65 protein-coding genes and 1 riboswitch are annotated in these 53353 nt (G+C 63.2%); of the genes, 31 read left to right on the forward strand and 34 right to left on the reverse strand.

The window, feature by feature from the left end:
* The 6 genes from groL to D3227_RS19420 all read left to right on the forward strand — a co-directional run.
* On the forward strand, positions 1-1502 hold a 1502-nt coding region (gene groL / locus D3227_RS19405), incomplete at its 5' end, for a chaperonin GroEL (RefSeq protein ID WP_120015938.1).
* 277 nt (positions 1503-1779) lie between these two features.
* Positions 1780-3213: a pilus assembly protein TadG-related protein gene (locus D3227_RS19410; RefSeq protein WP_245451800.1), complete on the forward strand. Its 1434-nt coding sequence runs from the start codon at positions 1780-1782 to the stop codon at positions 3211-3213.
* Positions 3206-3451: a hypothetical protein gene (locus tag D3227_RS42740; protein WP_245451801.1), complete on the forward strand. Its 246-nt coding sequence runs from the start codon at positions 3206-3208 to the stop codon at positions 3449-3451. The genes D3227_RS19410 and D3227_RS42740 overlap by 8 nt, the downstream gene beginning before the upstream one ends.
* Positions 3364-3849, forward strand: a complete 486-nt coding sequence (locus D3227_RS42745) for a hypothetical protein (protein WP_245451802.1) — start codon at positions 3364-3366, stop codon at positions 3847-3849. Before D3227_RS42740 ends, D3227_RS42745 begins: the two co-directional genes overlap by 88 nt.
* Entirely contained in the window at positions 3849-4457 is a 609-nt protein-coding gene (locus D3227_RS19415; protein ID WP_120015939.1) for a TadE/TadG family type IV pilus assembly protein, read from the forward strand. Before D3227_RS42745 ends, D3227_RS19415 begins: the two co-directional genes overlap by 1 nt.
* Complete coding sequence (locus tag D3227_RS19420) at positions 4454-4894, forward strand: TadE/TadG family type IV pilus assembly protein (protein ID WP_120015940.1); 441 nt, start codon at positions 4454-4456, stop codon at positions 4892-4894. Before D3227_RS19415 ends, D3227_RS19420 begins: the two co-directional genes overlap by 4 nt.
* A 130-nt stretch (positions 4895-5024) precedes the next feature.
* Here the strand turns inward: D3227_RS19420 and D3227_RS19425 are convergent, their stop codons facing one another.
* Positions 5025-5633, reverse strand: a complete 609-nt coding sequence (locus D3227_RS19425) for a TetR/AcrR family transcriptional regulator (RefSeq protein ID WP_006203042.1) — start codon at positions 5631-5633, stop codon at positions 5025-5027.
* A 116-nt stretch (positions 5634-5749) separates the two neighbouring features.
* Here D3227_RS19425 and D3227_RS19430 point away from each other — a divergent pair, with 116 nt between their 5' ends.
* The 3 genes from D3227_RS19430 to D3227_RS19440 all read left to right on the forward strand — a co-directional run bounded on the left by D3227_RS19430 (position 5750) and on the right by D3227_RS19440 (position 6892).
* Positions 5750-6196 (forward strand): OsmC family protein, encoded by a 447-nt coding sequence (locus tag D3227_RS19430; protein ID WP_120016075.1) that lies wholly within the window; start codon positions 5750-5752, stop codon positions 6194-6196.
* A 16-nt stretch (positions 6197-6212) separates the two neighbouring features.
* A complete protein-coding gene (locus tag D3227_RS19435; RefSeq protein WP_120016076.1) occupies positions 6213-6599 on the forward strand; it encodes a nuclear transport factor 2 family protein in 387 nt (128 codons plus the stop codon).
* Between the two features lie 107 nt (positions 6600-6706).
* Complete coding sequence (locus D3227_RS19440) at positions 6707-6892, forward strand: hypothetical protein (protein ID WP_208646397.1); 186 nt, start codon at positions 6707-6709, stop codon at positions 6890-6892.
* A 94-nt stretch (positions 6893-6986) separates the two neighbouring features.
* On the opposite strand, the gene D3227_RS19445 is transcribed toward D3227_RS19440, so the two are convergent.
* The 11 genes from D3227_RS19445 to D3227_RS19490 all read right to left on the reverse strand — a co-directional run bounded on the left by D3227_RS19445 (position 6987) and on the right by D3227_RS19490 (position 13383).
* Entirely contained in the window at positions 6987-7598 is a 612-nt protein-coding gene (locus D3227_RS19445) for a LysE family translocator (protein ID WP_120016077.1), read from the reverse strand.
* Positions 7599-7718: 120 nt separating this feature from the next.
* Positions 7719-8087, reverse strand: a complete 369-nt coding sequence (crcB, locus tag D3227_RS19450; RefSeq protein WP_245451803.1) for a fluoride efflux transporter CrcB — start codon at positions 8085-8087, stop codon at positions 7719-7721.
* Between the two features lie 28 nt (positions 8088-8115).
* A riboswitch (Fluoride riboswitch) is annotated at positions 8116-8177 on the reverse strand.
* Positions 8178-8265: 88 nt separating this feature from the next.
* The gene (locus tag D3227_RS19455) at positions 8266-8649 is read right to left on the reverse strand and encodes a YkgJ family cysteine cluster protein (RefSeq protein ID WP_120015941.1); all 384 of its coding nucleotides are present in this window, start codon (positions 8647-8649) and stop codon (positions 8266-8268) included.
* Positions 8650-8653: 4 nt separating this feature from the next.
* Positions 8654-8812, reverse strand: coding sequence for a hypothetical protein (locus tag D3227_RS41665; RefSeq protein ID WP_167480762.1), 159 nt, complete (start codon positions 8810-8812; stop codon positions 8654-8656).
* A gap of 1 nt (position 8813) precedes the next feature.
* Positions 8814-9221, reverse strand: coding sequence for a hypothetical protein (locus D3227_RS19460; RefSeq protein WP_006203034.1), 408 nt, complete (start codon positions 9219-9221; stop codon positions 8814-8816).
* The gene (locus D3227_RS19465; RefSeq protein ID WP_120016079.1) at positions 9221-9448 is read right to left on the reverse strand and encodes a hypothetical protein; all 228 of its coding nucleotides are present in this window, start codon (positions 9446-9448) and stop codon (positions 9221-9223) included. Before D3227_RS19465 ends, D3227_RS19460 begins: the two co-directional genes overlap by 1 nt.
* A gap of 174 nt (positions 9449-9622) precedes the next feature.
* On the reverse strand, positions 9623-9832 hold the full coding sequence (locus D3227_RS19470) for a cold-shock protein (protein ID WP_006203031.1): 210 nt from the start codon (positions 9830-9832) through the stop codon (positions 9623-9625).
* Positions 9833-10266: 434 nt separating this feature from the next.
* Positions 10267-11046 carry an SRPBCC domain-containing protein gene (locus D3227_RS19475; protein ID WP_120016080.1) on the reverse strand — a complete coding sequence of 260 codons (780 nt, stop codon included), beginning with the start codon at positions 11044-11046 and terminating at the stop codon, positions 10267-10269.
* A complete protein-coding gene (locus D3227_RS19480; protein ID WP_006203028.1) occupies positions 11046-11366 on the reverse strand; it encodes an ArsR/SmtB family transcription factor in 321 nt (106 codons plus the stop codon). The genes D3227_RS19475 and D3227_RS19480 overlap by 1 nt, the downstream gene beginning before the upstream one ends.
* A 104-nt stretch (positions 11367-11470) precedes the next feature.
* Entirely contained in the window at positions 11471-12145 is a 675-nt protein-coding gene (locus D3227_RS19485; protein WP_120015942.1) for a glutathione S-transferase family protein, read from the reverse strand.
* 104 nt (positions 12146-12249) lie between these two features.
* Complete coding sequence (locus D3227_RS19490) at positions 12250-13383, reverse strand: metallophosphoesterase (RefSeq protein WP_120015943.1); 1134 nt, start codon at positions 13381-13383, stop codon at positions 12250-12252.
* A gap of 135 nt (positions 13384-13518) precedes the next feature.
* Here D3227_RS19490 and D3227_RS19495 point away from each other — a divergent pair, with 135 nt between their 5' ends.
* A complete protein-coding gene (locus D3227_RS19495) occupies positions 13519-14112 on the forward strand; it encodes a hypothetical protein (protein WP_120015944.1) in 594 nt (197 codons plus the stop codon).
* 26 nt (positions 14113-14138) lie between these two features.
* Here D3227_RS19495 and D3227_RS19500 read toward each other — a convergent pair whose 3' ends face one another.
* Entirely contained in the window at positions 14139-14768 is a 630-nt protein-coding gene (locus D3227_RS19500) for a TetR/AcrR family transcriptional regulator (protein ID WP_167480763.1), read from the reverse strand.
* A gap of 150 nt (positions 14769-14918) precedes the next feature.
* On the opposite strand from D3227_RS19500, the gene D3227_RS19505 reads away from it, so the two are divergent.
* On the forward strand, positions 14919-15698 hold the full coding sequence (locus D3227_RS19505) for an NIPSNAP family protein (protein ID WP_120015945.1): 780 nt from the start codon (positions 14919-14921) through the stop codon (positions 15696-15698).
* Here the strand turns inward: D3227_RS19505 and D3227_RS19510 are convergent.
* Entirely contained in the window at positions 15669-16535 is an 867-nt protein-coding gene (locus D3227_RS19510; RefSeq protein ID WP_167480764.1) for an alpha/beta fold hydrolase, read from the reverse strand. The two genes, D3227_RS19505 and D3227_RS19510, sit on opposite strands and share 30 nt — an antisense overlap.
* Positions 16532-17470 (reverse strand): choline ABC transporter substrate-binding protein, encoded by a 939-nt coding sequence (gene choX, locus D3227_RS19515; protein ID WP_120015946.1) that lies wholly within the window; start codon positions 17468-17470, stop codon positions 16532-16534. The genes D3227_RS19510 and choX overlap by 4 nt, the downstream gene beginning before the upstream one ends.
* Before the next feature lie 71 nt (positions 17471-17541).
* On the opposite strand from choX, the gene betI reads away from it, so the two are divergent.
* Both betI and D3227_RS19525 read left to right on the forward strand, forming a co-directional pair.
* Complete coding sequence (gene betI / locus D3227_RS19520) at positions 17542-18192, forward strand: choline-binding transcriptional repressor BetI (RefSeq protein ID WP_120015947.1); 651 nt, start codon at positions 17542-17544, stop codon at positions 18190-18192.
* 85 nt (positions 18193-18277) lie between these two features.
* A complete protein-coding gene (locus D3227_RS19525) occupies positions 18278-19051 on the forward strand; it encodes an SDR family NAD(P)-dependent oxidoreductase (protein ID WP_120015948.1) in 774 nt (257 codons plus the stop codon).
* Positions 19052-19107: 56 nt separating this feature from the next.
* Here D3227_RS19525 and D3227_RS19530 read toward each other — a convergent pair whose 3' ends face one another.
* Positions 19108-20079, reverse strand: a complete 972-nt coding sequence (locus tag D3227_RS19530) for a LysR family transcriptional regulator (RefSeq protein ID WP_120015949.1) — start codon at positions 20077-20079, stop codon at positions 19108-19110.
* Positions 20080-20188: 109 nt separating this feature from the next.
* Here D3227_RS19530 and D3227_RS19535 point away from each other — a divergent pair, with 109 nt between their 5' ends.
* The 4 genes from D3227_RS19535 to D3227_RS19550 all read left to right on the forward strand — a co-directional run bounded on the left by D3227_RS19535 (position 20189) and on the right by D3227_RS19550 (position 23437).
* Entirely contained in the window at positions 20189-20668 is a 480-nt protein-coding gene (locus D3227_RS19535; RefSeq protein ID WP_120015950.1) for a cupin domain-containing protein, read from the forward strand.
* Between the two features lie 272 nt (positions 20669-20940).
* Positions 20941-22338, forward strand: coding sequence for a class II fumarate hydratase (gene fumC / locus D3227_RS19540; protein ID WP_120015951.1), 1398 nt, complete (start codon positions 20941-20943; stop codon positions 22336-22338).
* A 114-nt stretch (positions 22339-22452) separates the two neighbouring features.
* On the forward strand, positions 22453-22875 hold the full coding sequence (locus D3227_RS19545) for a DoxX family protein (protein ID WP_120015952.1): 423 nt from the start codon (positions 22453-22455) through the stop codon (positions 22873-22875).
* A 139-nt stretch (positions 22876-23014) separates the two neighbouring features.
* A complete protein-coding gene (locus D3227_RS19550) occupies positions 23015-23437 on the forward strand; it encodes a DoxX family protein (RefSeq protein WP_120015953.1) in 423 nt (140 codons plus the stop codon).
* Positions 23438-23457: 20 nt separating this feature from the next.
* Here D3227_RS19550 and ppx read toward each other — a convergent pair whose 3' ends face one another.
* Positions 23458-24990, reverse strand: coding sequence for an exopolyphosphatase (gene ppx, locus D3227_RS19555; RefSeq protein WP_120015954.1), 1533 nt, complete (start codon positions 24988-24990; stop codon positions 23458-23460).
* Entirely contained in the window at positions 24987-27188 is a 2202-nt protein-coding gene (locus D3227_RS19560; protein WP_120015955.1) for an RNA degradosome polyphosphate kinase, read from the reverse strand. The genes ppx and D3227_RS19560 overlap by 4 nt, the downstream gene beginning before the upstream one ends.
* Before the next feature lie 247 nt (positions 27189-27435).
* Between D3227_RS19560 and D3227_RS19565 the strand changes: the two genes are divergently transcribed.
* Both D3227_RS19565 and D3227_RS19570 read left to right on the forward strand, forming a co-directional pair.
* Positions 27436-27681, forward strand: a complete 246-nt coding sequence (locus D3227_RS19565; RefSeq protein WP_120015956.1) for a zinc-finger domain-containing protein — start codon at positions 27436-27438, stop codon at positions 27679-27681.
* Positions 27682-27694: 13 nt separating this feature from the next.
* Positions 27695-28933 (forward strand): FAD-dependent monooxygenase, encoded by a 1239-nt coding sequence (locus D3227_RS19570; protein WP_120015957.1) that lies wholly within the window; start codon positions 27695-27697, stop codon positions 28931-28933.
* A 159-nt stretch (positions 28934-29092) separates the two neighbouring features.
* On the opposite strand, the gene D3227_RS19575 is transcribed toward D3227_RS19570, so the two are convergent.
* The 7 genes from D3227_RS19575 to D3227_RS19605 form a co-directional block, all read right to left on the reverse strand.
* A complete protein-coding gene (locus tag D3227_RS19575) occupies positions 29093-29761 on the reverse strand; it encodes a TIGR02117 family protein (RefSeq protein WP_120015958.1) in 669 nt (222 codons plus the stop codon).
* A gap of 111 nt (positions 29762-29872) precedes the next feature.
* A complete protein-coding gene (locus D3227_RS19580) occupies positions 29873-30622 on the reverse strand; it encodes an amino acid ABC transporter ATP-binding protein (RefSeq protein WP_192180127.1) in 750 nt (249 codons plus the stop codon).
* Between the two features lie 73 nt (positions 30623-30695).
* A complete protein-coding gene (locus tag D3227_RS19585; protein ID WP_120015960.1) occupies positions 30696-31853 on the reverse strand; it encodes an amino acid ABC transporter permease in 1158 nt (385 codons plus the stop codon).
* Between the two features lie 4 nt (positions 31854-31857).
* A complete protein-coding gene (locus D3227_RS19590; RefSeq protein ID WP_120015961.1) occupies positions 31858-33045 on the reverse strand; it encodes an amino acid ABC transporter permease in 1188 nt (395 codons plus the stop codon).
* A 63-nt stretch (positions 33046-33108) separates the two neighbouring features.
* A complete protein-coding gene (locus D3227_RS19595) occupies positions 33109-34137 on the reverse strand; it encodes an amino acid ABC transporter substrate-binding protein (protein ID WP_120015962.1) in 1029 nt (342 codons plus the stop codon).
* A gap of 386 nt (positions 34138-34523) precedes the next feature.
* Positions 34524-35366: a DUF2182 domain-containing protein gene (locus tag D3227_RS19600; protein ID WP_120015963.1), complete on the reverse strand. Its 843-nt coding sequence runs from the start codon at positions 35364-35366 to the stop codon at positions 34524-34526.
* A 9-nt stretch (positions 35367-35375) separates the two neighbouring features.
* Complete coding sequence (locus D3227_RS19605; RefSeq protein ID WP_120015964.1) at positions 35376-36011, reverse strand: DUF1326 domain-containing protein; 636 nt, start codon at positions 36009-36011, stop codon at positions 35376-35378.
* 364 nt (positions 36012-36375) lie between these two features.
* On the opposite strand from D3227_RS19605, the gene D3227_RS19610 reads away from it, so the two are divergent.
* The 5 genes from D3227_RS19610 (at position 36376) to D3227_RS19630 (ending at position 40604) form a co-directional block, all read left to right on the forward strand.
* On the forward strand, positions 36376-37545 hold the full coding sequence (locus D3227_RS19610) for a cystathionine beta-lyase (protein WP_120015965.1): 1170 nt from the start codon (positions 36376-36378) through the stop codon (positions 37543-37545).
* 225 nt (positions 37546-37770) lie between these two features.
* Positions 37771-38853: an HPP family protein gene (locus tag D3227_RS19615; RefSeq protein WP_120016083.1), complete on the forward strand. Its 1083-nt coding sequence runs from the start codon at positions 37771-37773 to the stop codon at positions 38851-38853.
* Positions 38854-38952: 99 nt separating this feature from the next.
* Positions 38953-39627, forward strand: a complete 675-nt coding sequence (locus D3227_RS19620) for an RNA polymerase sigma factor (protein WP_120015966.1) — start codon at positions 38953-38955, stop codon at positions 39625-39627.
* Positions 39628-39762: 135 nt separating this feature from the next.
* On the forward strand, positions 39763-40287 hold the full coding sequence (locus tag D3227_RS19625; protein WP_120015967.1) for a DUF4142 domain-containing protein: 525 nt from the start codon (positions 39763-39765) through the stop codon (positions 40285-40287).
* Positions 40284-40604, forward strand: coding sequence for a cupredoxin domain-containing protein (locus D3227_RS19630; protein WP_120015968.1), 321 nt, complete (start codon positions 40284-40286; stop codon positions 40602-40604). The genes D3227_RS19625 and D3227_RS19630 overlap by 4 nt, the downstream gene beginning before the upstream one ends.
* Positions 40605-40658: 54 nt before the next feature.
* Here the strand turns inward: D3227_RS19630 and D3227_RS19635 are convergent, their stop codons facing one another.
* From D3227_RS19635 to D3227_RS19650, 4 genes are all read right to left on the reverse strand, one after another.
* A complete protein-coding gene (locus D3227_RS19635; RefSeq protein ID WP_120015969.1) occupies positions 40659-41558 on the reverse strand; it encodes a LysR substrate-binding domain-containing protein in 900 nt (299 codons plus the stop codon).
* A gap of 55 nt (positions 41559-41613) precedes the next feature.
* Entirely contained in the window at positions 41614-42735 is a 1122-nt protein-coding gene (locus tag D3227_RS19640; RefSeq protein WP_120015970.1) for a branched-chain amino acid ABC transporter substrate-binding protein, read from the reverse strand.
* A 48-nt stretch (positions 42736-42783) separates the two neighbouring features.
* On the reverse strand, positions 42784-44103 hold the full coding sequence (locus D3227_RS19645) for a serine hydroxymethyltransferase (RefSeq protein ID WP_120015971.1): 1320 nt from the start codon (positions 44101-44103) through the stop codon (positions 42784-42786).
* Between the two features lie 211 nt (positions 44104-44314).
* Positions 44315-45154 carry a crotonase/enoyl-CoA hydratase family protein gene (locus tag D3227_RS19650; protein WP_120015972.1) on the reverse strand — a complete coding sequence of 280 codons (840 nt, stop codon included), beginning with the start codon at positions 45152-45154 and terminating at the stop codon, positions 44315-44317.
* Positions 45155-45324: 170 nt separating this feature from the next.
* Between D3227_RS19650 and D3227_RS19655 the strand changes: the two genes are divergently transcribed.
* Positions 45325-45909, forward strand: coding sequence for a TetR/AcrR family transcriptional regulator (locus D3227_RS19655; RefSeq protein WP_120015973.1), 585 nt, complete (start codon positions 45325-45327; stop codon positions 45907-45909).
* Between the two features lie 29 nt (positions 45910-45938).
* Here D3227_RS19655 and D3227_RS19660 read toward each other — a convergent pair whose 3' ends face one another.
* Positions 45939-47159, reverse strand: a complete 1221-nt coding sequence (locus D3227_RS19660) for an anion transporter (protein ID WP_120015974.1) — start codon at positions 47157-47159, stop codon at positions 45939-45941.
* Between the two features lie 329 nt (positions 47160-47488).
* Here D3227_RS19660 and D3227_RS19665 point away from each other — a divergent pair, with 329 nt between their 5' ends.
* From D3227_RS19665 to D3227_RS19685, 5 genes are all read left to right on the forward strand, one after another.
* Entirely contained in the window at positions 47489-47809 is a 321-nt protein-coding gene (locus D3227_RS19665; RefSeq protein WP_120015975.1) for a hypothetical protein, read from the forward strand.
* Positions 47810-48001: 192 nt separating this feature from the next.
* Positions 48002-48169, forward strand: coding sequence for a Thivi_2564 family membrane protein (locus D3227_RS19670; RefSeq protein ID WP_120015976.1), 168 nt, complete (start codon positions 48002-48004; stop codon positions 48167-48169).
* Between the two features lie 112 nt (positions 48170-48281).
* Entirely contained in the window at positions 48282-48488 is a 207-nt protein-coding gene (locus tag D3227_RS19675; RefSeq protein WP_342634003.1) for a hypothetical protein, read from the forward strand.
* 119 nt (positions 48489-48607) lie between these two features.
* On the forward strand, positions 48608-49081 hold the full coding sequence (locus D3227_RS19680; RefSeq protein WP_120016084.1) for a GFA family protein: 474 nt from the start codon (positions 48608-48610) through the stop codon (positions 49079-49081).
* Between the two features lie 287 nt (positions 49082-49368).
* Complete coding sequence (locus D3227_RS19685; RefSeq protein ID WP_147377636.1) at positions 49369-50118, forward strand: hypothetical protein; 750 nt, start codon at positions 49369-49371, stop codon at positions 50116-50118.
* Positions 50119-50129: 11 nt separating this feature from the next.
* Here D3227_RS19685 and D3227_RS19690 read toward each other — a convergent pair whose 3' ends face one another.
* Positions 50130-50399 (reverse strand): hypothetical protein, encoded by a 270-nt coding sequence (locus D3227_RS19690; protein WP_147377637.1) that lies wholly within the window; start codon positions 50397-50399, stop codon positions 50130-50132.
* Between the two features lie 167 nt (positions 50400-50566).
* On the opposite strand from D3227_RS19690, the gene D3227_RS19695 reads away from it, so the two are divergent.
* A complete protein-coding gene (locus tag D3227_RS19695) occupies positions 50567-50761 on the forward strand; it encodes a hypothetical protein (protein ID WP_100084745.1) in 195 nt (64 codons plus the stop codon).
* A 291-nt stretch (positions 50762-51052) separates the two neighbouring features.
* Here D3227_RS19695 and msrA read toward each other — a convergent pair whose 3' ends face one another.
* From msrA to D3227_RS42750, 3 genes are all read right to left on the reverse strand, one after another.
* A complete protein-coding gene (gene msrA / locus D3227_RS19700; RefSeq protein WP_120015980.1) occupies positions 51053-51571 on the reverse strand; it encodes a peptide-methionine (S)-S-oxide reductase MsrA in 519 nt (172 codons plus the stop codon).
* A gap of 86 nt (positions 51572-51657) precedes the next feature.
* Positions 51658-51984 (reverse strand): hypothetical protein, encoded by a 327-nt coding sequence (locus D3227_RS19705; RefSeq protein WP_120015981.1) that lies wholly within the window; start codon positions 51982-51984, stop codon positions 51658-51660.
* Positions 51984-52802 (reverse strand): glycoside hydrolase family 108 protein, encoded by an 819-nt coding sequence (locus D3227_RS42750; protein WP_245451804.1) that lies wholly within the window; start codon positions 52800-52802, stop codon positions 51984-51986. The genes D3227_RS19705 and D3227_RS42750 overlap by 1 nt, the downstream gene beginning before the upstream one ends.
* Between the last annotated feature and the right edge of the window lie 551 nt (positions 52803-53353).

Consider the following 53353-nt stretch of genomic DNA (forward strand, 5'->3'; position numbering starts at 1 on the left):
ACGGCGTCACCGTCGCCAAGGAAATCGAGCTTGAAGACAAGTTCGAGAACATGGGCGCGCAGATGGTCCGCGAAGTTGCTTCGAAGACCAACGACATCGCCGGCGACGGCACCACGACCGCGACCGTTCTGGCGCAGTCGATCGTCCAGGAAGGCCACAAGGCGGTTGCCGCCGGCATGAACCCGATGGACCTGAAGCGCGGCATCGATCTGGCCGTGACCGAAGTCGTCGTGGCGCTCGGCAAGGCCGCCAAGAAGATCAAGACCTCCGAGGAAGTCGCCCAGGTTGGCACGATCTCGGCCAATGGCGACGAGTCGGTCGGCAAGATGATCGCGGAAGCGATGCAGAAGGTCGGCAACGAGGGCGTCATCACGGTCGAGGAAGCCAAGACCGCCGAGACCGAACTCGAAGTCGTCGAAGGCATGCAGTTCGACCGCGGCTACCTGTCGCCCTACTTCGTCACCAACGCCGACAAGATGGTTGCCGATCTCGAGGACGCCTACATCCTGCTCCACGAGAAGAAGCTCTCCAACCTGCAGGCCATGCTGCCGGTCCTCGAGGCCGTCGTGCAGACCTCGAAGCCGCTGCTCATCATCTCGGAAGACGTCGAAGGCGAGGCCCTGGCCACGCTGGTCGTCAACAAGCTGCGTGGCGGCCTGAAGATCGCCGCCGTCAAGGCGCCGGGCTTCGGTGATCGCCGCAAGGCCATGCTGGAAGACATCGCCATCCTCACCGGTGGCCAGGTCATCTCGGAAGACCTCGGCATCAAGCTTGAGAACGTCGGCCTCAACATGCTCGGCCGCGCCAAGAAGGTGTCGATCTCCAAGGAGAACACCACCATCGTCGACGGCGCTGGCAAGAAGGCCGAGATCCAGGGCCGCGTTGCCCAGATCAAGCAGCAGATCGAGGAGACCACCTCGGACTACGACAAGGAGAAGCTGCAGGAACGTCTCGCCAAGCTGGCGGGCGGCGTTGCGGTGATCCGCGTCGGCGGTGCGACGGAAGTCGAAGTCAAGGAAAAGAAGGACCGCGTCGATGACGCCCTCAACGCGACCCGCGCGGCCGTGGAAGAAGGCATTGTCGCTGGCGGTGGCGTGGCTCTGCTGCGCGCTTCGGCCAACCTCAAGGCCACCGGCGTCAACTCCGACCAGGCCGCCGGCATCAACATCGTGCGTCGTGCGCTGCAGGCTCCGGCCCGCCAGATCGCGGCCAACGCCGGTGCGGAAGCTTCGATCGTTGCCGGCAAGATCCTCGACAACAAGGGCGCGACCTTCGGCTACAACGCCCAGACCGGCGAGTATGGCGACATGATCGCCATGGGTATCGTCGATCCGGTCAAGGTCGTTCGCACGGCTCTGCAGGACGCGGCCTCGGTTGCCGGCCTGCTCGTCACCACCGAAGCCATGATCGCCGAGGCTCCGAAGAAAGAGTCGGCTGGCGGCGGCATGCCTGGCGGCATGGGCGGCGGCGGCATGGGCGGCATGGGCGGAATGGATTTCTAATCCACCAATCTCGCTAAGCATACGAAAAGGGCGGCAGCGATGCCGCCCTTTTTTCATGGGTGCGCCAATGCGCCTGGCCAAAAAACCAGTCATTGCCGGCCTTTAGCCGGGGTGGCCGCTCCCAATTGACTTTTCCCAAGGTAATTTGCCAACAAAATCATCAGTTTCGATCAATTGTTGGTGAATTTATCAGACAATAATTTTTAACACATTCAAGGTTACTAAAAGATGCGGCGCGACAGGGTTGCTCGAAAGTGTAGCGTTGTTCAGGTTGGCCATGATGAAGATTTTCCGGCGATTTTCGCGTAGCCGCGACGGCAATGTCCTCATCACCTCGGCGCTGGTGTTGCCGTTGCTCATCGGCATGGCGGCGTTGGTCACGGAATATGGCGGCGCCCTGGTCGAGCGGGCCAACAACCAGCGCATCGCCGATCTTTCGGCCTATGCCGGCGCGCTTGCCTACAACGCGACTACGTCGACCGACCAGATGACGGCGACGGCCGTCAAGGTGGCTGTCCTCAATGGCGTTCCCGCGGCCGACGTCCAAGCTGCCCTGGTGACTTCGCCCAAGACCTCCGGCATGAAAGCCGTCTCGGTAACGATCCGCACCGAGAAGGAGCTGCCGCTGGCGCGCGTGCTGAACGATCGCCAGCAATTGCAGATCTATGCCGGATCCGTCGCCGAAGTCGGCGCGCAGGCACCGACGCCCGGCTGCATGCTCGCGCTGGACGGCAGCCAGACCGGCATCACGCTTTCCGGTGGCACCAAGATCACTGCGCCCATATGCACGGTGTCGTCGAACAACACGGTGACGGTGCCCTGCGGCACCACGATCTCGGCCATCGGCGTGAACTACAACTCCGCGGCGGTTCCGAGCCAGCCCTGCAGCGGCATCAGCGGCCCGAACGGTACGGCGGCGGTGATTGCCAAGAAATTCACCGCCGATCCGCTGGCCGGTAACACAGCCGTCACGGCCGCCGTCGCCCGCATCGCCACGGTGGCCGCGCTTTCGAAGACGACGGCACCGACGGCACCAACCAGCGTAACGGGCACGAGTATCAGCTTCGCCTACAATCCGAGTTCCACGCAAAACCAGGCGATTGCGCTTGGATGCACGGCCTCCTACAGCGACAGCACATGGACGCTGAATTGCGGCAACAAGACAACGGTCAACATCGGCAACATCACCATCGGCGGCGGCATCAATCTCAACTTCGCGACGAGCGGAGCGGCAACGACCGTCTACAACATCTCAGGCGACGTCACGACCAGCGCCACCACCAAATTCGGCCCCGGCATCTACAGTTTCGCCAAGACGCTGACCACGGCTGGAACCACGACCTTCGGCGCCGGCACCTACAATTTCGGCAAGCAGGTGACCACAGGCGGAACGACGACCTTCGGCGCCGGCACCTTCAACGTCACCAAGGGGCTGACGACCGGCGGTGGCGCGACCACGACCTTCGGCGCCGGAACCTTCAAGGTCGGCATCAGCGACAGTACCTGCAACAGCACGGCGAAGGTCTCGATCTGCAACACCAGCACGCTGACCTTCGGCGGGCCGAGCACCCTTCGAACTGCCGGGCGGCTTCATCAACACCAGCGGGACGTTGACCTTCGGCTCCGGAACCTCCAACAGCTACAAGATCGGCCCCGGCAGCAATGGCGACGCCATCACGCTCGGCGGCGGCTCGAAGACGGTCATGGCTGACGCCACCAGCTCGGGCGTGTTCCAGGTCGTCGACAATGTCAATGGCGGTGGCGGCGGCAGCTGCTTCGTCATACCGGCCACCGCTCAGCACGATATCCAGGGAAACTTCATCGCCTCGGGCGCCATCCTGCTCGCGCCGGCGTCTATACGGTGGACGGCTATTTTGCGCTGGGCGGCAGCGGCGGCGGCAGTGCCAGCTGCGGCGGCAGCACGATCAGCGTCAGCGGCACCGATGTGACGCTGGTGCTGTCGGGCAAGGCCAAGTCGAGCTCGGGAAGCTGCAACGGCTATGTCTTCTGCGTGGCGGCCGGCTACAGCAACATCGTACTCACCGCGCCGCAGACCGGCACCACCGCAAAGCTTGCCGTGATCGGACCGACGTCGACCTCGATCACTGCCGGCGCCACCTTCGCCGAAGGCGGCTCCAACGCGCAGATCTCCGGCGCCTTCTATTTTCCCTACGGTCCGATCATCATGAACGGCGGCTCCAGCGTGCTGGGCTCGACGACGGACACGACCAAGTGCCTGCAGATGATCGGCTCGCGCATCACGCTGTCGGGCGGCACCACCGCAGCGTCCGAATGCATCGCGGCCACCGGCGCCACCACCAGCAGCAAGGTGAGCCTGGTACAGTGATGATGATTTCCCGATTCCATCACCGCCTGGCGCACGCCCTGACGAACTCCGCGCCGGCACGCTTCCTCTTTCGCGAGACGTCGGGCGTCTCGGCGGTCGAGTTCGCGCTGGTCAGCCCTGTGCTCATCCTCATACTGGCTGCAACGGTCGATATCGGCGCTTCGCTGAAGGCGAAGTTCGACCTGAGTTCGGCGATCTCGGCCGCTTCCAACTATGCCCTGCTCGGCTCAGACAAGGTCAATTCAACCGGCGGCAGCGGGCTCGCCGCCAACATCACGGCCGTGGTGGCCAGCGGCCTTGGCACTTCCGGCGGCACTGTCCAGGTCGTCGTCAACAATGGCGCGGTGATCAGCTACGACGCCACCACCTCCAAGGCGACCCAGAGCGGCACCGCATCCAATGCGGACCTGTGCTATTGCCCGACCGGCTCGGGCGGCAGCGTGACATGGGGTTCGTCGGTGACCTGCAGCGCTGTCTGCGCCAATGGCGGCATCTCGGGAAAGTTCGTGGCGATCAGCGCGAGCAGGCCGTTTGCGCCGCTGTTCGGCGGCCTTGGCATCGTGACCGGCGGCAATATCACCGTACAGGCCATGGTGCAGCCGCAATGAGGCGGCTGGCTTCATTCGTCAGGGACAAGTCCGGCGCCAACGCGGTCGAGTTCGCGCTGCTTTCGGTGCCGCTGCTGATGGTGCTGCTGGGAACATTTGAATTCGGCCGCATGTACTGGGCGCAACATGTGCTACAGGACATGGCAAACGCGGGCGCACGTTGCGTCGGCGTGCTGCAAAGCGGATGCGCGAAAGACGGCGTCTACAACGCCGCAAATGCGATCAGCTACATCAGCGGCATGGCCGCGACCGACGGCATCGTGCTGACAAGCTCCAACATCACCATCAACAACGACACCAACTGTTCGGGCCTCTCCGGCTTCTCGATGGTGCAGATCTCCTACACGTTCCCCACCGTGCTGCCGAATTTCCTGACCGCGCTGGCCAATGGTCCGGCTCTCAGCGCCCAGGCCTGCTTTCCCGACCAGGGGACATAGAGCCTATCCCATCCCGATGGAATCGGGATGTATCTTTCTGTTTTAGCTCAGTGCCGGAATCACAAACCCGTTCTAACCATTTGTTTTTTGCGCAATTCCGGTCGGGAAGCCGACGCCCTGGGCTCACGCCTCAGACGGCGGCCTCGGCGCGTTGCCGCGCTTCGCCGGCCAGCACGGCCGACTCGACCAACGCCGCGACTTCGTCGGCCACGGCCAGCAGCGGGGCGCGATCACGGGTGGCGCGCGCAATCACCATCAGCCCTTCCAGCGAGGATTCGACCAGCAACGCCAAGGCATGCGCACGGCGTTCGGGCACCCCTGCCCTGACGAAGGCCTGCCGCAGCAGGCCGATCCACTGCTCGAAGGCCGAGCGGCACAGTTCGGCCAGTTCCGGCACGTTCGCCGGTGAATCCAGCACCACGGGCGCGATCGGGCAGCCGAGCGTGAATTCATTGTCCTCCAGCATGCGGGCAACCGACTGGTAGATGTGGTGGACGGCCACCGCCGGGCTCGTTTCGGCGGCAAGGTCCTCGCCCAGTCTTTCGGTCACTTTGGCGATGCTGTCGCGCGTCACCTCGATGACCAATTGGTCCTTGCCGCCCGGAAAATGGAAATAGAGCGAACCGCGCGGTGCGCCGCTGGCGCTCAATATGTCGTTGAGCGAGGTGCCGTGATAGCCGCGCTGCCCAATCAGCAGCGCCGTCGCCTCGATCATGCGGGTGCGGGTGTCGTTCGCCATGTCAGCCTCTGTCAGGAGAGAGCCATTATAGGCCTTGTTACTAATATGACAATCGGTCTACATAATATGTAGATCGGTCTACATATGTGTTTTCAATCGAACTCATGGAGGAACCAATGACAATTCGTGAGGCTTCAGCCGAGTGGCAAGGTGCGCTGAAGGAAGGTTCGGGCAGGCTTCGGCTGGGCAGCGGCGTCTTCGAGGGTGCCTATTCCTTCCCGTCGCGTTTCGAAAATGGTCCAGGCACCAATCCGGAAGAACTGATCGCGGCGGCCCATGCCGGCTGCTTCTCGATGGCGCTGAGCGCCATCCTCGGCCGGGAGGGTCAAATCCCCCGGCGCATCCGCACCACGGCGAAAGTGCATCTCGGCGCGACCGCGGCCGGGCCGACGATCACCCGCATCGAGCTCGAGACGCAGGCGGAGGTCGCGGAACTCGGCGGAGAGGAGTTCGAGCGGTTTGCGCAGTCCGCCAAGACGACATGCCTGGTCTCGCGCGCGCTTGCCGGCGTGGCCGACATCACCCTCAAGGCCGTGCTCGTCGACGCTGTCGAAGACCAATGAAAACAGGAGAATGACGATGACACAGGAGCTTGTCATGGACATCGCCGCGAATGATTTGTCCCACCAGACCGCCGAGATCATGCGGCGCTTCAACGACGTGTTCCAACGTCATGATCCGACGGCGCTTGCGGAACTGGTGGCCGAGGATTGCGTGATCGAGAACACGGTGCCGGCGCCGGACGGCGCGCGCCATGCCGGCAAGGCGGCGTGCGTCGGGCTGTGGTCGGCGATCGCCACCCAGCCAGGCACCAGCTTCGACATCGAGGAGACCTTCGTCGCCGGCGAGCGGGCAACGATCCGCTGGCGCTATTTCATGGCCGACGGCAATTCGCTACGCGGCGTCAATTTGATGCGCGTAGCCGGAGGGCGGATCGTAGAGGCGATGGGCTACGTCAAGGGATAGGTCGACCGCCACTATTTGATGCCCAACCGCCATCCGACGATCGAGAAAGACCATAGGGAGGACTAATGTCATGAACATCAGAACTGCCTGCTTTGGCGCCCAAGATGATGGAACCCTTCTTCACCGATTCGGGCATGAAGACAATGAAGTCCGATGACGAGATGAAGGCTGCTTGGGCAGCGATGTCCAAAGACGACCAGGCCATGATGATGAAGGAATGCCAGGATGCGGCAATGAGCAAGGCATATGCCCCGTTCTGCGAGAAATTGCAGGCGCTCGGCGGCGCAAACTAGCAACCTTACCGGCTGAAGAGCAGATGAAGGCGGGCCTTGGCTCGCCTTCTCATTGCTATCTTGTATGCAGGCGACAAAGCCCGTGAACAGACGCCTACCGGTCCGCCAGCGCCAGCTTGGCGCCGAGCATGACGAAGGCGCCGGCGAAGGTGCGACGCATCCAGGTCAGCACCCTCGGCCGCGACACGACGTGGCTACGGATCGAGGCGGCGAAGATGCCGTAGCCGACGAACACGACGAAGGTGAGCAGCATGAAGACGCTCGACAGTTCCAGCATCTTCGACAGCGCGTGCGGTTCGGTGGTGCTGACGATTTGCGGCAGGAAGGCGAAGAAGAAGATCGACAGTTTCGGGTTGAGGATGTTGATCAGGATGCCGGAGGTGATGACCTTGCCGGCCGAGCGCGGTGCGACGTCCTGGTCGACGCTCAGGCCGCCCCTCTCCTTCAGCGTGTTCCAGGCCATATAGAGCAGATAGGCGACGCCGAGATACTTCAGCGTCTCGAAGGCGATGGCGCTGGTGTGCAGCAACGCGGCAAGACCGGTGATGGCGGCCGCCATATGCGGGATGATGCCCAGTGTGCAGCCGAAGGCGGCGATGATCGAGGCACGCGCCCCGCGCGACAGGCCGGCGCTTAGCGTGTAGAGAACGCCGGTGCCGGGCGAGGCCACGACGATCAGCGCCGTCAACAGGAATTCGATGCTCACGACTTGCTCCTCCGGCACCCGGCCCGGCGGCAAGGTACCGGGCAAGGGCGCACTACACAAGCTGTGGGCTCACGCCGATGCGCTCACGCTGTCGCGGTTCGCAAGCGCGTCGAAAATCGATCAGCGGCGCATAAGCAGGAGAACTGCCGCCAAAGCCGTCAACGACAGTGTCACACTGGCGACTATGTAGCCGATGGCTGCCAGATGCTGGCCGCGTTCCCACAGTGTCACGGCGTCGAGCGAGAAGGTCGAGAAGGTCGTAAAGCCGCCGATGATACCTGTCGTCAGGAACAACCTGACGTCGTCCCCGCCGATCTCGAACAATGCGAACAAGCTAACGACAAGGCCCATCAAGGCCGATCCGACGATGTTGATGGAAAGCGTTCCGAAGGGAAAGTTGGCACCGAGGAGTCGCAGCGACAGAAGCCCGACGCCGTAGCGGAGAGCGCCACCGATACCTGATCCGATGAACACGACGAAAAATCCCATGACAGCCTCCTGCGCGCCCGAAGGGCGTTCGTCAGTAGGCGTCATCAGCATCAGCGCGGTTATCAGGGAGACACCATTCCCGAGCGCTATATGGCAAGGACTTGCATTGCAGGCAAGGCCTGCCATGTAGAACCGCAACCCTTGCTTCGCCACATCCCACGGTGAGCGACCGACAGCCCTACAGTGGCAGCCCGTGCGCCTTGCGCGCCATCAGGCAGTCGTCGCCGCCGGGCATGCAGGCGCGGCAGACGTCGGGGCGGACGTCATAAATGCCGCAAGCGGTATGCTTGCCGACCTCGCCGGACAGAGCCGAACAGCGCACGCCGTCGCAGCGCATACCGGATTCGTCGGCAGCGACGAACTTCTGCGGAATGCGGTCGAGCTGCGCATCGTCCTCGGTGGAAAAGCGCGGCCATTCGGCCGAATAGGAGCAGCAGGCGCCGCAGGCCTGGCAGTCGAACAGGGCCGCACCGGCCCCTCGCTCTAGCGGCGAAAAGTCTGCGGCTGCCGCCAGGGCAAGCAGGCCCGGCGCGACAGGATCGCGGTCGGCATTTCGAGGCAAGGCGCTATTTCTTCTTGGTCGTCTTCCGGGCCGCATCCGCTGGCGACTTGAACAGATCGGTTGGGACCGGTTCGTCAGCCTTCGGCGCGGCAGCCGGCTTGGCCGGTTTGGCGGTGGCGGCCGGCGCTGCCGGCTGGTCCTTGGCGGAAAATTTTATGGCCATGTCAGTCCTCGTCAGAGAAACGCGATGACGGCGCGCGCGGGTTGCGCAGGCGGCCGATCAGCGCCGACACCGCCGTGATGTTCATTTCCTCGGGCGACCAGTTCCTGGCGTCCTCGATGTGATGCGGCGCCAGTTCGCGATGCGTACTGCCGCTATAGGCGGCATCCTGATGGGTCACCCGCTCGCGCGTCTTGGTGTCCTCGCGCACATATTCGATCAGATAGTTCGGGGCTTCGGCGCGGCCGCGCACACCGACGCGCACCTGGGCATCGCCGTGGGCGCGCTTGCAACGCTCCAGCTTTTCCAGCACGCGGCGGACAAATTCGACCGGCTTGTCGAGAAGTTCGACCATGTCGGCAATGGTCGCGTCGCCGGCGATCGGCGTTGGCGGCACGCGCTTGGTGGCCATCAGCGTTTGCCCGCGCGCTTCGGCATGGCGGCCAGAACGAGGGCTGCCGCCCGGTCGTCGGCCTCCTTCTCCAGGCGCAGTTCGCGCAGCCGCGCGGTCTTGGCCTCCCGGGCCTCGCTGACGGCATCGCGTTCGGAGATGATGCGATTGAGCGACATCGACTGCGTCCGGGTCTTGCTGAAAAGCTGCTCGGCCTCGTCGCCGGATGCCTTCGGAGTAAGGGACATCTTCTTCATCCTGGTTCGGGGGATCCACCTTGGCGGTGCTTAGCACATACGAGGGGACCTGCGGCGCACAATTCACTGCCAGAAACGAAAAAGGTCAGGCATGCGCCTGACCCTCCTCTCGCCATCTACCGATGCCAGTACATCCGTGGTCACCGGGAAGGCTGAATTCCGTTTTTACGCAGCCTTGAGCTGGTCGGCGGACATCTTGCCCGACTTGTTGTCACGAACCATCTCGTAGCCAAGCTTCTGGCCTTCGACGATGGTGCGCATTCCGGCACGCTCGACGGCCGAAACATGGACGAAAACGTCGGCCGAACCGTCGTCAGGCTGAATAAAGCCAAAGCCCTTGGTGGCGTTGAACCATTTTACTGTGCCAGTGCTCATAACGAACCCTTTCCATGGCAAATATTCGTTTACCGTCGTGCGAATGCACAACAGCGTTTGTCTCGATTTTTGATGGGAGGAAGTTCGTCAAAGGCGCGCTCGGCGCGCGGATAACAAAAGTCGGGCAAACAAATATCGACAAACTTCTAGTAGACTTCTTTTGCCGCCATGTCAAATTTCTTGTTTTGCAACGGTAGCCGAAGCAGCGCATGGCTTGCCGGGCAAGGCACGACGAAGCCCCTTTCCCGGTTGCATCCGGGATGCAAAAACCGCCTGGCGCCAGATCGAAAAAAATCGCAACAAGGTGGAACCATCCTGGCCCTCACGCATTTTGGTACGGTCAGCAGTTCATAAGAGCAATCTTGGAAAGGCTGGCAAAAAGGACGCCTCCCGCGCGATAAAAGGCGCGAGGGGCGTTCTTGTATTTGGGGACGTCACATGATCGCTGACATCAGCGGCAGGATTTCGTAGCGAAAGCCCTGCCCCGAACGCACCACCGGGTCGTCGTCGGTCAACGCCCTTGCCTCGGCCTCGGTGCCGACGCGCAGGATGGCGAGGCCCCAGGGCCCGGCCGGGTCGGCGACCGGACCAGCCAGCATCATGGTGCCCTCGGCCAGCTTGCCGCGCAGATAGTCGGCATGCCGGTCCATCAGCACCCTCTCCTCCTCGGTCAAGGTAAAGGCGAAATCCGGGCGCGGCGGGATCATCCGACAGTGGAATATGCTTGGCGACTTGATGCCAGCTTCGGCGGCAAGGAAGGCATTCAGCCAGCCGAGCACCCGCTCCCAGCCGGAGCCATGATCGCGGCAGGCGTCCTGACGTGCGCCAAAGCCTTCGTGGCGCAGCGTCAGCCGCGTTCCAGACTCGACCGCTTCGAGCATGTAGGTGACGGTCGTGACATTGTCGCCGTCCCACGGCGCCTTCCAGGTCATCACCAGACGATGCGGCGGCTCGACTTCGAGATACTCGCCCTGGACGTGGAATTCATGTCCGTCGGCGCCCTTGCCTTGCGAATACCAGGCGCCGCCCGGCCTGACATCGGAGGTGTGCCTGGTCGTCCGGTAGAGCGCGTCCGAGCCCCACCAGAGCGGGATCTGCTCCTCGGCGGTCAGCGCCCGAAACACCCGTTCCGGCGGCACGGCGATCGTCACCGTGGCAAGGATGGTGCCCGCCGAAACGTCGGCGATCGCACGCGGTCCGTCGTTGCTGGCCATCATTCGTTCTCCAGATAGGATTTCAGATTGCCGAGGCTTGCCTGCCAGAAATCGCGATAGGGCAGGATCCAGTCGGCGACATCCTTCAGTTCCGCCGGCTCCAGCCGATAAAGCCGCTCGCGGCCATGCTTCTGCTCGGAGACGACGCGCAATTCGCGCAGGATCCTGAGATGCTTGGAGATTGCCGGCCGGCTCTGCGAAAAGGCCGAGGCGAGTTCATTCACCGGCGCCGGGCCTTGCCGCAAGCGGTCAAGGATGGCGCGCCGCGTCGGATCGGCGATGGCGCGGAAAACGGAACGATCAGGATCAGCCTGCGGCATAATGCGTATCCATTTGGTTACGTATTTATGCCGATCGCGACTGCTCGTCAACAACGCCGCAGCGGGATGAACTCAGCGATCCTCGTCCGGCGATGCTCTCTTGGTCAGTCCTGTTCGTGCGGGCCGGGTTCCGGCCACGTCTCCTTGGCGGCTTCTGCATACCAGTGCCGCATCGCCGGCGTTGAAAGCACGGCATCGACATAGGCGCGTGTATCCGGCGCCAGTTCGCCGCCATAGGTGTCGAAGCGGGTGACGATCGGCGCATACATGGCATCGGCCGCGGTGAAATGGCCGAACAGGAACGGGCCGCCCTTGCCGTACTCGGCACGGCATTGCCGCCAGATCGCTTCGATGCGCGCCCGCTGTGCCTCGCCTTCGGCGTCGAGCGGTTTATACGCCTTGGGCCGGCGCAAATTCATCGGCCAGCCATAGCGGACCTCACGAAAGCCGGAATGCATCTCGGTCGCCACCGAGCGGGCCAGCGCGCGGGTGCCGATGTCATCGGGCCAGAGTTTTTTCTCCGGAAACAGGTCGGCGAGATATTCAAGGATGGCAAGGGTTTCCCAGACGATCCTGCTCCCGCCCTTCAACGGCTTGTGATTCAGGACCGGTACCATGCCGGTCGGCGACACCTTGGCCAGGTTGGCGGCGGTTTCCGGCGTGCGCAGGCGCACGAAGCCCTCCTCGAACGGTATCTCCAGATGCCGCATCGCCACCCAGGGCCGGAGCGACCAGGACGAAAAGCATTTGTTGCCTATGAAGAGGGTGAATTCAGCCATGGTTTCCCCCGACTTGCCTGCGCAGCCAACCCTGCCTGCTTAGCCCGGGAGAAGCCGGGCCGATCCCGAAAATACGACCACTGCCGCCGTCCCGCCAGCGCGCCTCAGAAGCTCAGGCTCTTCGAAAAGGCATTGGTGAACATCACCTCGCCATGGTCGCCGGTCGCCTCGCCCAGCACGACATCCATGCCGTCACCGGTCACTCGCACCAGCGCGAAGCCGCCCATATAGGCGGCCTTCGGCTTGATGAGGTCGAGACCGTTGCGCTGGTAGATCATCGGCACCTCGTGCTGATGGCCGTGAAAAATGGCGATGACATTGTAGCCCCTCAGCGCCGAAAGCAGTGCCTGGCGGTCACTCTCGCTCCACCAATGCGGCGCGCCGGCGCCCTCATTGTCGTAAGCCCGCTTGGTCGGATCCCATTTCTCGGTCGAAAAAGTATCCCAGCCATAATGCTGGAACAGGATGACCGGGCGGCCGTCGCCGGCATAGGTGGCCAGATCCTGCTTCAGCCATGGCAGGCTGGAGATGGCGCCGTGGCCTGTATCGCCGGCGAAACGATGCGTCTGGATAAGATGCAGGCCGCCCCAGTCCCAGGAATAGCAGTCGGTGTCGACATCGTATTCGGTGGCCGGCACCGGCGGCTTGAAGAAGACGCCGGGGCGGTGATTGACCTCGACATAGTCGCGCATCTCGCGGCGGTACCAGTCGACATGATGCGGCGGCCCGTTCTGGTCGAGGTCGTGATTGCCGAGCCCGATATAGACGGGCATGTGGACGCGGTCGGGGCCGATCCCTTGCTGGTAGCGCTGGCTGAACTGCAGAAGCTGCGTGCCTTCGCTGGGCTGGGTGATCTGCCCGCCGCCATCGTCGGTGATGTCGCCGCCGACGACGAGGCCGAGCGGCGTGCCGATGCGGCTGCCGGCCGAGTGCAGGCCGGTGGCGACTCCGTCGATCTCGGTCGGCCAGTCCTTGTCACTGAGGCCATTCAGCGCGGCGACGTTGCGCAGCAAGGCGGCGTCGGTCTTGCCTTCCTGCTGGCAATTGGGGCTGAGGCCGCTCGCCATGCGGCAGGCATGGACGTCGGCGATGAACAGGAAGGTGGCGTCGATGGGCTGGATGCGCTGCCCGGTCTGGCCGAGCGCCGGACGCACAAAGGCGCTGGCGGCAGCAACCCCCAGCGCCTGGGCCAAAAAATCGCGCCGGGACAGTAGGCGGGGCGGGAGGCGATTCATCATGCGCCGAAATTCAGCACAGCCGGCGCCCGGCCGTCCAGTTCTCCAGCAGCACTTCTCGTCCAAACCATCCATCGACATGTTGCCGCATGTCTGGCATGTCTTGCCCCCTCAACTTGCGCGAGCGAGGAGGACGCCATGAAAGCTGCACCGATCATGATGATGCTGGCGGCGTTGCTGCCGGCGGGCGTTGCCCATGCTGCCGACTGCGTCGACGCGAAATCCGCCAGGGATGGCTTCGTGCTGGAAAAGCCCGGCATCCGCAGCGAGTTTCGCCCGACGGCCGGCGGCATGGTTGCCGTCGCCAACAAATACGAATCCGAATCGCCGCAGACGCAGTTCCTGTTCAACGGCCTGATCGAGGTGTTTCGCGACAGTGATACCGGTCGGGTGGCGATGATCCCGTTTTCCGATCTGCGAAAACTGTTTCCGCTGAAGACCGGGGCAAAGAGCACGATCGAATTCGTCGAGCTAGCGCCGAACAAGCAGCCAAAGAGCACCAAGACGCTGACTTTGGTCGTCAAGGGCCAGGAGACGTTCAGCCTGGGCGACTGCAAATACAAGGTACTGGCGGTCAAAGAGACCTTCAAGAATGGGGCCGGCGAGACGCTGGATGCGTTCACTGCGCTCTATGCGCCAGATCTGCAGGCAGCTCTCGCCCGGCGCTACGACGAGGGCACCAGCGCGGAATCGGTGAACGGTTACGAGACGATCAAACCGCTGGCGAAATAGAGCGGCGCCCTACTGCTCCTGCGGCTTCAGGGCTTTCCCGGCCGCAGCAGCACCCTGCGGCGTCGCTTCGCTCCCGCTCGGCCCAGGGACGCAGCTGAATCGGTCCTGCGTTCCAATTCCGCCAGGCAATCGCGCAGTGGACCGGCGTCCTGTGCCGTCTTGGCCATCGACATGGCGCCGGAATAGGCGGCGACCGCCAAGGCAGCGAAGCGATCCGGATCGGTACCCTGTTCCTCGCCCGTTTGCTGATCGGTCCTGACCTTGCCGGCGATCGCCTCGCGCCAGGCGGCAAAGATGCTGGCAAGGGCAAAGCGGAAATCCGGATCGGCGAGCGACAATTCGTGCGCCAGGTTGTTGAGTTGACAGCCGCGCACGAAACCTTGCTGCTCGAGTTCGGCCGCCACCGCCTCGAACACGGCGCGTATGCCCTCGCGGGCCGATCCCGCAGCCTGCACCGGCGCGATCCAGGTTTCTTCGACGGCGGCAGCCACCCGCTCCTCGATCACCGCCAGGGCCAGCGCCTTCTTGGTCGGGAAATGGTGATGCAGCGCGCCGCCGGTGACGCCGGCCGCCGCCATCAGGTCGCCGATGCTGGAAGCGTGATAACCGCGCTCCTGAAACGACGCTTCCGCGACATCGAGCACCCTGTTGCGCATGCCTTCGGGGTCGTTGGTGCGTTTTTGAGCCCGCGATCTTGGGCGAGCGGAAATCTCTGCTGACATTTTCAAACGATAGCAGATTGACAAAACAGGACAACCGGTCTGTTTTGTAAAACAGGACGATCATCCTGTTTTGGAGAGTGCGCGATGAACCTGCCCCTGAAAGCCCCCGCGACAGCCGGCCTGCTCGCCTCGCCCGTGGTCGAATTGCGGCAGTACACGCTAAGACCCGGCCGGCGCGACACGCTGATCGATGTCTTCGACAGCCGTCTGATCGAGGGCCAGGAAGCCGCTGGGATGACCATCATCGGCCAGTTCCGCGACCTCGACCGGCCCGACATGTTCGTCTGGCTGCGCGGCTTTGACGGGATGGATGGGCGGAAACAAGCTCTGACGACCTTTTATGACGGGCCGGTATGGGCCGCACACCGCGACGCCGCCAACGCCACGATGATCGATTCCGACGACGTGCTGCTGCTGAAACCGGCATGGCCGGGCGCCGGCTTCGACCTGTCGGGTTTGCGAAGAGCTGATGGGTCTGAGCAGGAAAAACCGGGCGATGACAGTCGCTTGAAGGCCATTGTTGCAATCAAGATACAGCATTTGCAGCCTGGCACCGAGGCCGGCTTTGCCGAAAATTTCGAGGCCCGGGCCGTTCCGCTGATCGAGGCGCTCGGCGCAAGGTTGCTCGGCGCCTTCGTCACCGAGCACGCCGAAAACAGCTTTCCGCGCCTGCCAGTGCGATCAGGCGAAAACGTGTTCATCAGCGTCTTGGGATTCGACAGCGCCGACGCGCAAGCAAATCATGAAGCGACCCTGGCCGCTTCACCGATGTGGCGGACCTTCCACCGGGCAACGGAACCGAACCGCGCCAGACCGACGCAGACCCTGCGGCTTTCACCGACCTCGCAATCGCTGTTGAGCTAGCCCTGCCCTGAACTTGTCGGTGACGGCCGCGGCAACAAGCGCCGGATCCTCCCAGTGCGGATTATGGCCGCAGCCTTCGATGCGGATGAAGTCGGAACCCGGAAGACAGTGCCGCAGCGCTTGCTGATGCGCTTCGCCAAACAGCGGGTCGACTGCACCGGCGATGATCAGCGTTCGCACCTGTACAGCTCGCGCCGCGTCAGTCAGATCCGTGTGACGAATTTCTTCGAGGACAGCGCGCCAGCTCGCCACCGGCATTGTCGAGGCGTCTTTCGCCATGCCGGCGAGAAAGGGTTGGGGCACACCAGGCCGGCAGGCATGCCACCAGTCATAGAAGGGATCGGCCGGCGAGATCGGATCGCGTAGAGCCTGAACGCCGGCGACCAACGGATGATCCGGCGCGAAATCGGGCTTCAACGTGCCGGCCAGGACCACCAGCCCGCCGATGAGTTCCCTATGCCGCGCGGCCAGCGCGATAGCCACCATGGCACCAAGCGAATGGCCGACGACAACAGGCCGATCGAGCTGCAAATGCCGGATAAGCCCGGCAATGTCATTGGCGAAGTCGGCGATGGCGCAGCCCTCGCCCGCTAGCGAGGCACCGTGGCCACGCAGGTCGGGCATGATCAGCCGGCGGCCGGCCAGATGCGGCGCCAGGAGCGAAAAGCTGCGGCTGGTGTCGGTGAAGCCGTGCACCAGAACCAGCGCCGGTTCGGCGCCTGCGATCTCGGCATAGGCGATATCGAGGCCGTCAGCATTGATGAATTGCTTGCGGTCAGCCCAGGCGTCCTGTTCCGCCCAGGCATCCGGCACCGCTTCCAGCGTAACCGATGTCACAGGCCGAGCTTTTCCTTGACCGCGGCAAGGCCGGGCTTGCCGTCGAAGGTCTTGACGCCGGCGAGCCAGGCATCGAGGCGGTTCTTGTTCAGTGTGATCGCCTTCAGTCCCGCCTCTTCCGGCTTCATGCCATCATTGATCAGGTAGCCCATGCCGACATTCTCGAAATCGATGTCGAAGGCGAGATTCCTCAGCAGCTGCGCGGCATTCGGACACTGTTCGAGATAGCCCTTACGCACCTGCGTGGTGACCGTCGCCGCGCCAAGGTTTGGGCCGTAGAACTTGTCGCCGCCGGTCAGGTACTTGAAGTCGTACATGGTGTTCATCGGATGCGGGGCCCAGCCCTGGAAGACGATGAACTGCTTTTCCTTTATCTCATAGCCGACCTCGGACAGCATGCCGGCTTCGCTCGACTCGACGACCTGCCAGCCATCGAGGCCGAGCGACGGATCGGCGATGGCGTCCATCATCAGCTGGTTCGAGCCGGGCTCGATGCCGTACATCTTCTTGCCGAACTTGTCGGCGAACTTGTGCAGGTCGGCAAAATCCTTGACGCCGGCGTTCCAGACATAGGTCGGGACGGCGAAGGTGTATTTGGCCCCTTCCAGATTGACGCGCACGTCCTCGACCGAACCGTCCTTCTTGTAGGGTTCGTAGTAGGTGACCATGGCCGGGTTCCAGTAACCCAGGAACAGGTCGAGATCGTTGTTCTTCATGCCTTCGTAGATGACGTTGATGCCCAGCACCGAGCTCTGCGGCTGATAGCCGAGCGCACCGAAAAGAACATTGGCGACACCAGTGGTGAAGGCCAGATCGTTCCATCCAGGTTCGGCCATGCGGACCGCCCTGCACTGCTCGGCCTCGGCCGCTCGAGCCGCATGAGAAGCCAGCGCCAGTGCGGCCAGGCAGACCCCGGTTGCCAGAGTGCGATGCATGCGATGTCTCCTCTTGTCCGTTCGGACTAATAATTGTCCCATGGGTCAATTCTTGATCTCAACGGATAAGGATGTCAATCTGTAATCGTGAACAGGTGGATTCTCCGGTGAAGCTCAGCCGCATCAGCGATATCAGGCGCAGGGAATTGCGGCAGGCGGCGTTCGCGGTGCTGGAGCGTGAAGGCATAGCCGGCGCGACGCTGGAAAAGGTGGCGGCCCAAGCCGGTGCCTCGAAAGGCATCGTGCTGCATTATTTCCGCAACAAGCAGGAGTTGTTCGAGCACGCGATGCGCGAGGCGAACGCAGTCCTATGCCACGCAGTGATCGCGCGGCTTCGGCGGGCACGGACGCCGATGGAGCGCCTAGATGCGGTTATCGAAGGCAATTTCGAGGAGCATCTGTTCCTGCCGCCTCTCTGCCACGCCTGGCTTTCGCTCTGCGCGGAGGTACCGCGCGACGACAAGCTCGCCCGCATTCAGAAGGTCATACATGCACGCATGCGCTCGAACCTGTTGTCCGGTCTGCGCGGTCTTGCATCGTCCGTAGAGGCCGACGATATCGCGCTTGGCGTCACCGCGCTGATCGACGGGCTGTGGCTGCGGCTCGGCCTGCAGCCGGGCAGCGTCTCGCGCGAACAGGCGATCCGTCAGGTGAAAGAATATGTTGCGGGCCGGCTCGCCATGCGACGGCCTGCGGCCGTCGGGCTGGCCTCGGCCGGATAAAGTTCATACTGCGGGATAGGCTCTTGGGTTGACCGCCCAAGCCGTTCGGCATGCTCTTTGCCAATGGCACAGGCAGGAGCATCCCATGAGACTTCACGGCAAACGGGCGCTGGTCACCGGCGGTTCGGACGGGATCGGCCTGGCGATATCGGAGGCCTTTTCACGCGAAGGCGCCGACGTGCTGATCGTCGGCCGCGACGTCGGCAAGCTTGAGGCGGCGCGCCAGACGCTGATTGCATCAAGCAAGGACGGCTCGACGGTTGAAACCCTGTCGGCCGACCTTTCGACCTCGGCCGGCATCGATGCGGTGGCCGCGCATGTGAAACAGGGGCGACCGCTCGACGTCCTCGTCAACAATGCCGGCGTCGCCTTCCTGGTGCCCTTCGATGGCGTTACAGAAGAGCAATTCCAGCAATCCTTCGCGCTCAATGTAACGGCGGCGTTCTTCCTGACACAGCGGCTATTGCCGCATCTCACGGCTGCCGCCTCCGTCATCAACATTTCGTCCTACTTCGCCAGCAAGATGATCCCGAAGCGGCCGTCGAGCCTGTACTCGCTGTCCAAAGGTGCTCTCAACTCACTGACAAAGTCGCTGGCCTTCGAGCTCGGCCCGCGCGGCATCCGCGTCAATGCGATCGCGCCTGGCACGGTCGATACCGCCATGCGACGCAAATCGATCGTCAACCTGCCGGCGGAAGCGCAGGCGGAGCTGAAAGCCTATGTCGAGCGCAGCTATCCGCTCGGCCGCATCGGCCAGACCAGCGATCTCGCCGGCATCGCCGTGTATCTGGCCAGCGACGACGCGGCGTGGACCAGCGGCGGGATTTTCGCGATCGACGGCGGCTATACGGCGGGGTGAGTATTGTTCTTGCGCAATTCCGTAGGGAAAACGCCACACACTTTCCTGGAATTGCTTTAGCCCTGCGAATCTGTGCTTTCGGTACCCTCGAAATCACGGAATCCGAGAGCCTCGACAGCTTCCAGAATCCGGCTGCGGATCCAGCGGTGAGGCTCCTCATCATCGTGACGGGCGTGCCAGTACATTCTCACCGCAGGTGAAGGAATGGGAAACGGCGCTTCATAGACGGCGATCGGCAGCGACTTCGCCGCCACCGTCGCGAACTGCCTTGGAATCGCGGCCAGGTAGAGCCCGTGGGCTACCGCCAGCGCGACAGCTTGGAAGTGCGGCAGCGCCAGACTGACGCGGCGCGTCCGTCCGATCTTGTCCAGCGCCTCGTCGGTAAAGCCCGACATCGAGCCATCGATGGAGCGGATGGCGTGCGGCAGTTCGCAGAAGAGCTCGATCGGCAATCGCTCGCCCTCGGCGATACCCGCCTGCCTGATCGCGGCATTGCCCTTCGCAGCGATGATGGCGAAGGGCGAGCCGAACAGAGGCGTACTGGAGACCCAGTCGGAAACCTCCAGCGGGCGTTCCAGAGCCACGTCGATCTGATCCTCCTGGAGCAGCCTGGAGACATCACCGCTTGCGCTGTCCAGAAAGCGGAACGACACGCCGGGCGCCACGGCCGCGATGCGCGCCGCCAGAGGCGGCATCAAAAGCATGGAGAAGAAATCCGCGCCCATGAAGGTGAAGGTTCGCTCCAGCCCGGCCGGATCGAAGTCTTTCGCCGGCTGGAAGACGCGTTCGATCTCGCGCAGCGCCACGCGAACCGGCTCCGCCAGGCTCTCGGCGCGCGGCGTCGGCACCATCTCGTTGCCGCGCCGCACGAAAAGTTGGTCGTTGAGGGCATGGCGCAGGCGGTTGAGCGCCGCGCTGACGGCAGGCTGGCTGAGGCCGATCTGCTCGCCGGCGCGCGTCACGCTTCTCTCGCGCAAAAGCGCGTCCAGCACCCTGACGAGGTTGAGATCGAGCGCGTTCAAATTCATCGCATCAATTCGCCCCATACGATCATTCGATTTCCGTTGCCTGCCCATCCTTGGTTAGGTCGCTGCCGACGCCGCTCCGTCGGCACCGCCAGCACAAGGGGAAGCTGTCATGACAATGATCAACCGGACCATCGCAGGCAAGGAATTCTTCTGGTTCAACAACACGCTCGTCGCCATCCAGATTTCGTCCGCCGAGGGCGAGGACGGAATTTGTGTCGTCGAGCATCTCAAGCCTTACGGCGAGTCCCCGCCGCTGCATGTGCATCGGCATGAGGATGAAGTGTTTCATATTCTGGAAGGAAAGCTGCGCTTTGTCGTCGACGGCCGCGAGCGGATTGCCGTCGCCGGCGAGACCGTGATCGCGCCGAAAGGCCTGCCGCACACGTTCAGGGTCGAATCCCCGGAAGGCGCGCGCACCCTCACCATCACGCGCGGCTCCGATTTCGAAACGATGCTGCGTCAGGCCAGCCGTCCCGCCGAACGGCCGGACCTGCCGCCGGCATCGGAGCCTACGCCAGAGATGATCGAGGCCCTGACGCGGATCTGCGCGAAGAACGGCATCGATATTGTCGGTCCGCCATTGGGGTGAGAGGCATTCTTTACCTTCTCCCCCAGGGGGAGAAGGTGGATCGGCGCGCAGCGCCGAGACGGTTGAGGGGTGTTGGACGGATCGCTGTCGGTGCCAAGCTGGAGCCCCCCTCATCCGACCTGGCTTCGCAAGGCCACCCTCTCCCACAAGGGAGGAGGAAGATAGCGCCATTCCTTCAACCGATTTGCATCGCCACCGCCCGCAATCTCCGCTTGAAGCGATTTGTGCAACGCGATACGCCGTTGCCGAATTTCGAGAACCGGAGACCTCCAGTGAGCGCTGAGAAGACCAGAACCGAAACCGACACGTTCGGCCCCATCGAGGTCGCCGCAGACCGTTACTGGGGCGCGCAGGCGCAGCGTTCGCTTGGCAATTTCAAGATCGGCTGGGAAAAGCAGCCCGCTTCGATCGTGCGCGCCTTGGGCATCGTCAAGCGGGCGGCGGCCGAAGCCAATATGGATTTGAAGCGGCTCGACCCGGCGATCGGCAAGGCGATCATCGAGGCGGCGCAGGAGGTCATCGACGGCAAGCTCAACGACCACTTCCCGCTGGTCGTCTGGCAGACCGGCTCGGGCACGCAGTCCAACATGAACGCCAATGAGGTGATCTCCAACCGGGCGATCGAACTTCTGGGCGGCGTCATGGGCTCGAAGAAGCCGGTGCACCCTAACGACCACGTCAATATGAGCCAGTCGTCGAACGACACCTATCCGACGGCCATGCATATCGCCTGCGCCGAGCGTATCGTCCACGATCTGCTGCCGGCGCTGAAGCACTTGCATGCAGCGCTCAAAGCCAAGACGAAGGCGTTCGCCCATATCATCAAGATCGGCCGCACCCATACCCAGGACGCGACCCCCCTCACCCTCGGCCAGGAATTCTCGGGCTATGCGGCGCAGGTCGCCTCGTCGATCAAGCGCATCGAGATGACGCTGCCCGGCCTGCAGGAACTGGCGCAAGGCGGCACCGCCGTCGGCACCGGCCTGAACGCTCCGGTCGGCTTCGCCGAGAAGGTGGCCGAACGCATCGCCGCCATCACCGGCATCGGCTTCGTCACAGCGCCGAACAAGTTCGAGGCGCTGGCGGCCCACGATTCCATGGTGTTCTCGCACGGCGCCATCAACGCGGCGGCCGCGGCGCTGTTCAAGATCGCCAACGACATCCGCTTCCTCGGCTCCGGCCCGCGTTCGGGCCTCGGCGAACTGTCGCTGCCCGAGAACGAGCCGGGTTCCTCGATCATGCCGGGCAAGGTCAACCCGACCCAGTGCGAGGCGCTGACGCAGGTCTGCGTCCAGGTGTTCGGCAACAATGCAGCACTCACCTTCGCCGGCAGCCAGGGCCATTTCGAGCTCAACGTCTACAACCCGCTGATGGCCTACAATTTCCTGCAATCGGTGCAGTTGCTCGCCGATGCCTCGGTCTCCTTCACCGACAATTGCGTGGTCGGCATCGAGGCACGTGAGGACAACATCAAGGCGGCGCTCGACCGCTCGCTGATGCTGGTGACGGCACTCGCGCCCACCATCGGCTACGACAATGCCGCCAAGATCGCCAAGACCGCGCACAAGAAGGGCACTACGCTGCGCGAGGAAGCCCTGGCCACCGGGCTGGTCAGCGAGGCCGACTACGACCGGCTGGTGCGGCCTGAGGACATGACGCATCCGGGGTAAGTTAGTATCACCGATGTAACCTTGTGAACGATCTGTCGCCAGATCGACATCTTTAGTGAACAGTTGGGCTGCTCTATCTGGAGGGGCATCATCCCAAGCCCCTGGAGAGTCACCATGTCCATCAACACTTCCGTCGCCGGTTCCGGCGCTGCTTCCAACGCCTCTACCTCCATCCTCCTCGGCCGCGCTCTGCTCGCGGCAATCTTCCTGCTGTCCGGCTTCGGCAAGCTAACCGCGATCGCCGGCACCGCCGGCTATTTCGGCAACCTCGGCCTGCCGCTGCCGACTGTAACCGCCATTGTCGTCGGCCTGATCGAGCTGCTCGGCGGCCTCGCCATCCTCGTCGGTTTCCAGACCCGGATTGTCGCCTGGGTGCTGGCGATCTTCACGGTCGCCACTGGGCTGGTCGCCCATATGAATTGGGCCGACCAGATGCAGATGATCAACTTCCTGAAGAACCTGGCGATTGCCGGCGGCTTCATTGCGCTGGCTTCCTCGGGCGCCGGCGCCTATTCGGTCGACGCCAAGCGCGGCTGAACCTCCTTCAACGTCCTGAAATGGAAGCGGCGCGGAATTTTCCGCGCCGCTTTTTCGTTGTCTATCCAAGCGCCCGGATTACCGATTTCTGCTATGATCAGGAGGTCGGGACGATCGGCCGACGACGACGGAGGTCTCCATGCCCCGCAACGCGCTGCTTCTCTTGTCCCGGCTGTTGCTCGCCGCTTTGTTCGTGCCGTCCGGCTTCCAGGCGCTGGCCAACATTTCCGGTACGACAGACTATTTCACCGGTCTCGGCCTGCCGCTGCCGATGCTCGCCGCCTGGGGCACGGGCCTATTCGAACTGATTGCTGGGCTCGCAATCCTCGTCGGCTTCCAGACACGAATCGCGGCACTGCTGCTCGCCGCCTTCTGCATTGCGGCCGGCTTCATCGGCCATTACGGCCAGGGTGGCGGCGATCCGACACTCGCTTTCCTGCACCAGCAGATGCTGATGAAGGACATTGCGATTGCTGGCGGCTTCCTGGCGTTGGCCATGGCTGGCGCCGGCGCCTGGGCGATCGACGGAAGGAGCTTCGGGATCGGCGCTGACGCCACCTGATTCTACCTATCCGGAACGGACTATTTCACGGAAACGCTCGGCCCGCCCTCGACGGCCAGCACCAGACGGCGGCCGGTGACCCTTGCCAGTTGCGCCAGGCGCCCGGCCGGCCGCTCGCCGTAGAGGTCGGCCAGCGATGCCGGCAACACCAGCGCCAGCCCGCCATTGGGGCGGGGTTCCCATTTCAGCCTGGGCATGACGCCCGGCATCGCCGCCGTCAGCAGGTAAACGACGCGTAGCATCGCCGCCAGCACGCGGGCGCGCTCGAGGTAGCGCGGCGTCGCCAGCCCGCGGATTTCCGGCACAGCCTCGTTGAACACGCCCTCGTGGCGGAACAGGCCGACAAGCGCCAGGAAGGCGCGGCCGGGATGATCGACGCCGATGAAGGAGGCGTGGGCAATGATGTTGAGCGACTGCTTGCCGCGATATTCGGGATGGGCGCGCCAGCCAATGTCGGCCAGCAGGCAGGCAGCCTGGCGATAGCGCGCCTCGTCCTCGGTCTCGTCGATGCCGAAGGCGGCGAAGGCCTTGCCGGTCCATTCGACCAGCTCATGCGCGTGGGTGACCGAGCGCGAGCGCAGCCGGGCAAGTTCCTCGGCCGCCGAGATCAGCGGATCGGCTTTCTTCTCGGCCTCGTCCAGCAGCGAATAGAGAAACCCCTCGCGCACGCCGAGCGCCGAGACGACGATCTTCGAGGGCTGCATCGCCGCCATGATCTCCTGCAGCACGACGGCGCCATAGGGCAGCAGCGAGCGGCGGTTCTTGGAGACGCCCTCGATGCCCTTGACCTTCTCGATCTCGGCCTTCGCCACCTGCTTGAGGAAGTTCTGGGCACTGTCGGCGCTGATCTCGTAATGATGCATGACGCCGAGCGGATAGTTGGTCATCTCCATGTGCAGCCGGGCAAGGTTTCGCCAGGTGCCGCCGACCGCATAGAAGGCCCTGCCCTGGCCGCCCCTGAGCAGCTTTGCCCGCGCCAGATGCTCGCGTGCGATCTTTGCCGCCTGGGCTAGCGAGTTCTTCGCCATGTCCTGCAGGCGCAGGCCGCCGAGCGGCAGCGTGATGCCGTCGCCGATCGCCTCGCCATTGATGTCGATCAGTTCCAGGCTGCCGCCGCCAAGGTCGCCGGCAACGCCATTGGCAGGATGGAAGCCGCAGATGACGCCAAGCGCCGAATAATGCGCCTCCTGGCGGCCGCTCAGCACGCGGATCTCGGTCTTCAGCACATCCTCGGCGCGGTGGATGAAGTCGGGGCCGTTCACAGCCTCGCGGGCGGCGGCGGTCGCCAGCACATACATGTGCTCGGCGCCGGCCTGGTTCGAGAGCGCACGAAAGCGGCGGAACTCCTCCATCGAGCGGGTCACCGCCTCGGGGTCGAGCTTGCCGGTCGAAACGATGCCGCGGCCGAGGCCGGCCAGCATCTTCTCGTTGAACAGCAAGGTCGGCGAGCGCGCCAGCCCTTCATAGACGACAAGACGGATCGAGTTCGATCCGATGTCGATGATGGACAGCGGTCGGCGATCCTGGAGCCGGCCCTGGGATGTTGAAATCATCCGCTGGTCGCTGCGTTCTTCTTGCGGCGCTTGAACTGTGCGATGCGCTTGGGTGCGTGCGACTTCAGCGCGTCACCCCGTCCGGAAAGGCTCGGATTGGTCATGAAATATTCCTGCGCGTTGAACGGTTCCTCGCCCTCCTCCAGCACGACGCGCCGGGAGGTTCCGTCAGCCAATACGTCGAAACTTTGCTGGTTGTCCATGATATTGCCCAGCATGATCTGGCCAAGAACCTGTTCATGCACAGTTGGATTGGTGATCGGCACCATGGTCTCGACGCGGCGGTCGAGATTGCGCGGCATCAGATCGGCCGAGGAGATGTAGAGGATCGCCCCGTCCGAGGGCAGGCCATGGCCGTTGCCGAAGCAGTAGATGCGGCTGTGTTCGAGGAAGCGGCCGACGATCGATTTTACCCTGATGTTCTCGGACAAACCGGGCACCTGCGGCCGCAGGCAGCAGATGCCGCGCACGACGAGATCGATCTCGACGCCGGCACGGCTGGCGTCGTAGAGCGCGTCGATTATGATCGGATCGACGAGCGAATTCATCTTCATCCAGATGCGGGCAGGACGGCCCTCCAGCGCATGCTGAACCTCGTCCGAGATGTGCTTCAGGATGCGCTTGCGCAGCGTGAAGGGCGAGATCGCCAGCCGCATCTCTTCGGCGGGCTCGGCATAGCCGGTGATGAAATTGAACAGCTGCGCGACGTCGCGGGCGATCGTCGGGTCAGTGGTGAAGAAGGACAGGTCGGTGTAGATGCGCGCGGTGACCGGATGGTAGTTGCCGGTGCCGAGATGCACGTAGTTGCGTAGCTTGCCGTCCTCGCGCCGCACCACCAGCGACATCTTCGCGTGGGTCTTCAGCTCGAGGAAGCCGAACACCACCTGGACGCCGGCGCGCTCGAGGTCGCGCGCCCAGCGGATATTGGCTTCCTCGTCGAAGCGCGCCTTGAGCTCGACAAGGGCGGTCACCGACTTGCCGGCCTCGGCGGCGTCGACCAGCGCACGCACGATCGGGCTGTCGTTGGAGGTGCGGTAGAGCGTCTGCTTGATCGCCACCACCTCCGGGTCGGCCATCGCCTGGCGCAGGAACTGCACCACCACGTCGAAGGACTCGTAAGGGTGGTGGACGACGATGTCTTTCTCGCGAATGGCTGCGAAACAGTCGCCGCCATGTTCGCGAATGCGCTCGGGAAAGCGCGGATTGTAGGGCATGAACTTGAGGTCGTCGCGGGCGACGGCGACGATCTCGGAGATCTGGCTGAGCGCCAGCGGACCGGTGAGCACGCTGATGCGGCTCGACGAGACGCCAAGCTCGCCGGCGACGAAGTCGCGCAGTTCCGGCGGCATCAGCATGTCGAACTCGATGCGGATGACCGAGCCGCGGCGGCGGCGCTTCAGCGCCGTCTCGAACAGTCGCACCAGATCCTCGGACTCCTCCTCGACCTCGATATCGCTGTCCCGGATGATGCGGAACGTGCCGGAGCCCTTGACCTCGTAGCCGGGGAACAGCTTCCCGATGTAAAGGCCGACCGCCTCTTCGAGCGGGATGAAACGGACATGGCTCTTGCGGTCCGGCAGGCGGATGAAGCGCTTCAGCGCCACCGGCAGGCGCAGCAGCGCGCTCATCTCCTCGCCATTCTTGCGGTGGCGCAATTGCAGCGCCATCGAGAAGCCGAGGTTGGGGATGAACGGGAACGGATGCGCTGGGTCGATCGACAGCGGGGTGAGCACCGGAAACACCTGGTCCTGGAAATGCTCTTCCAGCCAGGTTCTCTCGTCCCTGGTCAGCCCATCGCGGGTGATACTCTCGATGCCTTCCTTGTTGAGCAAGAGCATCAGCGCCGAAAGGCTCTTCTGCTGGTCCTCCTGCAGGCGCTCGACCTCGCGCAGCAGTTGTTCGAGCTGCTGTTCGGGGGTGCGACCGTCCGGGCTCTTCAGCGCGATGCCCTCGCGCACCTGGCCGGCAAGGCCGGCGACGCGGACCATGAAGAACTCGTCGAGATTGGCGGCCGAGATCGACAGGAAGCGGACCCGCTCGAGCAGCGGATGATGCGCATTCAGCGATTCCTCGAGAACGCGCCGGTTGAACTGCAGCCAGGAGAACTCACGATTGACGAAACGGTCCGGGTTGCCGCCCTGGGGGCTGGCCTTTTCCACGCTGGTGAATTCGCTCTGTGCCGGCTTCAGTTCGTTCATGGTTCCTGCTCTGCCCCGTCTGCACCCGGCCAGAGCGCCGCGCGTCCTTCAGGACGCGCAAAGGACGCTCTGCCCAACTCAATGCCACACACGACCCTTTCCGAAAACCGCAATCGATTTTCAGGGTCATGCGTTAACCGGCTTAACTTATCCTCTGACAGGCTTTTGCGACAGTTTCATTTCATCGATCTTGCAAAGAGATGGGTTATGATCCAGATGCAGGCGAGACCGAGTTAAGGAGACGACGATGGCTGGCGGTTCCATTCCCCATTTCCAGAACGATGCGGGCCACCCGGCGATCGACATCGGCGTCCGGGAATTCATGTGCACCGGCGCCAACCCGCCCTTCGACCATCCGCATGTGTTTCTCGATATGGGCGACGACAATGAAAAGGTCTGCCCCTATTGCTCGACGCTCTACCGCTATTCGACGAAGCTGAAGGCAACGGAAACGCAGCCCGCCGGCTGCCTCTATATCGACCAGGCCGCCTGATTCCGTCACCGCCATGAGCGACGCGCGGTCCCGGCAGGTCGTCATCGCCGGGGCTGGCATCGCCGGGCTGACCGCAGCCCTTGCCTTCGCCGAACGCGGCTATCCGGTAAAACTGTTCGAACAGGCCAGACATCTCGAAGCGACCGGCGCCGGCATCCAGCTTTCCCCCAACGCAACACGCATCCTGCGCCAACTCGGCGTGCTCGACCGGCTTTCGTCACACGCGGTGCGGCCGGAAGCGGTCGTGCTGAAGGATGCCGCGACGCTACGCGAACTGGCTCGCGTGCCGCTTGGGCAGGCAGCCGAAAGCCGCTGGGGCGCCCCCTATCTCGTCGCTCATCGCGCCGATCTGCAAGCCGCGCTTGTGGCGCAGGTGGCGGGGCGGCCGGGGATCGAACTCGTCGCTGGCGCCCGCGTCAGCAGCGTCGCCACCGGGCCGCACGGCATCGCCGTGACGGCGCAAGCCGACGGCAAGACCGTCGAAGCCGAAGGGTCGCTGCTCGTCGGCGCCGACGGCGTCTGGTCGCAGGTTCGGGAGCGGCTCTCGGACCAAAAGTCGATTTCCGGCAAAAGCCGTTTTTCGGGTGAGCTGGCCTGGCGCGCCACGGTTCCGGCCGAGAGTGCCGCCGGAAGGGCCGTTGCAGCAGTCGGTGCCGCAAACGCGGTCACCACCTTCCTGCATCCCGGCTTCCACATGGTCGCCTATCCGGTGAGCCGGGGTACTGCCTTCAACCTCGCCGCCTTCACCAAAGGCGAGCGTATCACAGAAGGCTGGTCGGGCCATGCCGATCCCCGCATCCTCACCGAGGCCATGCGTGGCACCGCGCCGGCACTTGCCCGGCTGGCCGAAGAGGCCGGCCCGTGGACAGCCTGGCCGATCCATACGGTCGAGCCCAAGCAGCCATGGTCGACACCCGCCGGCATCGCGCTGATCGGCGACGCCGCGCATGCGATGACCCCCTTCGCGGCGCAGGGCGCGGCAATGGCGATCGAGGACGCCGCGACATTGGCCGACGTCATTGCCGCCTCCCCTGCCGACTTGGCAGGTGGTCTTCAAGTCTGGGAAAATTTGCGCCGGCCGCGTGTCGCGAAGGCCGCACGGCGCGGCGCCGTCAACCGCCTTGCCTGGCATGCCTGGGGACCGGTGGCGTTGGCGCGCAACCTGTTCCTGAAGGTGCGGGCGCCGGAGAAGCTCGCAGCGGATTTGGACTGGCTTTATGGCTGGCGGGAGCCGGAAGCTGGCGAAACATGAAACTTGCGACGGGCCGGCGAGACAGCGCCCCCTCTGTCGCCAATCTCCCCCCTCGTGGGGGAGATGTCCGTAGGACAGAGGGGGCGCGAAGGAATGAGGCGCTCGACGTCTGCCTCACCTGTCATCGCAAAACCGGCTAATCCAGCCGGACCGATCCTTTCAATTGTAAAGCCGCATCGATAGCCCCAGCGACGCCGGCAGCGGGTTCCACCAGCCGGTGCGCAGGCCGGCGGTGCGCAGGGCTGACGCCGTCCAGGTGTTGCAGCCAACCAGCGCATTGAAATGGCCGTTGGCCTCGTAAAAACGGTCTAAGCGGGAATAAGCGGCATTCTCGATGACGATGGGGCCGCTCGGCCCCTGCTGGAAGCTCGCGGCGATGAAATCGAGCAGCGCGGAAAAACGCTCCTCGCCGATGTCGAAGCCGGCGACGTCAGGATGCGGCTCGACGATGGCGCCGGCGATGTCGACATGCATCACGGATGCGTCCAGCGTCAGCGCCTTGAGCACTGGCACCGCCTTCAGCTCGGACCAGGTCGGCGTCTCCAGATAGAAGGCCCGGCCGCCCCAGCCGAAGACGATGTAGCGCACCTCCAGAGCGTCGGCAGGGATGCCGGCATCGACCAGGAAACGGAAGCGCTGGCGCACATGGTCGTCGACCGGAATGGCGATGTCAGTGTGGATCGGGTTGTTCAGCACCAGAATGTGGCGCGTGCCGGCGGGCGCGGCGGCGGCCGCTCTCCACAGTGGCCGCGGCACCAGAGTGCCGAGCGCGGTGGCAAGCGCAATCGCGGCAACCAACATGGCCAGAAAGCGCAGGAATCTTCTCATCAGGCTTTGCGGCCCCGTCGCGTTTCAATGCAGGCGATCAATACCTGACCGCCAAAACGCAAAAAGCCCGGCCGCGATGCGGCCGGGCTCTCTTGATCTGTGTCGGACCGGTCAGTGCAGGATCTGCGACAGGAACAGTTTCGTGCGCTCATGGCGCGGATGGTCGAAGAACTCGGCCGGCGTGTTCTGTTCGACGATCTGACCCTGGTCCATGAAGATCACCCGGTTGGCGACCTTGCGGGCAAAGCCCATTTCGTGGGTGACGCACAGCATGGTCATGCCTTCTTCGGCCAAGCCCACCATCGTCTCCAGCACTTCCTTGATCATCTCCGGGTCGAGCGCCGAGGTCGGCTCGTCGAACAGCATGATGCGCGGGTTCATGCACAGCGAGCGCGCGATCGCCACACGCTGCTGCTGGCCGCCGGAAAGCTGGCCCGGATATTTGTGGGCCTGTTCCGGGATCTTGACGCGCTTGAGGAAGTGCATAGCGATTTCCTCGGCCTGCTTCTTCGGCGTCTTGCGCACCCAGATCGGCGCCAGCGTGCAGTTTTCCAGGATGGTCAGGTGCGGGAACAGATTGAAGTGCTGGAACACCATACCGACCTCGCGGCGCACCTCGTCGATCTTCTTGAGATCGTTGGTGAGTTCCTTGCCGTCGACGATGATCTTGCCCTTCTGGTGTTCCTCCAGCCGGTTGATGCAGCGGATCATGGTCGACTTGCCGGAGCCGGACGGACCGCAGATGACGATGCGCTCGCCGCGCATCACCTTGAGGTTGATGTCCTTCAGCACATGGAATTCGCCGTACCATTTGTGCATGCCGATGATGTCGATGGCGACATCGGTGGTCGAGATATGCATCTTGGCGGCGTTGACCTTGATTTCTTCCGCGCTGACGGCGTTTTCAGTGGCCATGGCAATTCCCCTTTTTTTCTTAGCGTTTGTGGCCGGTGTCGAGCCGGCGTTCCGTGAACATTGAATAGCGCGACATGCCGAAGCAGAACAGCCAGAAGACGAAGGCAGCGAAGATCAGGCCGGACCTGGCCGTCTGCGGCGTTGCCCAGTTGGCATCGGAGAAGTTCAGCTTGACGACGCCGAGCAGGTCGAACATGCCGATAATGTAGACAAGGCTGGTGTCCTTGAACATGCCGATGAAGGTGTTGACGATACCGGGAATGACCAGCTTCAGCGCCTGCGGCAACACGATCAGGCCCATCTTCTGCCAGTAACCGAGGCCGAGCGAATCGGCACCCTCATACTGGCCCTTGGGGATGGCTTGCAGGCCGCCGCGCACCACTTCGGCCATGTAGGCAGCGGCGAACAGCGACACACCGATCAGCGCGCGCAGGAGCTTGTCGAAGGTGACGCCGGCCGGCAGGAACAGCGGCAGCATGACGCTGGCCATGAACAGAACGGTGATTAGCGGGATGCCGCGCACGGTCTCGATGAAGACCACGCACAGCGTCTTGACGATCGGCATCTTCGAGCGCCTGCCGAGCGCCAGCACGATGCCGATCGGCAGCGACGCTGCAATGCCGACGAAGGACAGGCTGAGCGTCACCAGCAGGCCGCCCCACAGCGGAGTTTCGACATGCGGCAGGCCGAACATGCCGCCGACCAGCAGGATGAAGGCAAGGATCGGCATCGCCAAGAAGAACAGAATGGCGTTCAACCCCTTGCGCGGCACCTTCGGGATGAGCAGCGGCACCAGCAACGCCACGAACAGGATGGCGACCAGGATCGGCCGCCAGCGCTCCTCGATCGGATAGCGGCCGAACATGAACTGGCCGAACTTGGCATTGACGAAGGCCCAGCAGGCACCGGACCAGCCGTCCGGCTGGATGCCGCCTTGCGCCACCGTGGCACAGAATGTGCGGTCAATGCCGGTCCACTGTGCGTTGAGGAAGGCCCAGTTGATGACTTGCGGCAGGATCATCACTACCAGCGCGATGCCAATGATGGTCAGGATGGCATCGCCGACCGAACCGATCAGGTTCTTGCGCACCCAGGCGCCAGGACCGCGCACGCCGGCTGGCGCCTGCTGCGCCAACGCCATTTCGGTGCGAACCCAGGAGGTGTCGTGTTCCTGCATGGCCCTACCTCTCCACCAGCGCCATCTTGGCGTTGACCACGTTCATGACCGCCGAGGTCAGCAGGCTGAGCACGAGATAGACAACCATCATGATCAACACGCACTCGATCGCCTGGCCGGTCTGGTTCAGCACCGTGCCGGCTGTAGCCGTCAGATCAGGATAGCCGATGGCGATGGCCAGCGAGGAGTTCTTGGTCAGGTTGAGATACTGGCTGGTCAGCGGCGGGATGATGATGCGCATCGCCTGTGGAACGACGACCAGCCGCAGGATCGATCCGGGCCGCAAGCCGAGCGCTCCGGCTGCCTCGGTCTGGCCCTTGCTGACGCCCACAATGCCGGCGCGCACGATCTCGGCAATAAAGGCCGCCGTATAGCAGGACAGCGCCAGATAGAGCGACAGGAACTCCGGCTTGACCTGGAAGCCACCAGTCAGGTTGAAGGTCGATTGCTTCGGAAAATCAAACGTCAGCGGGAAGCCGCTCAGCGCGTAGGCGAGCAGCGGCAAGCCGACGATCAGCGCCAGCGATGTCCAGAACACCGGGAATTGCTGGCCGGTGGCCATTTGCCGCTGACGCGCCTTGCGGGCGACGAACCACGCCATGGCAATGCCGACAAGCAAAGCGACGAAGATCAACCAGGAGCCGTCGCCCCAGACGGCGCGCGGAAAATAGAAACCGCGCTGGTTGAGGAAGGAGCCGAAAGGCAGGTTGATGCTCTCGCGCGGTATGGGAAGCACGGCAAGCACGCCGGAATACCAGAAAAAGATGACCAGCAGCGGCGGTATGTTCCGGAAGATTTCGACATAGACCATGCAGATCTTGCGGATCAGCCAGTTGCGCGACAGCCGGCCGATGCCGAGGATGAAGCCGATGAGGGTCGCGGTGACGATACCGGCGCCGGCAACAATAAGGGTATTGATGAAGCCGACGACGATGGCGCGGCCATAGGTCGAATCCGACGAATAAGCGATCGCGGTGTCGGAAATGTCGAAGCCGGCGCGCCCCCTGAGGAAGCCGAACCCCGATGCAATGTGAAGCCGCGCCAGATTGTCGATGGTGTTTTGGACAATCCACCAGACGCCCGCCCCCAGCAAGACGACAACCAAGACCTGGAAGAATATGCTGCGGACCTTTGGATCATTTACGAAGGAAGCCCGACTTGGCTCCTCGCGAAGAATTTCCTGCGATGCCATGCGACCGTCCCCTGGAAAGAGAAACCGGAAGGCAGAGGATCTGCCTCCCGGATCACATTTCGATCAGCGGATCGGCGGAGCGTATTGCAGGCCGCCCTTGGTCCACAGCGCGTTGATGCCGCGCGCGATCTTGAGCGGGCTGCCCGAGCCGACATTGCGCTCGAACATTTCGCCGTAATTGCCCACTGCCTTGACTATATTCACGACCCAGTCGTTGGAGACGCCGAGATCGGTGCCGATCTTGGTGTCGGCCTCCTGGCCGAGCACGCGCTTGATCTCGGGATTGTCGGAGGCCTTCATCTCCTCGACATTGGCCTTGGTGATGCCGAGTTCCTCTGCCTGCAGGAGCGCGAAATAGGTCCACTTGACGATGTGGTACCACTGATCGTCGCCCTGGCGCACGGCCGGTCCGAGCGGCTCCTTGGAGATGATCTCGGGCAGCACGACATGGTCGGCGGGTGCGCCGAGCGTCAGGCGGATGCCATAGAGGCCCGACTGGTCGGTGGTGTAGACGTCGCAACGGCCGGCGTCATAGGCGGCGTTGACCTCTTCCAGCTTCTCGAAGACGACCGGATTGTACTCCATCTTGTTCGACTTGAAATAGTCAGCCAGGTTGAGCTCGGTCGTGGTGCCGCTCTGCACGCAGACGGCGGCGCCCGAAAGCTGCAGCGCCGAATTGACGCCCGGCAGCTTCTTGGCGTTGATCATGAAACCCTGGCCGTCATAGTAGGTGACGCCGATGAAGTTCAGGCCGAGTGCGGTGTCGCGATTGATGGTCCAGGTGGTGTTGCGCGACAGGATGTCGACTTCGCCCGACTGCAGCGCGGTGAATCGTTCCTTGGCGCTGAGCGGCGTGAACTTCACCTTGGTGCCGTCACCGAAGACGGCGGCCGCGACGGCGCGGCAGAAGTCCGCGTCGATGCCTTGCCAGTCACCCTTGTCGTCAGGCGCCGAGAAGCCGGCCAGACCGGTCGACACGCCGCACTGGATGAAGCCCTTCTGCTTGACGGTGTCAAGCGTGCCGGCCGAAGCGGCCGATGCCGTCAATCCAAGCGCGGCGGCGCCGAGAATGCCAATTGCAATGTGTTTCATAACCCACAGACCCTTTTCTGTTTTACAGGTGCCCCTGTTTCTCAGGCAAAACCTGAATCTTTTTCCCGTGCGTGAATACAGCTCCCATTCCGGCCCACTACCGGAACCCCGCATCGTAACCGACGCGCTGCCTCCCATTCACGAACTGCATCGAAGGCGATTATTCCTGTGAGGTCAAGGGAAATGACCGAATTCGAATGCGTTTGAAAACCAATTGCCGGAAATGCCCGAATTGCAGACAAGGCCGCCCGCAAATTGGTCAGCATAGCAAACAAAGTCGGCAAACGCCGATCCACGCAAGTCCGCGTCGCAACAGCGAAATCCGAGGTCTGGATTTACTTTGCGTCACTGGCTCGATCACTCGATGACGCGGAGGACGGGGCTGCTCAATGCGCCCGAACGAGCAGCCACGCACCGATTGCCACCATCAGCGCGCCGGAGATGCGCGGAATCAATTGCCCGGTGGGCATGGTCTTTTCGAGAAGGACGAGGATTGCGATGCCGGCAATCCACAGGACGTTCATGACACCGCCGACGAAGAGGAGCGCCATCAGCGCCCAGCAGCAGCCGAGGCAATAGGCGCCGTGCTCGACGCCGAGCCGAAGCGCGCCAAGCGGATGGCGGCGGAAACCGCCATGGCTGCTCAAAAACGCGATCGGCGCCTGGCATTGCCGCAGGCAGACGCCCTTCATCGGCGTCCATTGATAGAGGCCGGCAGCGATGAGAATCACGCCGCCTAAAACCGCACTGCTGGCGGCCATCATCGGACTGAGCAATGCGAGGCGAGCAAGCAGCCATTGCGCACCGGTCGCGGCAAGGCTGAAGGCAATCCAGACGAGAAGGTAGCCGGTAAAGAACCACGCTGTCGATGCGATCGGCCGGCCATCCGCCTTAGCCTTGCGACCGACGCCGGCGTAGAGCAGCAGCATCGGCGCAACCGACGGCGTCATCATGCCGACCATCATCACGGCCCACATGGTGAAGATGAAGGCGAAGTCGGCCGGCGCCCAGGCCCGGAAACCCGGAGCCACCGTGGCGCCCATATCCATGCCGGACATGTCCATGCCGGACATGTCGCTGCTCGCGGCCGGCGCCGTCGCGGCAGGCATGGCCATGTCGGCAGCAAGCCACAGGACATAGGTCCAGGCGAGCCCGGTGAGCAGGACGAGCGCAAGCGCCACCACCGTGCGGTCGCGCCGCAGCACCGCCTCGAGGGCCGTGTCGCTCATCGGATCAGGTCAATGCACGATGCCGCTTTGCGAGAGATGCAGATTGGCGAAATGGCTGTGGGAATCGGCCAACTCGAACTTGATCGGGCCGGTTGCCTTGGTCCAGCCGCGACCGACTTCGGCGAGCGAATATTCGAAACCGTGCGTGAGGTCGATGCGCGCCCGATGCTCGTTCCCGGTGACGGGATTCTTGATCGGTTCGCCATGGCCCTTGGTTACGCCCGGCACATGCAATTGGCCGGTCCGGGCGTCGACGTCGACCTCGAAGTCTATTGCCGCGAAGATCGGATCGTGGACCTTCTCCAGCGTGGTCGAAAAGACCTGGAATATGGTCGCGCCGGGTTCGGTATCCTCACCGCTGAGAATGCGAAGCAGCGCTCCGCGTTGCGCCTCGCTCGCCCGCTCGTCGATGACCACCGCCGCCTCGCCCCTGCCGTGGTGGATCGCGCCAGGCCAGCGGAAGACCCCGGCAAAGCGCAAGCCATCCAGCTTGGTGTCGCCGTGATAGCCGCTTTCGATTTCCACGCCGACCACCGCCTGGCAGGATCCGCGCGTCGGCAAGGCGTTGAACTGGCAGGGGCAACCATAGGTGCAGTTGCAGTTGACGAATTCGCGCGCCTTGATCATCCATTTGACGTCGGCCATGACATTCCCCTCCTGTTGGCGCGCTCATGCTCTGTGAGCGCGACGTCCGGATTTGGGACCAGGAATGCAACCGGCAACAACCATCCGGCAGCTCTGATCGAGGCAATCCGGCGATAAATATTAGAATTCAAGTGTATGCCTTTCGCGGCCACCGACAATAGGCCGATCGACGGAGGCCGGCGCAGCAACCAGCGAGGCATGGACCGGCACGCTGCCGGAATCCCGCGGGAGACCTCACCGCTTTTGCCGCCGTGAATTGGCATATCCGAAGACTGTCGGCTGGCGGGTCCCGGTCGGTTGCACCGCCGGTGCTGCCGCACTATGGCTAGCGCCCTCCCCACATGACCAAGAACGGCAAAGAGCAATGGCAAAAGACGGCAGCGAAATGGGCATCAACACGCGGCTTGCGCATTCAGGCAACAATCCGCGCGACTATTTCGGTTTCGTCAATCCGCCGGTCGTGCATGCCTCGACGGTGCTTTATCCCGATGCGGCCTCGATGGCGGCGCGCAGCCAGAAATACACTTATGGCACGCGCGGCACGCCGACCACCGACGCGCTGGCGCTGGCCGTCGACGCGCTGGAAGGCTCGGCCGGCACGATCGTCGTGCCGTCGGGATTGGCGGCCGTGACGATACCGCTGCTCACCTTCGTCTCTGCGGGCGATCATCTCTTGATTGTCGATTCCGTCTATCATCCGACGCGCAATTTCGCCGACACGATGCTGAAGCGGCTGGGCGTCGAGGTCGAGTATTACGATCCATATGTCGGCGCCGGCATCGCAGCGCTGATCAAGCCAAACACAAAAGTGGTGTTCACGGAATCTCCCGCCTCCAACACGTTCGAGGTGCAGGACATACCGGCGATCGCCAAGGCCGCGCGTGCGGCCTGCGCAATCGTGATGATGGACAACACCTGGGCGACGCCGCTCTATTTCAAGCCGCTCGACCATGGCGTCGACATCTCGATCCATGCGGCGACCAAATACCCGGCCGGTCATTCCGACGTGCTGCTCGGTACCGTCTCGGCCAATGAGGCGTGCTGGAAACAGCTCTATCAAGGTTTCTGCACGCTGGGCTGCTGTTCCGGACCGGACGATGTCTATCAGGTACTGCGCGGCCTGCGCACCATGGGGGTCAGGCTGGAGCATCACCAGAAAAGTGCGCTTGCCATCGCTGCCTGGCTGGAGGGTCAGCCGGGCGTCGCGCGGGTGCTGCATCCGGCGCTGCCCAGCCATCCCGACTACGCTCTGTGGAAGCGCGACTTTTGCGGCTCGAGCGGCATCTTCTCCGTCGTGCTCAAAGGCGGCGGACAGCGGCAGCAGCACGCTTTCCTCGACGCGCTCAAAATCTTTGGCCTCGGCTATTCCTGGGGCGGTTATGAGAGCCTTGCGGTGCCGGTCTTCCTCGGCGACCGCATGATCGCCAAAGGTCCTTATGACGGGCCGCTGATCCGGCTGCAGATCGGGCTCGAGGATGTCGAGGACCTCAAGGCCGATATTATGCGCGGGCTGGAGGCGGCTGCCGCCATCTGATTCCGACACTTGCCACGGTGAATCGGAAAACCGGCGCAACATCCTGAAAGGACTGGCTGGAAGGCTGTCATGAGACGGTCCATGTCGAAAACCGGGGTTGGCGGACCTTGCGCAATGTTATTTCTCCGATCCGCGATTTTTCGGATTGATTTGGCTTCCAACTTCGGCCGCTTGGCGCCATTGCGAGGCGTTTCGAGCAATGCCGCACCCTTTCCAGAGCTTGCCATGGCTTTTCGCCTCTTCGTTCCCATTCTCGCCGGCGCGACGCTGCGCGAGCGCCTCATCGCCTGTATCGGCGCGACGATCGGCATTGCGCTGACGGGCGCGATCGGCGGCCTGGTGCTCGGCAATGGTCCGCATGTGCCGTTGCTGGTGGCGCCGATGGGCGCTTCCGCTGTGCTTTTGTTCGCAGTGCCGGCGAGCCCGCTGGCGCAGCCCTGGTCGATTATCGGCGGCAACACCATTTCGGCACTGGTCGGCGTCATCGTGGCACATTTCATCCACGAACCGGCGCTTGCCACCGGCATTGCGGTGGCGCTGGCCATAGCCGCCATGTCGTTCGCGCGCTGCCTGCATCCGCCGGGTGGGGCCGCCGCGCTGACGGCCGTGTTCGGCGGACCGGCGGTCACCGCCGCCGGTTTCCTGTTTCCTTTTGTTCCGGTTGCGCTGAACTCGATCGTGTTGGTCGCGCTCGGCTACGGTTTCCACAGGCTGTCGCGGCGCAGCTATCCGCATGTGCCGGCTCCTGCCCCGAAAAGTTCGCATGGGACGATCGATCCGCCGCCGCAGGAGCGTGTCGGCTTTCGGCCCGAAGACATCGATGCCGCGCTGGGTGCGCTTCACGAGACCTTCGATATCGACCGCAACGACCTCGAAAGGCTGCTGCGGCAGGTCGAATTGCAGGCGATGGTGCGTACGCACCGGACCTTGCTGTGCGAGGACATCATGTCGCGCGACGTGGTCTCGGTGCATGAGAATGACACCGCCGATCGGGCGCGCCAGCAGCTCCTCGACCACAACATCCGCACCTTGCCTGTGATCGACGCTGAGGCAAGGCTGGTCGGCGCTGTCGGCCTGCGCGAACTAACAAAGGCCGCCGATACGGTGAAGGGCGTGATGTCGAAGGCGAGCACGGCTTCGCCTGATACGCCGGCGATGAGCCTGCTTCCCGTGCTCACCGACGGCCGCAGCCATGCCGTGGTCATCGTCGACGGCGAGCGGCACATTCTCGGCCTGATCACGCAGACCGACCTGCTGGCGGCGGCCGCGCGGGTACAGACGGCAGACAAGGCGCAGGCAGCAGCATAAAAAAGCGATGCCGTTGAAAATCCGGGAACCTTTTGCCGGCAGCAGCATCCAATGTCCCGATCAAGCGTTGGAGATCGGGGCGCGATGAGGAAATTCGCAATGCCAGCTGCCGCGGCTTCCGTGCCTGACGTCTTGTCCAGCGACATGCAATTGGTGCGCCGGTCGCTGGCGCGCGAGGCGGATGCGTTTCGCACCATCATTAAGACGCATAACCAGCGCCTGTACCGCATCGCCCGCGGCGTCGTGCACAACGACGCCGAGGCAGAGGACATCGTCCAGGAGGCCTATGTCAGCGCCTTTGCCAATCTCGGCGCGTTTCGTGGCGATGCCTCGTTAGCCACCTGGCTGTCGCGCATCGTCATCAACGAGGCGCTCGGACGCCTGCGCAAAGGGCGGCGCACCGTGGCGATGCCTGAAAACCCGGAAGCGCAAATCATCCGGTTCCCTCTCAACCCAAGCGACGATCCGGAGCGGTCGATGGCGCAGCGGCAGATCCTCGGGCTGGTCGAGCGGGCGACCGACAGCCTGCCCGATGACTACCGGACCGTCTTCGTCGCGCGCGTCATCGAGGGCCTGAGCATCGAGGAAACCGCCGACCTGCTCGGCGTGCGGCCCGAGACCGTGAAGACCAGGCTACACCGCGCTCGCGCTTTGGTGCGCAAGGCGCTGGACGACGAAATCGGCCCCGTGCTGCTCGATGCCTTCCCCTTCGCCGGCCGGCGCTGCGAGCGGCTGACCGAAGCGGTGATGAAGCGGCTCGGCCTGGAAGGCTGAGCCTTGCCCACCTGACCTTGGCCGGCTGATTTTTCGCCTATTTCGCGGGAACGTTTGCCACCTCCCCGCATCCAATCATCGTCAACTGAAATCGAAGTCCGATGCGATTACGCGCCCCGGGCAAAAGGAGATGCCATGTCTATGAAACACACCGCCGCTTTGGCCGCGCTGCTTCTGGTTTCCGCAACCCCGTTCGCACGGGCCGCCGACAAGCCGACCGACCCGCAGATCGCCCACATCGCCTACACGGCCGGCGTGATCGACGTGGAAGCAGCCAAGCTGGCGATCGAAAAATCCAAGACCAAGGACGTCGTGGACTTCGCCAACGACATGGTGCGCGACCATGAAGCGGTGAACGTTCAGGCGCTCGACCTGGTCAAGAAGCTGAAGGTCACGCCAGAAGACAACGCCACCAGCCAGGCGCTGAGCAAGGCGGCGCAAGAGGAACGCGCCAAGCTCGCCAAGCTCGAGGGGGCTGCCTTCGACAAGGCATATGTCGCCAACGAGGTTGCCTACCATAAGCAGGTCAACGGTGCGCTCGAAACCCTGCTGATCCCCTCGGCGGAGAATGGCGAACTAAAGACCCTGCTGGAGACCGGCCTGAAGATTTTCCAGGGTCATCAGCAGCATGCCGAGCATGTCGCCGGCATGCTGAAATGAAAGCCGGCGTGCTGATACGACCGCTCGCAGGTGCGCTGGCGCTGGCGCTCGTCGCCAGCCCGGCGCTAACCGCCACGATCGAGGTGACAATCGACAAGCTCGTCTTCACGCCGGCAAGCATTGAGGCGAAAGTCGGCGACACGATCGAATGGGTGAACAAGGACGCGTTTGCCCACACGGCTACGGAGAAAGGCCGCTGGGAGGTGATGATCCCGCCAAAATCGAAAGGGCGGATCACCCTTAAGAAGGCGGAAGCAGTCGACTATTTCTGCCGCTTTCACCCCAACATGAAGGGCCATCTGGACGTGGGGCCTTGATGAGTTTGAAACCGCCGGCGAAGCCATCGCTTGTTGCCGCCGGTTGCCATCGAATCAGCCCTGGCTCACTGCGCTCTGCGCAAGCAGCCAGTCGATCATCTGCGCGGCCTGCGCGGGTGGTCGGTCCGGCGCAAGGATCGAGAGGCTGAGGCCGGTGGGCACGCGCCGCTCCGGGAACGGCGCCACCAGCGAACCGGTGGCTAAGGCGCGCGACACCAAGGCTTCATGCCCCATCAGCACGCCGGCGCCGTCGACGGCCGCCTGCAGCGCCATGCTGTAGAGCGAGAACTCGGACCCGGACTCGATCGACGGCCCCTTCAGCCCGGCAGCATCGAACCACAGGCTCCAGTCGCCGGTCCAGGTAGTGTCCCACAGCAGAAGCTGCGATGAGAGATCGGCCGGTGTTTTCAGCAGTCCGGCCAATGCGGGCGCGCAGACCGGAAAGATGACATCGTCGCTAAGCTTGAACGCGCGGCTGCCGGCTGGGGCATGCCTGGTCAGGAAGATGGCGAGGTCAAAGGGCTCGCGCCTGAAATCCGGCGGCACCTCCAGCGCATGGATCGATGGGCGCAGCGCTGGATGTGCGGCGCGCAGCGCCGGCAGGCGCGGCGCCAGCCAAAGCTGGGCGATCGACGGCAATGCGGCGATGCTGACCTGGGGCCTCGGCGCCGAGATGCGCAGTTCCTGGACGGCAAGGCCCATGGCGTCGAAGGCTGTGGAGAAGGCAGGCAGGGCGGCGCGCCCGGCTTCGGTCAGATGCAGCCCCTGGGGGTGGCGGACAAACAGCGACGAGCCCAGCCACGCCTCCAGCGCCTTGACCTGATGCGACACCGCCGCCGGTGTCACGCCAAGCTCGTCAGCCGCCTTGGCGAAGCTTTCATGGCGGGCGGCCGCCTCGAAAGCCCGCAAGGCATTGAGCGGCGGCATTCGAGGTCGCGGCGGATTGACGGCCATCGTCCGTTCCCGGAAAACGTCGGCGACCGATGTGCGGCCGCCGACGCGGTGTTTCCTATTTGAGGGCCACCGGGGTCAGCCTGCCATCGACCTTCTGCCACTCAAATACGACGAACCCCGGCTGCTTGATATCCCCCTTGTCGTCATAGGAAATCGAACCGAGCACCGTCGAGATGCTGGCACCGGAATGGAGGTAATCGGACGCCGCCGTGGGATCGTCGGCGTTGGCCTTGGCGATGGCCTCGGCAAGGATCTGCGTTGCCGCGTAAGCGTAGAGGGTTACCGCCTCGGTCGGCACGTTCTTGGCCTTCAGGTCGGCGACGGCATCCTTGGCTTCCGCGAACGTTGCCGGGTCGGGGAACGAAGTCATCAGGGTTCCAGCGGCACCGTCACCGCCGATGGCGCCGAATTCGCTGTTGGAGATGCCGTCGCCACCCATCAGGATGTTGGTGACACCCTGGTCGTGCATCTGACGCACGATGAGCCCGGCCTCGGTGTGCTGGCCGCCATAATAGACGAGGTCGGCGCCCGACTGCTTGATCTTGGCGACGAGCGGGCTGTAGTCCTTCTCGCCGGGGTTGATCTCTTCGTGCAACACTTCCTTGCCGCCGCCGGCATTGTAGGCCTTAGCCATCTCGTCGGCGAGGCCCTTGCCCGCCGTCGACTTGTCGTCGATGATCGCGATCTTCTTGTCCTTGAAGCGGGCGAGGATGAATTTGGCGGCAATGATGCCTTGTTGGTCATCGCGGCCGCAGGCGCGGAAAGCATTCCACAGGCCGCGCTCGGTCACCATGGGGTTGGTGGCCGTCGGCGTGACGAACAGGATCCCGTTCTCGGCATAGACCTCGGAAGCCGGAATGGTGACACCGGAATTATAGTGCCCGACGACATAGTGTACGCCGTCGGCGACGAACTTGTTGGCCACCGAAACGCCCTGCTTCGGGTCGGAAACATCATCGCCGACGGAGACAGCGAGCTTCTGGCCGAGGACGCCGCCATTGGCGTTGATACGCTCGACAGCCGTTTCGACTCCGACGCGGTACTGTTCTCCATAAGCGGCATTCGGTCCCGACATCGGACCGGCGACGCCGATCACGATATCCGCCCTCGCGGCACCGACAGTCGCGGCAGTCATTAGGGCAGCAGTCATCATCTGCACGATCATGCGCATTTTCATTCCCCTGTTTTTTAGAGAACGGCGGGCTTTTTCCCGCCGCTTCAGGCGTCAGTTCACAAAATGAAGCTTGTTGAACCGTCGCCGGAATGCCGTGACATCCGTCGCGACCTGTGCGCTGGCGTCTTTGCCGCGCAGTGCCCTGGCAATGAAAGCCGCGAGTTCCGGCATGTCGTCTTCGGTCATGCCCCAGCGGACGATCTCGGGCGTGCCGAGACGCAACCCGTTCATGTCGCCGTCGACAGCGTCGATGGGCAGGCCGATGCCGCAGGTCAGAATGTTGGCCAGCCTGAGCTTCTTCGCCGCCGCTTGGCCGCCGCCGAACTCGGCTGCCTCGATGGCGAACTGATGCGATGTCGTGGAGCCTTTGCCGGTTGAAAACACCGGCAGACCGCGATCGGCAAGACCATCCGCCAGCGACCTTGCGGTTCGTGCCATCGTCGCGGCGTAGGCCCTGCCGTGGTCTTTCCAGTCCAGAAGCGTGATCGCCAGAGCGGCCGACTTGGCGGCATCGAAATTGGCGGTCATGCCGGGAAAGGCAATCCTGTCCAGCTTCTCGGCGATGTCAGTATTATTGGTGACGATCAGGCCCGAAGGCGGTCCGCCAAGGCTCTTGTAGGTGCTCATCGTCATCAGATGGGCACCTTCCTGGAGGGGTTGCTGCCAGGCGTGTCCGGCAATCATCCCGCACAGATGCGCCGCATCGAAGAGAACCAGCGCGCCGACCTCATCGGCTATCGCCCGGATCTCGCGAATGGGATGCGGCAGCAGATTGAGGCTGCTGCCGATGGTTATCATCTTCGGCCTTACCGATCTGGCCATGTCGCGCAACTTGCCGACGTCGACGGTGTAGCCGTCGGCATCAACCGGTGCGGTGTGGATGTCGAGCCCGTAAAGCCCGGCGCAGCCGGCCATATGGTGGGTTACATGGCCGCCGATCGCCTGCGACGGGACGATGATCCTGTCGCCCGGCCGAGCTGCAACCATGAACGCATAGAGGTTGGCGATGGCGCCGGACGGCACCCTGATCTCGGCATAGCTGGCGCCGAAAACTTCGGCCGCCAGTTCCGCTGCGATCACCTCGATCTGCTCGACGCCCTCCAATCCCATTTCATATTTGTCGCTGGGATAGCCCAGCGACGGGCGCGATCCCAGGCCGGAAGCCAGTGCGGCTTCGGCCTTCGGGTTCATCACATTGGTCGCCGGGTTGAGGTTGATGCAGTCCGCATGGATCGACCGGTTCAGCTCGATCCCCCTGTTGATTGCCGCCATAACGGCAGCGGTCTTCTGGCCGCTCGTCTTCTGCGCCAACTGCTGGGCAAATTCGTCGCAATGCGATGGAACCCAGGGCCTGCGAGCGAGAACGACCATCGATGCCTCCTTTGCCAACCGCGGACAATGCGGCTGCGAGTGGAGGCGCAAGGTGGAGCCGTTGGTCGCTAGGGCGCAAGCGAGCAGTTCTAGCGCCTAGGCTTAGAAAAATTAGGTCTACCCAGCGTCCATCGGAGGTGGACTATTTCTGCCGCTTCCACCCCAACATGTAAGGTCTTGTTGCGGTGGCGCCCTGAACCTGTGCGCCAGGCTAGTCCAGCGCCAATGAGGCTCGCCTCGCCTCGTCCGGCCGCGAGATGCACGAGCCGTCATGGCCCGGCTTGCGTCGCCCGATCCAGGCATCGAGCCCTTCGCGCAGGTCCGCGGTCGGGGCCATGCGGGCGAATTGCTCGGCCTCGACCAGCAAACCCTCGGCAATGCTCTGGTTGAGGCCGCGGGCCACCGCGGTGAGGATGCTCGCCACCGCCGCTGGCGAGTGCCTGACAATACGATCGGCGAACTCGAGCGCGGCCGGCATCAGTTCCCCGTGCGGCACCACCTTGTTGACGAGCCCGAGTTCAAGCGCGCGCTGTGGCGAAAACACCGCGCCGGTCAAAAGCAGTTCGAGGGCCCGCTTGCGGCCGGCGAGCCTCGGCAGGCGCTGCGTGCCGCCGAAGGTCGGCGGCATGGCAAGCCTGATCTCGGGCTTGGCGAACAAGGCTCGCTCGCTGGCAATGGCGAGCGGCACGGCTTCGGTGATTTCGCAGCCACCACCGAAGGCGACACCGTTGACGGCGGCGATGATGGGCTTGCGGAAGGCCTCCAGCCGCGACGTCAGCCGCTGCCCGCGCATGACGAAATCGCGCAAGGCGACATCGGCGCCAAGCGCCACGCTGGCCGAGAATTCGGAAATGTCGCCACCTGCCGAGAAGGCCCGCTCCCCTGCGCCAGTGAAGATGGCCGCCCGGACGGAGGCGTCGGTCTCGATGATATCGAGGATCGCTAGCAGGCGGTCGATCAAAGCATAGTTCAGGGCGTTGAGCTTTTCAGGGCGATTGAGCGTGAGGATGGCAACCCCGTCGCGGATCTCGGTGAGCACAAGCTCGGCCATGTCTCTTCCTTTCCAGCGCTTCTAAGGCACGTCATGCGACGCGCTCTAGGTCGTTGTTTCTGTGCGTGTCGTTGTCCCAAAACCGCTGCACATTTTTGGGCGACACGCATTGGCTGGAAAGGATCAGGCTTTCGATTGCTTGTATATTCACTAGTCGGTATACATGGCGCATGAGCGAAGCATTGAGCCCTACCCGCAAACGCATCGTCGATGCCGCGACGAAGCTCTTCTATGCCGAAGGGATCGGCCGCGTCAGCGTCGACGCCGTCGCTGAAAAAGCAGGCCTCACCAAGCGCACACTCTATTATCACTTCAAGAGCAAGGACGAACTGATCGCCGCCTATCTCGATGGCCGCGACCAGCCGAACATCAAGCAGATGGCCGGCTGGTTCGAAGCGGCGGAAGGCGGCGTTGAGCGCAAGGTCGAAGCGATCTTCACCAATCTGGCGCGCGTTGCGAAAAATCCGAAGTGGAAGGGCTGCGGCTTCCTGCGCACCGCGGCCGAACTGGCCTCGATGCCCGGGCACCCGGCAGTCAAGGCCGGATCGCGGCACAAGAAGAATTTCGAAACCTGGCTGGCCGGCGAACTCTCAGGCCATGGCGTCGGCGAGCCGCAAACGCTGGCGCGCGAAATCGTGCTGCTGATGGACGGCGCCTTCTCGATCATGCTGATCCATCGCAACCCCGACTATGTTGAGGCAGCCGGACATGCCGCAGCGACGCTCGTCCGGGCACGATCCTGGCAAAAGGACTGATCGCAGGCCCCTGCGCGTGTCGTGTATGCCTAAAGCGCCAGCCAGGCCGTGCCGGCGAGAAGGGTGACCAGGGTCAGCGGCAGCCCAACCCTGAAGAAAGCGCCAAAAGACAGAGCCTTGCCGGCGCGCCGCGCCTGCTCGGCGACGATCAGATTGGCGACGGACCCCAGCAGCGTGAAATTGCCGGCCAGCGTCGAGCTCATGGCCACGACCAGCCAGGCGCGCTCGGGATTTTCCAGGCCCGGGATGAACGGCCGCAGCGCCAGAACGGCCGGCACATTGCTCATGATGTTGGACAGCACCGCGGTGAAGCCGGAAAGCCGCCAGACGTCGTCCAGACCAAGGTCTTTGGCCGAGGCGATCATGTCTGATGTCAGCAGCGTCTTTTCGGCACCGGCAACGACGATGAACAGGCCGGCGAACATGAACAGCAGCGGCCCGTCGATCTCGCGGTAGATGCGGGCCGGCTTGATGGCGCGGGTGAGCAGCAGGATGGCACCGCCGATCAGCGCCGCCTTGGCAACGGGCACGCCGGCGAAGAAGGCGATCGCCAGGCCGATGCAGACGACCACCGCCTTCAGCACCTGCCCCGGCAGCATGCGGCCACGATAGACTTCGGGGCTGAGTTCGGCCGTGCGTGCGAACTCGGCCTTGAAGACTATGCGCACGATGACGATGACGGCGGCAAGGCCGAACAGGGCGACCGGCGCCAGCGCGGCCGAAAAGGCCGGGTAGGAAATGCCCGACAGCGCACCGATGACCATGTTCTGCGGATTGCCGGTGATGGTGGCGACGCTGCCGCAGTTGGAGGCAGTGGCGGTGGCGATCAAATAGGGGATCGGATTGCGGTTGATGACGCGGGTGACGTGGACGACGATCGGCGCCATCACCAGGCAGATCGCGTCATTGACCAGGAACGCTGAGAGCACACCTGTCAGAAGCGTCAAAATCACCAAGAGCATGAACGGCGCGTGCGCGTGCTCGATGGCGAAGCCGCCGAGAGCGCGAAAGGCACCCGAGACCTTCAGATGCGCCACCACGATCATCATGCCGAGCAGCAGCGTGATGGTGTCGAAATTGATGGCGCGATAGGCGTCCTCCATGCTGAGCGCGCCGACGGCGATCATCGCCGCGCCGCCAAGCAATGCGATCCCTGCCCGGTCGAGGCGCAGTCCGGGGATGCGGCCGACGGCGACGCCGGCATAGGTCAGGACCAGGATCAAAAGTGCCGCCGCGCCCGTCAATGTCATTCCAGAAGCCTTGTCCTAAATCTCGTCAGTCCCCTGCTCCGACAGACTCGGCCCGGCAGACAGTCTCGCTCCACATTTAGCAAGCGTCCGGCAAAGCGAAAGCGCCGCATCGCTTGCGCCCTAGAAACTTTCACTCGTCCGCGCCGGACGACGCAGGCTCGGCCGATCCGGCCGGATACAGGCCGAAGGTGTGCGCATCCGGTCGTCCACGACGCCTTTCGAGCCCATGTTCGTCACACAACGGGAAATTGTGAGGGAACCTTCGCCAGAGAGAGCGGTTCCCCCAACAGTCGCTAAGCGACGACTTTCACTAAGAATGGAGACAAACCATGATCATGAAGATCCTCGCAGCCTCCGTGCTTACGCTTGGTCTGGGCGCATCGGCGATGGCCCAGAATGCCGACGAGGGCATGGCCGGATCAGGCGTCAACGACGGCAGCGGCAAGTCGGTCGTCGTCGACCCCAACGATCCCAATGCCGTCGACCCGAACGCCACCTACAGCATAGACGGCATTTCCAATCCATATGGGACGAGTTCGACTCCCGATCAGAACTGCTCGGCGAGCCCGCAAGGCGCACAGCCGGACGCCAGCGGCAAGTCGCCAGGGACGACCTCGCCAACGGTGAACGACAACCACTGCGGCAAATAACCCCGATCAGAGGCCCCGAAGCATCGCATCGCGGGCCTCTGCCGTTTTCGAACAGCGCGCATTTCCAGCGAAGGCACCCGACGGCCAAATTGCGGGCTCGAGTTGAAATGTCCGAGAGGAACCAACCGGGCAGCCGCGGCGTTTTCCACCACGTATTTGATTTGATTTACTTTAGAGGCGTGGAGAGAAGACGTGGCGTCATCGGCCCTTATCGGCATCCTGATCACTTTCCTGGTGATCATCCTGGTGCTCTATCTCGTCCAGCGGCTGCCTCTCGATGGCCGCACCCGGCAGATCGCGCAGATCGTCGTCATCCTCATCGGCATCATTTCGCTGTTGAAATATCTGGCGGTCTTCTAGACACTTTTACTCGCCGAGGGATCCCAAGATGAGAGCTCACGCGATCGCATGCATTGCCGGTGCGATGATCGTTGCCGCGACGCCGGCCCATTCGCGGTCGGATACCCGCACAATGACCTGCGAACAGACGCAGGCCCTCGTCAAAAGTCATCGCTCGGCGGTGCTGACCACCGGGCAGAACACTTATGACCGGTATGTGCGCCAGTTCGGTAATGAGTGCGACTGGCCGGAGGTGCCGACCGCCGCCGCCGTACCGACACGCGACGGCCAATGCCGCGTTTATCGCTGCCAGGAGCCGGTTTTCGATTTCCCGAATTGATGCGAGCGCGCGCCCCCCGCGGCGTGGAACCGTTGCGCCTCCTGCGAATTGATTCGTGGCCGACATTCCGGCGCGATGTCGCAGCACGCCTGAAGAGAGCGCCGGCAGGAGGAACAGCCATGTCCAGCGATATCAGGCGAAGCGGCAGCTGCCTGTGCGGCGGCGTCCAGTTCTCGGTGACCGGCGAACCGCTTCGGGTCGGGCTTTGCCATTGCAAAGATTGCCGCAAGACCAGCGGATCGGCCTATTCGGCCTTCGCTGTGTGGCCGCTCGAAGCGTTCGAGACGGCCGGGATCGTCAGCACCTACGGCGGCAGGAGCTTTTGTCCGACTTGCGGCGGGCGCGTCACCTCGGTCGGCGAGGACGAGGTCGAAGTGATGATCGGCAGCCTCGACGTGGCGCCGACCGAACTGCAGCCGGACTACGAACTCTGGATCAGCCGGCGCGAGCACTGGTTGCGGCCCCTGCCCGACGCCCCGCAGTTCGAGCATGACCGCTTCGATGACGACAGCGGCGTTGACGGCCCGACGGGCAGGCCGGACGCCGGCGAGCCGCTGTCAGGCGGCATCCGCCAGCTGCTCAAGTCGGCCTAGCGTGCAGCGGCGGTACCCTCTAACCGAGCACGGCAGGCCGATGCCGTATTTTGCAACCGGCGGTCGCTTTGCCGAGGTGTCGATGGTCAGCTAAGAATCATCTTGCGGTGGACCTTTTGGAACCCGCCTTGGCCGGCGCGGCTCAGGCAACACTTCCAACATTGCCGCGTCGGCCTCGCATAGCCGAAGAATGCCCGAACCTATTCTTTGACCGGAGATTCATACAACTTTTAGTATTATTTTGCGACTCAAGCGTTTTGGTTATCTGGTGAAGTACCAAGTTGTGGTTGCGCTACCAGATCATACATTCTTTTAATGAAAGAAAATTGTCCCGCGTTCATATCTCTGGTTATGTCAACTATCCCATCCAAGTACGCGACCAAATTGGGGTGGAGAGTCTTGCTGGCCTTGCACAAAAGACCACCTTTGTTTCTTCCGGCTTTTGCTACATAGTGTTGCGAATCTTGAAACCGAACGGGGCGGTTTTCATGGAGTCGGCACCTGAACGTAGTCGCGGTGTTCATCTGCGATATCCACCTATCGATGGGTTCTGGACCTGGGACATCAAGCGTGACCGGGTCTACGGTGACGCCAATCTTTCCGACTATTTCGGGCTGACGCTTGAGGAATTTTCCCATGGCGCATCGCTCGAAAGATGCATGCAAAGCATCGAGGCCGAGGATCGCCTGAGGGTCCATACGGCGATCCGCAGGGCGGTGGAGCGGAGATCGAGCTTCCGCGAGGTCTATATGGTCCGCTCGGAAAAGATGGGGCTTCGCAAGATCCTGTCCGTTGGCCAGTGCTATGTCGACAATTTTGGGGAGGCGGCTCTCTATCCCGGCTGGTTCGTCGACCTCACGCGGGAAGCCGACTGCGAGGAGGCCTCGCTGCACGAGATCCACGGCCTTATCGAGCAGGCCAAGGAAATTTCGCAATCAATCGGGCAGGATCTGCTGGTCTATCTCCTGGACAATGCCCAGGACGAAGTGCAGCGACGCCTTGGCGGCGGCGGATCAAGGAGGCGCAAATCGTCCTAGCGCAAACCTTGCTAGCTTCTGGGCGGGACTTTGCTGTGCCTGCTGACTTCGGCGGTCACCATGCGAGCGAAATGGGATTGGGGCGAGCGGCTCTCCAGCAGCCTGGCACGTTCCAGGGCCGTGTCGCCGTAAAACTCGACCAACACCGCGGCCGCTGTAGCGGCATCCGCCTTCAGCTTGCCGACATCGGCCTGCGCACTCTGAGTCGAGTGGCCGCTTCTGGCGATCACGTCCAGCATGGCCTGCAACTTGTCGGGAGTGCTGCCCTCGTCTTCGTGCATGGTCGCGGTCCGATTGGTCGCGCAAAATATCGACATTTCCGAAAAATGTCCAACAGCTTCGCTGATCAGCCGCTGTTGCAACCGAGTACAGCTGCCCCGTGAGTTCCGCTACAATCTTCATGCAAGCACAGTCAGCCAGAATTAAACTGCAGACTTTGGGGGCACCGATGGACCAGCCTAGCAAAATGGAAAACCTGCAGTTCGCGCAGGGAATATTGCGGGAATTGCGCCAGAAGGCCGAGGCCGATGGCGAGAAGCTGCTGACCTATCTGATCGACATGGCTTACCTCGAAACCAGCGACCGCATCCGCGCGCACTGGATCGGCAGCCACGAGACCGAAAGCCGCCGAGCCAAAGGCTAAGGCCGACGGCGTATCAGGGCGAGCAGTCCGCGGCCGCCGCGGAGCGTTGCCAAACCTCTGAAACGCAAAAAGCCCGCCGTGCCTTTCAGCACGACGGGATTTGGTTGGTATCGGCGGTCGGAAACTGGTCATCGACACAAAGCAAGCCCGCGCCTCTCGCAGAAGACGCGGGCCGACCGGGATGCCGGTCCCGATCAGGCAGCATACCGTTGCGCGCTGCCGGGAAAAGAACTCTTAGCGCCTTCTAATGTTCCCTCGCTGGCCGGGAAATTCGCCGCGCGCCGAGCGGGCCTATGAAGCGGCCTTTTCGCGAACCGGAAGCTTCCAGCCCGGCCTGACGAAATGGCAGGTGTAGCCGTTGGGATATTTCTCCAGATAGTCCTGATGCTCGGACTCGGCCTCCCAGAAGTCACCCACAGGTGCGACTTCGGTGGCGACCTTGCCCGGCCACAGCCCCGAGGCATCGACGTCGGCGATGGTGTCTTCGGCAATGCGCCGCTGTTCGTCGTTGGTGAAGTAGATCGCCGAGCGGTAGCTCATGCCGACATCATTGCCTTGGCGGTTCCTGGTCGTCGGATCGTGGATCTGGAAGAAGAATTCGAGCAGGGTCCGGAAGCTGATCCGGGCGGGATCGAAAATGATCTCGATCGCCTCGGCATGGGTGCCGTGGTTGCGGTAAGTGGCGTTGGGCACGTCGCCGCCGCTGTAGCCGACACGCGTCGAGACTACGCCGGGATAGCGCCGTATCAGGTCCTGCATGCCCCAGAAGCAGCCGCCGGCAAGGACTGCGCGTTCGGTGGAAGTCGCCATAGCATGTCTCCTTAGGTTTCCCCTAAGGTGGGCATTGTCACGGCCTGCGTCCAGTCGCGAATGTCCGGGTGCCACCGACGCGCGTGTCACTCCTCCCTGGCCGCCGCCTTGAACCTTCGCACGATGACCTCGAAAAGGATGTCGGAGATCCACATCGCCGAGACGCCGATGAGGAAGGTGGCAGCGAGGGTGGTGGTGTCGTCGGCCGGATCGGGGATCGGCAGGCCGGTTGCCTTGAAATACGATACGACCGGTAGCGTGAGATAGGCTGCCGCCAGCGCGCCACAGATCGGCGAGGCGACCATCTCTCGCAGCTTGTAGCGATGGCGTGACAGCGCCCTGAGCACGCCTCCGGCAAGGCCGGCGGCCACCAGCGGTCCCTTGATCCCGAGGAGATCGAATTGATCGTGCATCACGGCCTCCAGCCGCAGAGCTTCTGGCCCTTGCGGTTGTGCGAAAGCAGCGCCCTCGCCTCTTCGTCCGACAGCGCGTCGACAGCCTTGCCGGAGAGGCGAAGCGGCGAGGAGACTGCACAAAAGCCGCCCCAGGCGGTCGTGCAGCCGGCCGCGACAAGCAGCATGAACGGCAGCGCGAGGATCAGTCCCTTGCCCATGATTTCAGCTCCTTTCTGGCTGTATTGGCGCTTAGCGCGCCGATATCGTTGTCGACCTGGTCGGCGATGTCGCGTGCCGCTGCCTCCTTGGTCGCTTGCCGGGCGCGCTCGGCACTGGCGCCGGCCAGCCGCTGGTGGAGACCCCAGCCAAGTGCGGCAACCACCGACGCCAGCAAAGCAGATATCGTCGGGTTGCCGAAGAAGAAGGAGAGCAATGCGGAGCGCGTCAATGACAGCGCCGACGGGCCTCGCCTTCACGGCGTTCAGCGTCGCCGGACCGATCCTGCCGTCCTGGGTGGCGCGAACGATCGCCTGCAGGTATTTCGCCGCCCTGCCCGGCCCGCTGTTCACCGCAAAGTCGAACAGCGTGTAGTCGAGGTCGCCCGGAAGTTCGGCACCGGCAACGGAATCCCAGTAGAAGCGTCGATAGACGGTCCCGATCTGCTCGTCGCTCATCTTCCTTAGGTCGGCCTTGGTGGCGTCGGCTTTCAGATAGCGGCGAAAATTGGCAAGCCTGACGCCCTTCACGGTGGCGCCGCCCGGATCGGCCGGATTGTCCGACCAGCCGCCTTCGGATTTCAAAACGAGCGCGAGCGCCCGCGCAAAGTTGCGGTCCATGGAAACCTCTTGTGGTTGCGGTAAGAAAAAGCCGCTCGGTGGCGGCCGGAAATCGCTGTTGGCAGACGCGCTGTTCGCCGACCATGCCAGGCGGTGGATCTCCTGGGCCGGAGCCTCGGAAAAAATTGGCGTTTTAGAAAAACCTTAATTACCCTCCGCTAAGTTTATCGAACGGCGAGTGGGGCTCGCCGCACTATCGACTTGGGGTTTGGCGCTTGGGATACAGCGCCGGGTTTTGGCGAAATGAGTTTGTTATTTTCCGAAGCGAATGAGTGCCAGGGCTGCAGCGGCACCGGCAGGATATTCGAATGTCCGCGATGGCGCGCCTCGAACGGCCATTGCTGCCCCGCAGGCACGCATCGCCATATCTGCCATGGTACGACCGTCCACTGTTCGGAATGCGCAGGCACCGGCGGCACAGCCCGCAGGCAGCCGCCGGCACGCGACCGCGGCAACCAAACCGGCGTGGTTATCGGCACGAACGGAACGTTCGACTCCTAGAGCGTGTCGCCCAAAAGCGCGCGGCGGTTTGCGAGGCGCACAATGCCTTG

The organism is Mesorhizobium waimense, from assembly GCF_003601975.1.
Lineage (GTDB): Bacteria > Pseudomonadota > Alphaproteobacteria > Rhizobiales > Rhizobiaceae > Mesorhizobium > Mesorhizobium waimense.

Coding starts and splice junctions, on each gene's coding strand:
- D3227_RS19410 (WP_245451800.1), top strand. CDS start 1,780: ATGATGAAGATTTTCCGGCGATTTTCGCGTAGCCGCGACGGCAATGTC.
- D3227_RS42740 (WP_245451801.1), top strand. CDS start 3,206: ATGGCTGACGCCACCAGCTCGGGCGTGTTCCAGGTCGTCGACAATGTC.
- D3227_RS19415 (WP_120015939.1), top strand. CDS start 3,849: ATGATGATTTCCCGATTCCATCACCGCCTGGCGCACGCCCTGACGAAC.
- D3227_RS19420 (WP_120015940.1), top strand. CDS start 4,454: ATGAGGCGGCTGGCTTCATTCGTCAGGGACAAGTCCGGCGCCAACGCG.
- D3227_RS19425 (WP_006203042.1), bottom strand. CDS start 5,633: ATGGCGAACGACACCCGCACCCGCATGATCGAGGCGACGGCGCTGCTG.
- D3227_RS19430 (WP_120016075.1), top strand. CDS start 5,750: ATGACAATTCGTGAGGCTTCAGCCGAGTGGCAAGGTGCGCTGAAGGAA.
- D3227_RS19435 (WP_120016076.1), top strand. CDS start 6,213: ATGACACAGGAGCTTGTCATGGACATCGCCGCGAATGATTTGTCCCAC.
- D3227_RS19440 (WP_208646397.1), top strand. CDS start 6,707: ATGGAACCCTTCTTCACCGATTCGGGCATGAAGACAATGAAGTCCGAT.
- crcB (WP_245451803.1), bottom strand. CDS start 8,087: ATGGGATTTTTCGTCGTGTTCATCGGATCAGGTATCGGTGGCGCTCTC.
- D3227_RS41665 (WP_167480762.1), bottom strand. CDS start 8,812: ATGGCCATAAAATTTTCCGCCAAGGACCAGCCGGCAGCGCCGGCCGCC.
- D3227_RS19460 (WP_006203034.1), bottom strand. CDS start 9,221: ATGGCCACCAAGCGCGTGCCGCCAACGCCGATCGCCGGCGACGCGACC.
- D3227_RS19465 (WP_120016079.1), bottom strand. CDS start 9,448: ATGTCCCTTACTCCGAAGGCATCCGGCGACGAGGCCGAGCAGCTTTTC.
- D3227_RS19470 (WP_006203031.1), bottom strand. CDS start 9,832: ATGAGCACTGGCACAGTAAAATGGTTCAACGCCACCAAGGGCTTTGGC.
- D3227_RS19475 (WP_120016080.1), bottom strand. CDS start 11,046: ATGGCCAGCAACGACGGACCGCGTGCGATCGCCGACGTTTCGGCGGGC.
- D3227_RS19480 (WP_006203028.1), bottom strand. CDS start 11,366: ATGCCGCAGGCTGATCCTGATCGTTCCGTTTTCCGCGCCATCGCCGAT.
- D3227_RS19485 (WP_120015942.1), bottom strand. CDS start 12,145: ATGGCTGAATTCACCCTCTTCATAGGCAACAAATGCTTTTCGTCCTGG.
- D3227_RS19490 (WP_120015943.1), bottom strand. CDS start 13,383: ATGATGAATCGCCTCCCGCCCCGCCTACTGTCCCGGCGCGATTTTTTG.
- D3227_RS19495 (WP_120015944.1), top strand. CDS start 13,519: ATGAAAGCTGCACCGATCATGATGATGCTGGCGGCGTTGCTGCCGGCG.
- D3227_RS19500 (WP_167480763.1), bottom strand. CDS start 14,768: ATGCGCAACAGGGTGCTCGATGTCGCGGAAGCGTCGTTTCAGGAGCGC.
- D3227_RS19505 (WP_120015945.1), top strand. CDS start 14,919: ATGAACCTGCCCCTGAAAGCCCCCGCGACAGCCGGCCTGCTCGCCTCG.
- choX (WP_120015946.1), bottom strand. CDS start 17,470: ATGCATCGCACTCTGGCAACCGGGGTCTGCCTGGCCGCACTGGCGCTG.
- betI (WP_120015947.1), top strand. CDS start 17,542: ATGTCAATCTGTAATCGTGAACAGGTGGATTCTCCGGTGAAGCTCAGC.
- D3227_RS19525 (WP_120015948.1), top strand. CDS start 18,278: ATGAGACTTCACGGCAAACGGGCGCTGGTCACCGGCGGTTCGGACGGG.
- D3227_RS19530 (WP_120015949.1), bottom strand. CDS start 20,079: ATGAATTTGAACGCGCTCGATCTCAACCTCGTCAGGGTGCTGGACGCG.
- D3227_RS19535 (WP_120015950.1), top strand. CDS start 20,189: ATGACAATGATCAACCGGACCATCGCAGGCAAGGAATTCTTCTGGTTC.
- D3227_RS19545 (WP_120015952.1), top strand. CDS start 22,453: ATGTCCATCAACACTTCCGTCGCCGGTTCCGGCGCTGCTTCCAACGCC.
- D3227_RS19550 (WP_120015953.1), top strand. CDS start 23,015: ATGCCCCGCAACGCGCTGCTTCTCTTGTCCCGGCTGTTGCTCGCCGCT.
- ppx (WP_120015954.1), bottom strand. CDS start 24,990: ATGATTTCAACATCCCAGGGCCGGCTCCAGGATCGCCGACCGCTGTCC.
- D3227_RS19560 (WP_120015955.1), bottom strand. CDS start 27,188: ATGAACGAACTGAAGCCGGCACAGAGCGAATTCACCAGCGTGGAAAAG.
- D3227_RS19565 (WP_120015956.1), top strand. CDS start 27,436: ATGGCTGGCGGTTCCATTCCCCATTTCCAGAACGATGCGGGCCACCCG.
- D3227_RS19570 (WP_120015957.1), top strand. CDS start 27,695: ATGAGCGACGCGCGGTCCCGGCAGGTCGTCATCGCCGGGGCTGGCATC.
- D3227_RS19575 (WP_120015958.1), bottom strand. CDS start 29,761: ATGAGAAGATTCCTGCGCTTTCTGGCCATGTTGGTTGCCGCGATTGCG.
- D3227_RS19580 (WP_192180127.1), bottom strand. CDS start 30,622: ATGCATATCTCGACCACCGATGTCGCCATCGACATCATCGGCATGCAC.
- D3227_RS19585 (WP_120015960.1), bottom strand. CDS start 31,853: ATGCAGGAACACGACACCTCCTGGGTTCGCACCGAAATGGCGTTGGCG.
- D3227_RS19590 (WP_120015961.1), bottom strand. CDS start 33,045: ATGGCATCGCAGGAAATTCTTCGCGAGGAGCCAAGTCGGGCTTCCTTC.
- D3227_RS19595 (WP_120015962.1), bottom strand. CDS start 34,137: ATGAAACACATTGCAATTGGCATTCTCGGCGCCGCCGCGCTTGGATTG.
- D3227_RS19600 (WP_120015963.1), bottom strand. CDS start 35,366: ATGAGCGACACGGCCCTCGAGGCGGTGCTGCGGCGCGACCGCACGGTG.
- D3227_RS19605 (WP_120015964.1), bottom strand. CDS start 36,011: ATGGCCGACGTCAAATGGATGATCAAGGCGCGCGAATTCGTCAACTGC.
- D3227_RS19610 (WP_120015965.1), top strand. CDS start 36,376: ATGGCAAAAGACGGCAGCGAAATGGGCATCAACACGCGGCTTGCGCAT.
- D3227_RS19615 (WP_120016083.1), top strand. CDS start 37,771: ATGGCTTTTCGCCTCTTCGTTCCCATTCTCGCCGGCGCGACGCTGCGC.
- D3227_RS19620 (WP_120015966.1), top strand. CDS start 38,953: ATGCCAGCTGCCGCGGCTTCCGTGCCTGACGTCTTGTCCAGCGACATG.
- D3227_RS19625 (WP_120015967.1), top strand. CDS start 39,763: ATGTCTATGAAACACACCGCCGCTTTGGCCGCGCTGCTTCTGGTTTCC.
- D3227_RS19630 (WP_120015968.1), top strand. CDS start 40,284: ATGAAAGCCGGCGTGCTGATACGACCGCTCGCAGGTGCGCTGGCGCTG.
- D3227_RS19635 (WP_120015969.1), bottom strand. CDS start 41,558: ATGGCCGTCAATCCGCCGCGACCTCGAATGCCGCCGCTCAATGCCTTG.
- D3227_RS19640 (WP_120015970.1), bottom strand. CDS start 42,735: ATGAAAATGCGCATGATCGTGCAGATGATGACTGCTGCCCTAATGACT.
- D3227_RS19645 (WP_120015971.1), bottom strand. CDS start 44,103: ATGGTCGTTCTCGCTCGCAGGCCCTGGGTTCCATCGCATTGCGACGAA.
- D3227_RS19650 (WP_120015972.1), bottom strand. CDS start 45,154: ATGGCCGAGCTTGTGCTCACCGAGATCCGCGACGGGGTTGCCATCCTC.
- D3227_RS19655 (WP_120015973.1), top strand. CDS start 45,325: ATGAGCGAAGCATTGAGCCCTACCCGCAAACGCATCGTCGATGCCGCG.
- D3227_RS19660 (WP_120015974.1), bottom strand. CDS start 47,159: ATGACATTGACGGGCGCGGCGGCACTTTTGATCCTGGTCCTGACCTAT.
- D3227_RS19665 (WP_120015975.1), top strand. CDS start 47,489: ATGATCATGAAGATCCTCGCAGCCTCCGTGCTTACGCTTGGTCTGGGC.
- D3227_RS19675 (WP_342634003.1), top strand. CDS start 48,282: ATGACCTGCGAACAGACGCAGGCCCTCGTCAAAAGTCATCGCTCGGCG.
- D3227_RS19680 (WP_120016084.1), top strand. CDS start 48,608: ATGTCCAGCGATATCAGGCGAAGCGGCAGCTGCCTGTGCGGCGGCGTC.
- D3227_RS19690 (WP_147377637.1), bottom strand. CDS start 50,399: ATGCACGAAGACGAGGGCAGCACTCCCGACAAGTTGCAGGCCATGCTG.
- D3227_RS19695 (WP_100084745.1), top strand. CDS start 50,567: ATGGACCAGCCTAGCAAAATGGAAAACCTGCAGTTCGCGCAGGGAATA.
- msrA (WP_120015980.1), bottom strand. CDS start 51,571: ATGGCGACTTCCACCGAACGCGCAGTCCTTGCCGGCGGCTGCTTCTGG.
- D3227_RS19705 (WP_120015981.1), bottom strand. CDS start 51,984: ATGCACGATCAATTCGATCTCCTCGGGATCAAGGGACCGCTGGTGGCC.
- D3227_RS42750 (WP_245451804.1), bottom strand. CDS start 52,802: ATGGACCGCAACTTTGCGCGGGCGCTCGCGCTCGTTTTGAAATCCGAA.